The organism is Vibrio sp. 03-59-1, assembly GCF_013114135.1.
In the GTDB taxonomy this organism is placed as follows: domain Bacteria; phylum Pseudomonadota; class Gammaproteobacteria; order Enterobacterales; family Vibrionaceae; genus Vibrio; species Vibrio cortegadensis.
On record NZ_VTYA01000018.1, the window covers coordinates 1 to 57671 of the forward strand.

The 57671-nt window shown below is 42.5% G+C and carries 38 protein-coding genes (1 of these 38 running past the window's edge); 20 read left to right on the forward strand and 18 right to left on the reverse strand.

Annotated features, from left to right (window positions below; translation table 11 throughout):
- The coding region (locus F0249_RS16355) for an alpha-amylase (RefSeq protein ID WP_171757192.1) at nt 1-5827 on the forward strand (5827 nt) is incomplete at its 5' end.
- Nucleotides 5828-5979: 152 nt separating this feature from the next.
- Here F0249_RS16355 and F0249_RS16360 read toward each other — a convergent pair.
- From F0249_RS16360 to F0249_RS16370, 3 genes are all read right to left on the reverse strand, one after another.
- The gene (locus F0249_RS16360; RefSeq protein WP_171757193.1) at nt 5980-7311 is read right to left on the reverse strand and encodes a sigma-54 dependent transcriptional regulator; all 1332 of its coding nucleotides are present in this window, start codon (nt 7309-7311) and stop codon (nt 5980-5982) included.
- Nucleotides 7304-9820 carry a PAS domain-containing sensor histidine kinase gene (locus F0249_RS16365; protein ID WP_171757194.1) on the reverse strand — a complete coding sequence of 839 codons (2517 nt, stop codon included), beginning with the start codon at nt 9818-9820 and terminating at the stop codon, nt 7304-7306. The genes F0249_RS16360 and F0249_RS16365 overlap by 8 nt, the downstream gene beginning before the upstream one ends.
- A 237-nt stretch (nt 9821-10057) precedes the next feature.
- Nucleotides 10058-12508, reverse strand: coding sequence for a HEAT repeat domain-containing protein (locus tag F0249_RS16370; RefSeq protein ID WP_171757195.1), 2451 nt, complete (start codon nt 12506-12508; stop codon nt 10058-10060).
- Between the two features lie 419 nt (nt 12509-12927).
- On the opposite strand from F0249_RS16370, the gene F0249_RS16375 reads away from it, so the two are divergent.
- Genes F0249_RS16375 through F0249_RS16390 form a run of 4 tightly spaced genes read left to right on the forward strand, consistent with a single transcriptional unit; the run spans nt 12928 to nt 18569 of the window.
- Nucleotides 12928-14016 carry a cytochrome-c peroxidase gene (locus F0249_RS16375; RefSeq protein WP_171757196.1) on the forward strand — a complete coding sequence of 363 codons (1089 nt, stop codon included), beginning with the start codon at nt 12928-12930 and terminating at the stop codon, nt 14014-14016.
- A gap of 10 nt (nt 14017-14026) precedes the next feature.
- The gene (locus F0249_RS16380) at nt 14027-15262 is read left to right on the forward strand and encodes a cytochrome-c peroxidase (protein WP_017053153.1); all 1236 of its coding nucleotides are present in this window, start codon (nt 14027-14029) and stop codon (nt 15260-15262) included.
- The gene (locus F0249_RS16385) at nt 15259-15870 is read left to right on the forward strand and encodes an arsenate reductase (azurin) small subunit (protein WP_113797834.1); all 612 of its coding nucleotides are present in this window, start codon (nt 15259-15261) and stop codon (nt 15868-15870) included. Before F0249_RS16380 ends, F0249_RS16385 begins: the two co-directional genes overlap by 4 nt.
- Nucleotides 15871-15872: 2 nt before the next feature.
- The gene (locus F0249_RS16390; RefSeq protein ID WP_171757197.1) at nt 15873-18569 is read left to right on the forward strand and encodes an arsenate reductase (azurin) large subunit; all 2697 of its coding nucleotides are present in this window, start codon (nt 15873-15875) and stop codon (nt 18567-18569) included.
- Between the two features lie 90 nt (nt 18570-18659).
- On the opposite strand, the gene F0249_RS16395 is transcribed toward F0249_RS16390, so the two are convergent.
- Both F0249_RS16395 and F0249_RS16400 read right to left on the reverse strand, forming a co-directional pair.
- Nucleotides 18660-19121 (reverse strand): plastocyanin/azurin family copper-binding protein, encoded by a 462-nt coding sequence (locus F0249_RS16395; protein ID WP_113797837.1) that lies wholly within the window; start codon nt 19119-19121, stop codon nt 18660-18662.
- 130 nt (nt 19122-19251) lie between these two features.
- Entirely contained in the window at nt 19252-19872 is a 621-nt protein-coding gene (locus F0249_RS16400) for a LysE family translocator (RefSeq protein WP_017053149.1), read from the reverse strand.
- 400 nt (nt 19873-20272) lie between these two features.
- Here F0249_RS16400 and F0249_RS16405 point away from each other — a divergent pair, with 400 nt between their 5' ends.
- The 6 genes from F0249_RS16405 (at nt 20273) to F0249_RS16430 (ending at nt 28034) form a co-directional block, all read left to right on the forward strand.
- Nucleotides 20273-22093, forward strand: a complete 1821-nt coding sequence (locus F0249_RS16405; RefSeq protein WP_171757198.1) for an extracellular solute-binding protein — start codon at nt 20273-20275, stop codon at nt 22091-22093.
- 12 nt (nt 22094-22105) lie between these two features.
- A complete protein-coding gene (locus tag F0249_RS16410; RefSeq protein ID WP_171757199.1) occupies nt 22106-23194 on the forward strand; it encodes a microcin C ABC transporter permease YejB in 1089 nt (362 codons plus the stop codon).
- A gap of 1 nt (nt 23195) precedes the next feature.
- The gene (locus F0249_RS16415) at nt 23196-24251 is read left to right on the forward strand and encodes an ABC transporter permease (protein ID WP_113797843.1); all 1056 of its coding nucleotides are present in this window, start codon (nt 23196-23198) and stop codon (nt 24249-24251) included.
- Nucleotides 24252-24256: 5 nt separating this feature from the next.
- The gene (locus tag F0249_RS16420; RefSeq protein ID WP_171757200.1) at nt 24257-25864 is read left to right on the forward strand and encodes an ABC transporter ATP-binding protein; all 1608 of its coding nucleotides are present in this window, start codon (nt 24257-24259) and stop codon (nt 25862-25864) included.
- Nucleotides 25865-26047: 183 nt separating this feature from the next.
- Nucleotides 26048-26554: an RNA-binding S4 domain-containing protein gene (locus tag F0249_RS16425; RefSeq protein WP_171757201.1), complete on the forward strand. Its 507-nt coding sequence runs from the start codon at nt 26048-26050 to the stop codon at nt 26552-26554.
- 184 nt (nt 26555-26738) lie between these two features.
- On the forward strand, nt 26739-28034 hold the full coding sequence (locus F0249_RS16430; RefSeq protein WP_171757202.1) for an alpha/beta fold hydrolase: 1296 nt from the start codon (nt 26739-26741) through the stop codon (nt 28032-28034).
- Nucleotides 28035-28118: 84 nt separating this feature from the next.
- On the opposite strand, the gene F0249_RS16435 is transcribed toward F0249_RS16430, so the two are convergent.
- The 5 genes from F0249_RS16435 to F0249_RS16455 form a co-directional block, all read right to left on the reverse strand.
- On the reverse strand, nt 28119-28958 hold the full coding sequence (locus F0249_RS16435; RefSeq protein WP_253825334.1) for an amino acid ABC transporter permease: 840 nt from the start codon (nt 28956-28958) through the stop codon (nt 28119-28121).
- A 192-nt stretch (nt 28959-29150) separates the two neighbouring features.
- A complete protein-coding gene (locus tag F0249_RS16440) occupies nt 29151-29978 on the reverse strand; it encodes a transporter substrate-binding domain-containing protein (protein WP_017053141.1) in 828 nt (275 codons plus the stop codon).
- Nucleotides 29979-30003: 25 nt separating this feature from the next.
- Nucleotides 30004-30801: an amino acid ABC transporter permease gene (locus tag F0249_RS16445; protein WP_017053140.1), complete on the reverse strand. Its 798-nt coding sequence runs from the start codon at nt 30799-30801 to the stop codon at nt 30004-30006.
- Nucleotides 30802-30817: 16 nt separating this feature from the next.
- Entirely contained in the window at nt 30818-31534 is a 717-nt protein-coding gene (locus F0249_RS16450; RefSeq protein WP_171757222.1) for an amino acid ABC transporter ATP-binding protein, read from the reverse strand.
- Between the two features lie 289 nt (nt 31535-31823).
- Entirely contained in the window at nt 31824-32972 is a 1149-nt protein-coding gene (locus F0249_RS16455; RefSeq protein ID WP_171757203.1) for an iron-containing alcohol dehydrogenase, read from the reverse strand.
- Nucleotides 32973-33174: 202 nt separating this feature from the next.
- On the opposite strand from F0249_RS16455, the gene F0249_RS16460 reads away from it, so the two are divergent.
- Together F0249_RS16460 and F0249_RS16465 are read left to right on the forward strand one after the other, a co-directional pair.
- Nucleotides 33175-34053 (forward strand): AraC family transcriptional regulator, encoded by an 879-nt coding sequence (locus tag F0249_RS16460; protein WP_136995738.1) that lies wholly within the window; start codon nt 33175-33177, stop codon nt 34051-34053.
- A 416-nt stretch (nt 34054-34469) separates the two neighbouring features.
- Nucleotides 34470-37634: a glycosyl hydrolase family 18 protein gene (locus F0249_RS16465; RefSeq protein WP_171757204.1), complete on the forward strand. Its 3165-nt coding sequence runs from the start codon at nt 34470-34472 to the stop codon at nt 37632-37634.
- Between the two features lie 122 nt (nt 37635-37756).
- Here the strand turns inward: F0249_RS16465 and F0249_RS16470 are convergent, their stop codons facing one another.
- The 4 genes from F0249_RS16470 to F0249_RS16485 all read right to left on the reverse strand — a co-directional run bounded on the left by F0249_RS16470 (nt 37757) and on the right by F0249_RS16485 (nt 43802).
- Entirely contained in the window at nt 37757-39655 is a 1899-nt protein-coding gene (locus F0249_RS16470; RefSeq protein WP_113798080.1) for a diguanylate cyclase, read from the reverse strand.
- Between the two features lie 273 nt (nt 39656-39928).
- Nucleotides 39929-41677, reverse strand: a complete 1749-nt coding sequence (locus F0249_RS16475) for a formate--tetrahydrofolate ligase (protein WP_171757205.1) — start codon at nt 41675-41677, stop codon at nt 39929-39931.
- A 241-nt stretch (nt 41678-41918) separates the two neighbouring features.
- Nucleotides 41919-43223 (reverse strand): inosine/guanosine kinase, encoded by a 1305-nt coding sequence (locus F0249_RS16480; protein ID WP_171757206.1) that lies wholly within the window; start codon nt 43221-43223, stop codon nt 41919-41921.
- Nucleotides 43224-43334: 111 nt separating this feature from the next.
- The gene (locus tag F0249_RS16485) at nt 43335-43802 is read right to left on the reverse strand and encodes a CreA family protein (RefSeq protein WP_171757223.1); all 468 of its coding nucleotides are present in this window, start codon (nt 43800-43802) and stop codon (nt 43335-43337) included.
- Between the two features lie 350 nt (nt 43803-44152).
- Between F0249_RS16485 and F0249_RS16490 the strand changes: the two genes are divergently transcribed.
- The 3 genes from F0249_RS16490 (at nt 44153) to F0249_RS16500 (ending at nt 47402) form a co-directional block, all read left to right on the forward strand.
- A complete protein-coding gene (locus F0249_RS16490; protein WP_029203432.1) occupies nt 44153-44662 on the forward strand; it encodes a hypothetical protein in 510 nt (169 codons plus the stop codon).
- Between the two features lie 67 nt (nt 44663-44729).
- Nucleotides 44730-46532, forward strand: coding sequence for an HD domain-containing phosphohydrolase (locus F0249_RS16495; protein ID WP_171757207.1), 1803 nt, complete (start codon nt 44730-44732; stop codon nt 46530-46532).
- 189 nt (nt 46533-46721) lie between these two features.
- Nucleotides 46722-47402, forward strand: coding sequence for an HAD-IA family hydrolase (locus tag F0249_RS16500; RefSeq protein WP_253825333.1), 681 nt, complete (start codon nt 46722-46724; stop codon nt 47400-47402).
- A 493-nt stretch (nt 47403-47895) separates the two neighbouring features.
- Here the strand turns inward: F0249_RS16500 and F0249_RS16505 are convergent, their stop codons facing one another.
- Both F0249_RS16505 and F0249_RS16510 read right to left on the reverse strand, forming a co-directional pair.
- Nucleotides 47896-49326 carry a methyl-accepting chemotaxis protein gene (locus F0249_RS16505; RefSeq protein ID WP_171757208.1) on the reverse strand — a complete coding sequence of 477 codons (1431 nt, stop codon included), beginning with the start codon at nt 49324-49326 and terminating at the stop codon, nt 47896-47898.
- 151 nt (nt 49327-49477) lie between these two features.
- Nucleotides 49478-50680 (reverse strand): aromatic amino acid transport family protein, encoded by a 1203-nt coding sequence (locus tag F0249_RS16510; RefSeq protein WP_113798081.1) that lies wholly within the window; start codon nt 50678-50680, stop codon nt 49478-49480.
- 391 nt (nt 50681-51071) lie between these two features.
- Here F0249_RS16510 and F0249_RS20365 point away from each other — a divergent pair, with 391 nt between their 5' ends.
- Nucleotides 51072-51197 (forward strand): hypothetical protein, encoded by a 126-nt coding sequence (locus tag F0249_RS20365; protein WP_017053126.1) that lies wholly within the window; start codon nt 51072-51074, stop codon nt 51195-51197.
- A 250-nt stretch (nt 51198-51447) separates the two neighbouring features.
- Nucleotides 51448-52719 carry a DEAD/DEAH box helicase gene (locus tag F0249_RS16515; protein WP_171757209.1) on the forward strand — a complete coding sequence of 424 codons (1272 nt, stop codon included), beginning with the start codon at nt 51448-51450 and terminating at the stop codon, nt 52717-52719.
- A gap of 196 nt (nt 52720-52915) precedes the next feature.
- Here F0249_RS16515 and F0249_RS16520 read toward each other — a convergent pair whose 3' ends face one another.
- Complete coding sequence (locus tag F0249_RS16520; protein WP_113797871.1) at nt 52916-53347, reverse strand: FKBP-type peptidyl-prolyl cis-trans isomerase; 432 nt, start codon at nt 53345-53347, stop codon at nt 52916-52918.
- 382 nt (nt 53348-53729) lie between these two features.
- Between F0249_RS16520 and F0249_RS16525 the strand changes: the two genes are divergently transcribed.
- Nucleotides 53730-56210, forward strand: a complete 2481-nt coding sequence (locus F0249_RS16525; protein WP_171757210.1) for an EAL domain-containing protein — start codon at nt 53730-53732, stop codon at nt 56208-56210.
- A 144-nt stretch (nt 56211-56354) separates the two neighbouring features.
- Here F0249_RS16525 and F0249_RS16530 read toward each other — a convergent pair whose 3' ends face one another.
- The gene (locus tag F0249_RS16530) at nt 56355-57092 is read right to left on the reverse strand and encodes a TetR/AcrR family transcriptional regulator (RefSeq protein WP_136995728.1); all 738 of its coding nucleotides are present in this window, start codon (nt 57090-57092) and stop codon (nt 56355-56357) included.
- A gap of 156 nt (nt 57093-57248) precedes the next feature.
- Between F0249_RS16530 and F0249_RS16535 the strand changes: the two genes are divergently transcribed.
- On the forward strand, nt 57249-57671 hold the start of the coding sequence (locus F0249_RS16535) for an efflux RND transporter periplasmic adaptor subunit (protein ID WP_017053122.1). 654 nt of this gene lie beyond the right edge of the window; only the first 423 of its 1077 coding nucleotides appear in the window; the start codon lies at nt 57249-57251; the stop codon falls past the right edge of the window.

Sequence of the window (57671 nt, forward strand, 5' to 3'; positions counted from 1 at the left end):
TAGTGACAAAGACGGCACAGGTAACAATGCCGACACGGATGACGACAACGATGGTTGGAGTGATGCGGATGAAGCGCGTCTCGGTAGCGATCCATTAAGTGCCGTCAGCAAGCCTGCGGATCTGGATGGCGATTTGATTGCCGACAGTGAAGACAGCGACCGTGATGGCGACGGCGTCGACAATGCTCAAGATGCGTTCCCAGACAATAAAGCGGAAAGCCTTGATAGTGACAAAGACGGCACGGGTAACAATGCCGACACCGATGACGACAACGATGGTTGGAGTGATGCGGACGAAGCGCGTCTTGGTAGCGATCCATTAAGTGCCGCCAGCAAGCCTGCGGATCTGGATGGTGATTTGATTGCCGACAGTGAAGACAACGATCGTGATGGCGACGGCGTCGACAATGCACAAGATGCGTTCCCAGACAATAAAGCGGAAAGCCTTGATAGTGACAAAGACGGCACAGGTAACAATGCCGACACGGATGACGACAACGATGGTTGGAGTGATGCTAAAGATGGTTGGGGGGATTTTGCATCCAGTGATGATGATGGTGATGGGACACCTGATTCCATTGATTTGACGCCTGCGGGAAGTTCTACTTCTTCTCCTACTTATAGTGAGGCATTGATTTACTATAAGCGCAAAGACAGTAACTACGATGGATGGGGATTACACCTTTGGGATAATGAAACTTGCAATGCCGTTGAAACTGTCACTGAATGGGATGCTCCTTATACAGTGACAGAAGATGCTGGAGAGCAAGGGGTATTATTTAGAGTTGCAATTAAACCTGAAAACAATGGCTGTCTGAACTTTGTTATTCATAAAGATGACGAAAGAGCATTGGGTGACGACGATCTTAAAGTCGAGCTATATAAGAGTAATATCGTTTATACATTGGATGGCGATAATACCGCGTACTATCGACCGCTGACCGAGGCCCCAGTAACACTAAGTGGCGCATCTGCCCATTGGTTAGCAGTGGATAACATTGCTTGGAACATGATTGATGGTGCAGATAGCTATCAGTTGTGGACTAACCCAAATGGCACTGCTGATCTCTGGATGAATCCGAATGGCACCATTTTTCTAGGTAACCCAGATGGATTCACCAAGCTTCCTTTAGATCCAAGTGGCACACTGGATGATGCGCGTTATCCCCACCTTAAGGGTAGAGCGACCTTCCAAACGGAGATTGGTTCTGAGCAAGCAAAATCACTATTAAAGCAGCATCCTATTGCCGTCGCACTTGATGCAGAAGGAAAACTACTAGCTGCGACTCGAGTTCAGTTCCCGTTTGTGATAGATGAAATCTATACTGCAAGCAACGATGATGCGGACGAAGCGCAGTTGGGATCATGGATTGAAGATGGTCAAAGCCAATTCCGCTTGTGGGCTCCGACAGCGAATAAAGTAGAGCTTTATTTGTATGATGAGCAGAAAACGCCATTAGAACAATCCCCAGTTGTAATGAATGAAGATACAGCAACGGGGATCTGGTCTTTTGACGGCGATGTTGGATTACAAGGTAGTTTCTATCGTTACCGTGTCCAAGTCTTCCATCCTAAAACCAATCACCTTGAGTGGATGACAACGACGGATCCATACTCTGTCTCTTTAAGTACATCAAGCCGTTACTCTCAACTGGTTGACTTGGCTGCAAGTGAAACTAAGCCTGTTGGCTGGGACTCACAAGATATTAAGCCAATTGAGAAGCCCGAAGATAATATTATTTATGAGTTACATGTCCGTGATTTTAGTGATTCGGATGAACAAGGTACTCCAGCTTATGATGGTAAATATCTAGCATTTACGGAAGAGGAACGAGACAGCGTTAAGCAGCTTAAATCATTGCGTGAAGCTGGTTTGAATACTATCCACTTACTGCCAACATTCGATATCTCTTCAGTCGCAGAGGAGGAAGCGAAACGGATCGATTTAAAGGACGACATCAATAAATTGTGTCATGCCGACACTGGGCTTAAACCTGATGCTCAGATCTGTAGCAGGGCGGATAGCGGAACGATTGCTTCAGTATTAGAGAGTTTGGACCCTGCAACAGGCGATGCTCAGATGCTGATGTTAGAGCTTCGTGGTATGGATGGCTTTAACTGGGGTTATGACCCTTATCACTATACCGCACCAGAAGGCAGTTACGCTGTTGAGAGCGACGGAATGCCGCGTATTCGTGAATACAGAACAATGGTGCAGTCCTTACATAACATGGGTTTTCGTGTAATTCAGGATGTGGTGTTTAACCATACAAATGCATCTGGACTGTATAATTCCTCTGTGCTCGACAAGGTTGTTCCTGGCTATTATCACCGATACAACCCAGATAACGGCTATATTGAAAGCTCTACTTGTTGCGACAATACTGCGTCAGAACACCGAATGTTTGAAAAATTGGTCGCAGATAGCTTAGTCACTTGGTCAAAAGCGTACAAAATCGATGGTTTCCGTTTTGATTTGATGGGGCACTTGATGAAGTCCAGCATCGAAAAAGCCTTGGCTGAAGTTAAGAAAGTGGATACCGATACATGGTTTTATGGTGAAGGTTGGGACTTCGGGGAAGTTTTCCAAAATGGGCGAGGTGTGAACTCTTCTCAGTGGAACATGGCGGGGACAGGGATCGGCACTTACAATGATCGCCTACGTGATGCGGTGCGAGGCGATCACTCTGACCCTATGAATGCTACTCCAGGGTTTGCCAATGCTGGGGACCGTTTTGACAATATGGGCGGAAAAATGGATTTGATCCGCCTTGGTATGACGGGGAACCTACAAGAGTATCCAATTCCAACAACCGGTGGGCCAATTGTTCTAGGTCGCGATTACAATTTTGGTGGTCATGGCGCTGGCTATGCAGCTGACCCGCAGGAAGCGGTCAATTATGTTTCCAAGCATGATAACCAAACGTTGTGGGATATTAACCAATATAAAGCGAAAGGAGATGTAACACCCTTAGATCGTGCGCGTATGCAAATTCTTGGTTTAGCGCCAGTGATGCTAGGACAAGGGGTTCCATTTTTGCATATGGGAACTGAATTGTTGCGTTCTAAGTCAATGGAACGTAATAGTTACGATTCAGGGGATTGGTATAACCGAGTTGATTTCAGCAAGAAGACCAATAACTGGAATGTTGGGCTACCTTATGAAAAAGAAGACGGCGCAAACTGGGATTGGATTAAAGCGATTATTGCTAATCCAGAGACTCAGGTTACCTATGATGAAATAAGTTGGGCTGACGCGCGCTTTAAAGAGATGTTAAGTATTCGCTCCGGTAGTGAGCTGATGCGTTTAGGTCAGACTGAGCAAATCTTAAAGCGGGTTCGGTTCCATGCTCTAGGGGATAAAGCAAGGCCTGGAACCATCGTCATGAGTATCGATGATGGTGTTGCAGTGGGTGACGATCTCGATCCAAATAATCAGGCATTAGTGGTTGCCATTAACTCCAGTATTTGGGAGCAAAGGGTTGCTATTCCAGGTGCTGACGGTTTTGAGCTGCACCCGGTGCTTAAGGCCGGTAACGATGAGCGTATTATCGCTGCTCGTGTTGATGGTGGAGAACTGGTTCTTCCTGGCCTAACGGCTGTCGTGTTTGTTAAACCTCAAGTAGCAGAAGAAGGCCAAGGCGCCGGAATGGATGTAGGCCCATTAAATGAAGCCATTTACCTACGCGGAGTCTTTAACGGGTGGGATGCTTCCCTTGAAATGAGCTATAAAGGTTCGGAGCAATATGAAGCAGAAATAGAGTTAGGAGCAGATAGTAGTTACCAATTTAAAATAGCTGCAAGTGAGTGGGGTGCGCCACATCCTGAATACAATAGCTTTAACCTACACGTAGGCGAAGGCTCTTACTCTTGGGGTAAAGAAGCTGATGGAAATCTAAGTATTTCGATCATTAGCGAAGGAAAATATCGATTTGTGCTGGATCTGAGTGATCCACATAAGGCGAAACTCGTTGTGATTGCACCGGAAGGTGCGGATGTGATTTCTGCTCCGCCATATGGTGATGAAGCTATTTACGTACGTGGCACTCTAACTGATTGGGACGAAGGCAGCCAGATGAGCTATATCGGGGAGGATAAGTATTGGACTCAGATAACGCTTCAACCCGGTGATTATGAGTTCAAGCTAGCCTCTGATGATTGGAGTACGGTGAAAATTGAATTTAGCGATTTGTCACTAGGAGCGAGTGGACTGACATTAGAAGATTCCGGAACTGATAATCGGATTCTTATTAAGGTGACAGCGCCTGGGCAGTATGAGTTTGAATTTGATGCTACGAATCATATCTTACTAGTGAAACCGGTTGAGTCAGAAGTGGTTAATGGCGTTATGATGCAGTATTTTCATTGGTACAACAGTGAGAAAGATGATCTGTGGATTAAAGTTGCTGATCAGGCTCAGTCTTTAGCTGATAAAGGTATTACCGCACTCTGGTTACCACCAGCGTACAAAGCGATGAAACGTGATGATGGTACGCTAGGAGTGGGTTATGCGACCTACGATCTCTATGATCTCGGAGAGTTTAATCAACAGGAAACTGTTCGAACTCGCTATGGTGATAAAGATCAATATCTTGCAGCTATAAGCAGTGCACATACCGCTGGGGTTAAAGTTTACGCTGATGTGGTTCTTAATCATAAGATGGGAGCCGATGACGTTGAGCTTGTCGATGCAGTTCGAGTTGATAGAAACAACCGCAACACAGAAATTGGTGAAAAGCAGGTGTCGGCTTGGGCTCGATTCAATTTCCCTGAGCGAGGACATACTTACTCTGACTTTGAGTGGCGGTGGTATCACTTTGATGGTGTTGATTGGGATCAGGCAGACAGTGAAAGCAGTATCTTTAAATTCAAGGGGGCAGGTAAAGCTTGGGACTCTCAAGTGAGCGACGAATATGGTAATTATGATTACCTAATGGGAGCAGATCTAGATATGGATCACCCTGATGTTGTTGCTGAGCTGAAGAAATGGGGCGTGTGGTACACGAACTTTGCCAACCTTGATGGATTCCGCTTAGACGCTATCAAACACATTAAGAAGGATTTCTTCAAAGATTGGATTGATCAAGTTCGTAGGAAAACGGATAAAGCTCTATTCACGGTTGGTGAGTACTGGGATTATGACATCGGCACTCTTCAAGGTTACTTAAAAGATACCGGTTATCGTATGTCACTGTTTGATGCGCCATTGCATTTGAACTTCCATAAGGCATCTACAGGATCTGGTGGCTACGATATGGGAAGCTTATTGGAAGGCACTTTAATGAAGTCGAATCCTGCTCAGGCGGTTACCTTAGTTGAGAATCACGATACTCAGCCTTTGCAAGCGTTAGAGTCACCAGTCGAAGATTGGTTTAAGCCATTAGCTTATTCATTTATCTTGCTTCGTGAGGAAGGTTATCCGAATATTTTTTATGCAGACTACTATGGTGCAAGCTACAGAGATAAAGGTAAGGATGGTAACTTTTATGACATTACGTTGAAGTCTCATAAGGCGGTTCTGGATACATTACTCGATGTGCGCCGTAATTATGCATATGGTACACAACGCAGTTATCTAGATACTCAAGATGTTATTGGTTGGACTCGTGAAGGGGATAGTCAACATCCAGGGGGTGTTGCTGTATTAATGACTGATAATAGCTATGAGGGTAAGAAATGGATGAAGATAGGCTCGGCTTACGTTGATGACTGTTACATTGATACCCTTAAGCAATATGATGTGACAGATAAAGTTTGTGTTAACGCTGATGGCTGGGCTGAGTTTAAGACTAAACCAGGCAGTGTATCGGTTTGGGTTAGGGAATAAGTTTATCTTAGGAATAAATCGTCAAAAATTTATTGTGGGATAATGTAATAAAGGCCTGCTAATTATTATTAGCAGGCCTGAACGTTACGGACTCAGAAAAACGTAGCTCGCTCGAGTTGAGGGCTGATTTAGGCAAGAGTAGGGCTACGAGACTACTCTCTTTCTAAAATTCGCTGTAGGCGAGGGCGGCTGATTTTTAAAATCTCACAGGCTTTGCCTTTGTGTCCTGCTACGCTATTTAATACTCGGTTAACATGCTGAAATTCGAGATCATGCAAGCTCAATGAATCGAGTTCCGTTTCCGTTTCGCTCTCTTGTTTTAATTGAGGTTCAGAGCGAATGTCATCAAAGAGATCGAGAGTAAGGATATCTCCGGGGCAGAGCGCGACCGCTTTGGTTAATGTGTTTTCAAGTTCCCGCACATTTCCTGGCCAATCATATTCACATAATGCAGCCATCGCATTTCTCGCGACTTTGGATACTTTTGTTCCAAGTTCTTTATTGGCCCTTCCAAGTAGCGCAGGGATCAACTCTTCCAAATCCTCACGTCGTTCACGCAGAGGCGGTATATGAATGCGAACCACTTGCAGACGATAGAACAGATCTTCTCTAAACTGTTTTTCTTTTATCGCTGATTCGAAATCAATATTGGTTGCCGAGATAATTCGAGCGGTTGTCTTGTGCGAGGTTTTACCTCCGAGTGGGGTGTACTCTTTCTCTTGCAGTACTCTTAATAGTTTCGCTTGTATGATGGGCGAAAGCTCACCAATCTCATCTAGGAACAGTGTGCCGCTATTGGCGAGTTCAAATTTTCCTGCTTGATCAGAAATCGCACCAGTAAATGCGCCTTTTTTATGACCAAACATTTCAGATTCAAGTAAATTTTCAACGAGTGCCGCACAGTTAAGTGCAACAAACGGCGTCTGTTTTGGACGTCCGGCTTTATGAATAGCGCGTGCGACCATCTCTTTGCCTGTTCCTGATTCTCCGGTGATCATCACTGATGCATTCGTTAAGGCGACGCGGCCTATGGTCTTGTAGATCTCTTTCATCGCATGGGATGAACCGACAATTGAATGCCCGAGCGTTTTTGGAATAGTGACCGCATCTTGTTTATTGAAAGCGTGATATTCAAGTGCAGCAACGACGGCGTTATCAAGCTCATCAATATCGATTGGCTTATGAATATACTCATCGGCACCTTGCTGCATCGCTTGGATGGTACTGTCCATATCATGGAAAGCTGTAATCATAATGATGCGAGACTCAGGGCAAATAGCTTTGAAATCTGGGATGCCTTCGATGCCAGATTTACCTTCCATACGTATATCTAAAATGATGACATTCGGTTGAAACAATTTGGCGATCTCTACGCCATCATCGACGCAGTGAGCGACTTCTACAGCGTAAGTTTGGGATTGGTAATGAAGTTGTAACGTTCGGCTGATACCAGTGTCATCATCAACGATTAATAACTTATTCATGTGGTAACACTTCCTTTTTTGGGTTTTCCAACGTCGTTGTGATGACGGGGGCGGTCGGTATTCTAATTCTGGTTTGAGTGCCCTTGGGGCTGATAGGCGCAATCGAGATCTGCCCTTGATGAGCATCAATAATACGTTTCACAATCGCTAAACCTAATCCGGTGCCTTTTGCCTTGGTGGTAAAAAAGGGCTCAAACACTTTGTCGACTAAACAAGGGTCAATGGATTGTCCGTTATTTTCAATATCAATGAGTAATTGGGTATTTGAATCTGTGATCATGATATTGGATGTGATTGCCACCTTGGCACTCTCTTCACCGCTGGTCTGAGTGGCTTGCATCGCGTTGAGTAAAACGTTCTGTATTGCTTGGCGCAGTTTAACTGGATCGGCGTATATGGTGGGCAAATTGGGTTGCAAGTTAGCCATTAGTTCAATACCTGATTGGTTGGCGATTCTCTGTTGGCTTGCGATGATGGTTTCGATGAGTTTATTCAAATCGAGCCATTCTGGTTTAAATTGGTCTGGGCGTGAATAAGCGAGCAACTCTTCAAGAATGGCTTCCATGTAGCGCACTTGTTCGAGTGAAATAGAAAACATTTCATTATCATTATTGCGAGCTTGAATTTGCAGAACCATCTTAATTGAGCTGAGCGGGTTGCGAAGATCGTGAGCGATGGTATTCACAACTCTCCCGACTTCGGCTAATTTTTCATGTTGAATTCGCTCCGCCGCTTGGCGTTCGATTTCTTTCGCTAGGCGTTTCTCTTCGGTAATATCTTGTTTTACAGCGACATAGTATAAGATTCTATTTTCGATATCTTTTACTGGCGATATTCTTGCTCGTTCCCAGAAGAAGTTGCCACTTTTCGTGACGTTATGGAATTCGCCATGCCACTCATTTCCTGATTTTAGCGTTTCCCACAAACTGTGGTATTCACTTTCTGGCATTTCTCCTGATTGCAAAAATTTCGGTGTTCGACCAATGACCTCTTCACGGGAATACCCAGTTAATTCGTTAAATACCGGGTTTACGTAGACAATTCGACCTTGTATATCGGTAATCATGACTGAGTTCTGGCTGTTTTCTACGGCATGACTGAGCTGCTGCAATTGGTCTTGAGCCATCTTCTGCTTGGTTACATCCTCTCCCAGAAGCGTCAAACTCACCGAATTGTCATTGGACTCTGTAAATGTCGATGTCCAAGATACGAGGTGTATTTCGCCAGACTTACTCAACACGACACTTTCGCTGTGAGGCTGGTGGGTTTGCTGTTTTATCGCCTCTTTGAGCGCGTCTTCTGCTTGGTGTTGTAACTCCTTTGGAATAAAGCGTTCAATCCAACGATGCCCAACCACTTCGGTTCGCTGATAACCGACTAAGTTCAAAAAGAAATCATTACAGAAGGTGATTACGCCATAGGGATTAATACTGACAGCGGCGAGTTGAATGTTCTCTAGGGTTTGACGGAATTGTTGTTCGTACCTTTGTTGTTGACGCAAGAAGCGCGTTTGTACTCGGTAGCGTGAGAAGATCAGCGCTCCGAGAGTAACCAGCATGAATAGGGTGAAGTATACCCATATGTATTTGGTGGTGAATGCGATTCGCGAAAGGTTAAATCGTGACGTTGGGAACACGGATACAATCGTCCATGTACCGTTGTTGGGGGCGAGCACTTGATTATAGGTGTAGTAATTCTCTTGATTTAACATCTGCCCTTCACCTTGTTTTTTGATCTGCTCTAACGTGGCTGAAGGGATGTTACGTTGGTCATTGATCAAAAACTTGGCTTCGCCACTGTCGGTTGGATTAATGACGGCGACGCCTTCAGGGTTAAAGAGATACACGTGATTGATGAAACTTGGGGCGATGGCGAATAATTTGTCGATCAGTTGGCGTCCTTTGTAATTGAGGATAATTGATCCGGCAAGCTGCTCTTTGTTGGTAAATACAGGGGTGCCAACTCGGATCGTAGGATTGAGCGGTTGTTGAATTTCACCATCTTCAATATTGAGATCCATTGGAGAGATATAGACTTGTCCTTGTGGAAGCTGAGTTGAGTGCTGCCAATAATAACGATGCGCTTTGTTTTGGAGATCGTTTTTTTCGACAACGAATGTTTGACCATTGAGGTTGTTGACTCTTAACCGCTCCCACCCTTGGGTATCGAGAAAACGAATTTGATCGTAACTGCGGTTATTATCGCTGAGCTGAGTAAAATAATCAGTAAGGGCACTCATCGGCTGGTCATGAGTCGACAGAATTTGGCTTGTCACATATGATAAATTTTTAGCATCTGCCGACATTCTAGTGAGGGTTTCCCCCAGCACTTCTTCGATGAGATCGACGATCACGCGCTCGTTATGCAACGCATATTGCTGATCATTTTCGACACTGAGTAGGTAATGCACACTCATTAGAATAGAAAGGGCAACATAAGCGGGGAGAAGCCACAGAAGCAGTTCAGCGAAAAATGCAGAACGTGTCGGTTTGTTATGATCAGAGTCCATTACTGAATGTAAAGCCTTAAACGTGGAAGGAGAGCGGGTTAAGCTAGTATAAGCAAGTAAAGACTCAATAGCTGAGGCGTAACCTCGACTCTACAAAAATAGTACACTAGCCATAGAAGTTATTGGCCGTGATCTCATTATCGGTAAGCACATCAGCGGAAAGCCCATTAATCGCGAGGGCAATACATCTCTAGGGTGTTAAACTGCGAAATTATTGCCCATCAGTTGCGATCTGAATTAACTCAATAATGCTCCCATTAATTTCACTGCATTGGGGTGCCGATGATCCTTGAGTGATGAAAGTTGTAGCCCTAAAACGTTCAAAGTGGCGATTTTATGTGTTGCCAATACCTTTTCCGCAATGCTGTTACACTCCTCATCATCAATCGCAAGATCGATTAGCGTTTCTAACTCGGTTGCAAGTTCAGCATCATCGTCTTTTTCTTCATTAAGTTTTGTATCATCAAATTTTGCATCAAGCCATGCTCCTAGTAGCTGCATCGATTTCTTACGGACACCTCCAGCAGGATCGCTTAACCCACGACGTAAAATTTGCAGCAAAGCAGGTTGATCAACTTTCTTAACCTTGGGTAAGTGAACTTCTATCGCATTCAAACTGCATAGGCGAACGTGTTCGTTTTCATCAATCGCACCAATAAACAGTAAAGGTAATGCTTTGTTGCTTGGCATTACCGCTAGGAAGTGAGCAGCAGCTTGTTTTGAAAGTGAATCGCCATGGTGCATCACATTACCCGCAGCGCCTAAACCATTATTAGCCTGCGGATTACGTGGCTCTGCTTTTTTGAGTAGGGTCAGCGCCTGAAATATTTCGCGTAACTCGTTACTTTCCGCACCAAGAATAGCCTCGGTAAGCAGCTCTGCTGACTGTGGATTTTTCGATTGCCCCAGAGCTCGAATAGACAATACTCGGTTGGATGTTTTTGGTCTTCTTGCGATTTTTTTACGGTTTAAATCGAGGTTTTCAGCACTTTCAAAATTGTCTTTCACAATATCGGCATAGCCTAGCAATTCATCGTCGAGTTGCTCGACCATATCAGTGATCTTTTGTTGGGTATCATCATCTTGGCTTACTGGTGCTAGCGTTGCTTCAATGTTCGCTTGCTGAATAGAGCTGAGGGTAGACGTTGGTGCGTTGACGATCGATTCAGGCTCTTGGAACTGTTCACTGTATGTGTTGAGTAGGGCGGCTAAATCGTCTTCATCTGCTTTATCAGCTTGCTCATTGTCTGGTTGATGTTGGGCAAAGAGTGCCGAGTCATTCATCTCATTTTCAGAACTCGTGACGACGACATCAATCGTATTAGGATAGGCCATCGCTCCAAGTAATGTCATTTTGATTAAATGTTGAAAGCTATCGACGGGTGTTTTAGCGATGACATACAAACATGCTTCACGCAGGCTACTATCATAAAATGGTTGTTCAGCCTGTTTGTCTTTCAGGTTTTGGCTATCTTGTTTGGTTAGAATCCTTTGTAAGACGGGCAGTGATGTAAGATGGTGATTCGGTAACTTAATCAGTTGACGGGTGAGTCGAGTTTTTTGGTGGAGCTCGATTTTATTGTCTTCTATAACGTTAAGAACGACTTGAACTAAAGTGGCTTGCTGTTCGTCGGTTAGCTCAGGGATCGCAGAGTGATCGTGCTGTATTACATTGAGAATTTCATTCAGTAGCGAAGGATTGGTTTGATCTGCTAAGCTGATGATCCACTCCAAATCAATATCGGTTAACTGGATATTAAGTCCGCGTATTAACTTAAGCAGTTCGGGTTGGGCATCGGCCTGAGCTTTTTTGATGTAACTGATTAAGCGGCTTCCATCAATATTGTCCATTCCATTTAAGGTTTGAATACCAAGAATGGCACAGCGCTGCACACTGGCATTCGAATCGCTCATGCACTTTACAATATCCCAAAAGTATTCAGTGGCGTTTCGCTCACATAGTGCATTTATCGCGATTTTTTGGATTTCGGCGTCTTGGGATCTGAGTTGTTTGTATAGAAATGCTTTTGCGATTTGTTGATCGCTATAAGTGAGTGCTTTGACCAACTTTCTGGTCGTCATAGGGGCGGACTTTTCTAGCTGTTCAATCACCCAGTTGATGTTGATTTTCGCGATGCCCTGATAAATCTTCGCGGCTAACTCAGGCTCTGGATCTTGCTCAAGAATATCGAGAAATAGAGTGAAATGGCTCTCTTTAATGTGCTCCGATAAAGTATTAACAGCGCAGAGTTGAAGATCCCACCAATCATCCCAGTCGGAATCTAACCCCCAATCGTTGTTGTCTTGTCTTCCTAGTGCAAACTCATGGAAAAGGGCTTCAACGTTTGGGGTATTGACGTGCGGAGCCAAAGCCTTTAGCCCTGCAATTCTGGCATCGCCATCAGGATGGTGACGGGCGACATCTTCTAAACTTGGAATATCACCTGAACATAATGTCTCTAGTGTATTAGCACAGTCAATGACGACATCTGGATCTTCGTGGTACAGGCAGTCATTTAACGCTTGAGTCGCTTCTTGGATTCGTGCTCGATTCAATGCTTGGGCGCTGTAACAACGCTGTGCCTCATCACCAGTACGAAGTAGCTCGATAAGGCTATCGATCGCACTCTGTTCTGCATCACTGCGAAGCAAAGTCTCTCTATTGGCATCAATGTTTAAATCTTGCATGCACACTTCCTTTTATAGCGGATTTTGTTTCCTACTGATCGTAGGCATTCTTTTACTTCATTACTGGTTCAATTAGCAGGATCTATGCCTAGTTAGGTTTTAATATTATCTGCTTATAAATCATAGATATAGAAGGAAGGTGATGATTAATTGATAGAACCATACCTAAGAGTTAAACATATCGTTAACTTATATAATCCGCAATTAGATAAATCGTTAAATAAATCATAGGTTGAACTGGATCACACTGTAGTTAAGTTAATGATAAATAATGGAAAACAGATGGATTAAAACTTGGCTTAATTTATGCTGTAGAGAAGAAGTGAGTATAAAAACGAACTGTGTCCTCTATTCATACCGTCTTCAATAACACGGCTGTAGAGAACGCAGTAATAGCTTGGAAGCTAAGGAGCATAACAATGAAAAAAATGCTAATCCTTGCTGCAATTAGCGTCTCTTTCTCAGCTTTAGGTCAAACGGATGATCAGCAGTTTGGTCCGTTACCTGAAATGAAGATAAACGATGCAAAAGCAGAATTGGGAAAACGCCTATTTTTTGATACACGACTATCAGGTAATACGGCATTGTCTTGTGCATCGTGCCATCAACCTGAAAATGGATATTCCTACCCAGAAGCATTGGGCCCTGCCTATACCGGGAGTAAAGGCTTTCGGAACGTACCCACTCTTATTAATACCGTTTATAAGAAAGTGTGGTTCCATGATGGTCGTATTGGTACCAATCTTAATGATGTGACGCGTGAAAACATCACAGAAGATTGGTTAATGAATATGGATATGCGTTTGATGCAAGAGCGTCTTAAACAAGATCCAATCTACGTGAAAATGTTCAAAGATGCGGGATATGGCGAACCGTCAAATGGCTCGGTGCGTAAAGCTATTCCTGAGTACTTGAAAACGCTGACCTCCAAACAAACTCCTTTCGACAAAAATCAGTTATCTGAGCAGGCCAAACAGGGTTTTGATCTGTTTAAAGGTGAAGCGGGCTGTTCATCTTGTCATAACGGACCACTCTTTACCGATGGTAAACCATACAATACCGGCGTTGCTGAAAACTTCGATATCTTCCGTGACCCTATGCGCCACCAGACCTTTATCGCATTCAATATGTTCATGGGGAACGAGAACTACATGAATTTGAAGCGTGATGTAGGGGCTCATGTTCAAACACATAAAGCAGACGGCACTGACATGGGTAAATTCATGACACCGACACTGCGTGAACTCAAACAAACAGCCCCTTATATGCATAACGGAATGCTCGCGACGTTGCCAGAAGTGGTCGCATTTTATAATGCGGGAGGCGGTGAAGATTCAAATAAAGATGCAAGGCTAAAACCACTTAACTTAAGTGAACAGCAACAGCAGTCACTCGTCGCATTCTTGGAGTCGTTATCCAGTGAGCCATTAACTACAGAGAAACATGTTTGGACGGCTTACGATTACGACTATGAACTTATTTCTGATTGGCACAATGCTAAAAACTAAGGAGGACGAGATGACAAATTATTCAATCAGCTTGTCTGCTGTGGCTGCAATGTTAGTGACGTTAACCGCGTTACCTGCTTGTGCACAACAAGAAGAGACAAGTAAAATTACCGCAGAAGAAGTGACAGCATCACTTCCTGATGTTGTTGTCAACGGTGTGGCTTACCCTGCACTGGCACCGCTTGGTGAAGTACCAACGCCTGCAGATAACCCGACGACAGAAGAGAAAGTCGCATTAGGCAAACAACTGTTCTTCGATGGCCGTTTAGGGGGAGATACTTCAACGCCTTGTTCTGCGTGTCATAACCCTGCGTTGGGTTGGGACTTTCCATCCGATCTCTCTTTAGGTTATCCAGGAACGGTTCACTGGAGAAACAGCCAGACAATCGTGAATTCAGCCTATTATCAGAAGTTGTTCTGGGCTGGCTCTTCTAAATCGTTAGAGGGACAAGCTAAAAGTGCGGCTAAAGGTGGCGTCGCGGGGAATGGTGAAGATGACATCATGGAAGCCCGTTTAGCGTTAGTGCCTGAATATGTTGAGCAGTTCAATACGATCTTTGGAGATAACTACCCTAAAGTGAGCAATGCGTGGAAAGCGATTGCTGCTTTTGAGAGAACGCTTGTCCAGAGAGATACGCCATTAGACAACTACCTATTGGGCGATAAAACCGCATTAACTGAACAGCAGTTGAAAGGTAAAGCTCTGTTTGAAGGCAAAGCGAAATGCATCTCTTGTCATAATGGTGCATTAGCTTCGGATCAGAAAAACTACAATGTCGGTGTTCCTACAAACTTGCGTTGGGAAAACGATCCTATGGCTCAGATAACCTTCCGTTATGAACTGTATGCAAAAGGTTCAAATGAGAAAATGTATCGCAATACCAAAGCTGATCCTGGGGTGTATTTCCGTGGAAAACGTAAAGAGATGAAGGGAATGTTCCGCACACCTAGTTTGCGTTATACCAAGTTTACTGCCCCTTATATGCATAACGGTACGATCAACACCCTAGCTGATGTGGTCGATTTCTATGACCGTGGAGGCGTCGCTAAAGATGGCAGAACAACAGGCTTCCCTCAAACGAAAAGTCCTCTCATCACGCCTCTTGGTTTAACGGGCGAAGAGAAAACCGATCTGTTGGCATTCTTAGATGCATTTACCGGTGAGAAATTGATGATGGCTTACCCTGAAATTCCAAAATACCAACGACTATTCAGTGAAGAAGAGCTTGCGGAGGTGAAAAAATGATTTTCGATAAAGAAAAACGCCAAGCTAAGTCGAGCAATAAAGAGAGTGCGCAAGAGCATCAAAAATGCATGATGTCGCGCCGTGACTTCCTTATGTATACCGGCGCTACCGCTGGGGCGGCGAGTGTTATGTCGATCACTCTGTTCCCAGGAACCGCGCAAGCACAAAATACAAAAGCGAGAGTCGTGGGTTACCCTCGTAAACTGCTGGGCAAAATGAGCGAATTGAAAACCAATGAACCTCTCTATTTCAATTACCCAGACGATGGCCCAAATTCGCAAGGTTTATTAGTAAAAATGGGCGTGCCTGCAGGTGGCGGTTTAGGTCCAAAGCAAGATGTGGTTGGATTTTCGCTGATGTGTACTCACCAAGGTGGGCCGCTCAACGGTCAATACAAAGTGGTAGGGGAGCACCGTGTACTTGGTCAATGCCCATTCCATTTATCGACATTTGATATGCGCCGTCACGGGATCATCGTTTCGGGCCAAGCTTATGAAAGTTTGCCGCAAGTATTGTTAGAGCTAGAAGGCGATGATATTTACGCTGTTGGCATCATGGGGCTGCTATTTGGGCGAACCGATAACATTATTGCGATGCAGGAGGCGTAATCATGACGACTAATTTTTATATACCAGAAGACCATGCACCGCTACCGCCGAAAAATGCAGAGAAAATAACAACCGCATGTGATTACTGCATTGTAGCGTGTGGCTACAACGTTTATCGCTGGCCGTTAGAGCAAGCAAATGGCGGCATGAAAGCGAGTGAAAATGCGTTTGGCATTGATTTTCCAAGTGCGCCTTTACAAGCTTGGGTCGCACCAGCTCAGCACAACGTGATTATGCATGATGGTAAGCCACATAATATCGTGGTGGTGCCTGACAAAGACAGTAAGGTGGTAAATAAAACCGGTGACTCTTCCATGCGTGGCGGGCTACTCGCGCAGAAACTGTATAACCCATCAACCGGAACTCGTGACCGCTTAACTCAACCATTGGTTCGAATTGGAGGCAGTTTACAACCCGTTCCTTGGGACTTTGCGCTGGACATTGCAGCCGAAGTCGGGCGTCATGTTATCGACACTCATGGTACCAATGCTTATGGCGTAAAAACGTATTCTTATCAGTATATTGAGAATACCTACGCCATCACAAAATATGCGCTGCGCCACGTCAATACCGCTAACTTCTCGTTCCATGATACGCCATCGGATGTCACCTCAACCCCAGGCTTTAGAGACGCGGGTTTTGATAACTTCGGTCCAAGTTATGATGATTGGGGCGCGGCAGATACCTTAATGATTTGTGGTACTGACCCCTACGAAACCAAAACCATTATTTTCACTCAGTTCATTATGCCTGCCGTTCAGCGCGGTATGAAAACCGTGATCCTTAACCCACGTGAAACCGCTGGTATTGCTTGGTTGAAGAAGCAGGGCGGGTTGCATATTGATCTTAACCCAGGCTCAGACAACTTAGTCGTCGGTGCGATTCTTCGTGTGATCATTGAGAACGGTTGGGAAGACAGCGAGTGGATTAATAAATGGGTGAACAATAAGTGGGAAACCAGTTCGGGCTTTGGACAAGGTACGCGTAATACGCCTTGGCAGTGGCGAACCACTTGGGGCAAATTCCAAACCGATGGCTTTGAAGGCTATAAGAAATGGAATTTAGAACAGAAAGAGTACGATCCTATCTACGCTGCGAAAATGGCAGGTATTGATGTCGACAAGATTTACAAAGCGGCAGAGATGCTAGCTAAGCCAGTGAATGGGGTTCGACCTAAAACCTCGATTGGGATCGAAAAAGGCTTTTACTGGTCAAATAATACCGGTAATACGAATGCGATCTCTACCCTTGCTACGGTTGTGGGTGCTGGTGGTCGTGAAGGTCAAGTGGTTGGCCGATTTGGTGGGCACCAACGTGGTGGTCAGTCGGGTGGTAAATTACCGAGAAATAAATCGCCTGAGAAAGTACCGGGCCGCCGCCGTAGAGCCATCGATACAGACCGTTATCTCTATTCTGGTCATACTCGTTTCGCTCATGTTATCGGTACGACATGGATCCAAGCGATGTGTGGTAGCCAAGGTCTTCAGAAGAAATTCTGGGAATTGACGACAGCGAACCCGCATCAGGTTTACTCATACGATAAGCAAGAGATCATCGACACGCTGAAAAAACGTGCCGACTCAGGCGGCATGGTGGTGATAAACCAAGATATCTACTTGCGAGATCCCATTGGCGCTAAATTTGCCGACATCGTTTTTCCTGCTGCAACGTGGGGCGAAGTGGACTTCATGCGAGCGAATGGTGAGCGTCGTTTACGTCTTTACCAAAAATTTGCCGATGCTCCTGGGCAAGCACAACCAGATTGGTGGATCATTTCTCAACTGGCTAATCGTATGGGTTATGACGGTTTCGACTGGCAGAATTCTAATGATGTGGCAGAAGAGGCATCACGTTTCAGTCGCGGTAGTCGTAAAGATTTCAATATGATCAAAGTCGCCGCTCATGCAGAAGGAAAAACATTGCATGAGAAGTTGCGTGAATATGGAACAGAGGGGATCCAAGGACCTGTTTTCTATAATTACGATACGAAGAAATTGGTTGGAACAAAACGCCTGCATGATACAGAAATGACCTTAGGTACGCTGGCTGAAAAAGGGTTAGCGAATGGGCCTCAAGGTGCGAACGTTCTGAAGAAACAGCTTACGGGCTTTAATAGCCAGACAGGTAAGGTGAATATTCAGAAACACCCATGGGATCTATTTAGTGACTTCTATGCATGGCTTCAACCAAAAGAGGACGAGTTGTGGTTCTCCAATGGGCGTATCAATGAAATCTGGCAGTCAGGGTTTGATGATGTAGAGCGTCGCGCTTACGTTATTCAGCGTTGGCCAGAAAACTGGGTCGAAATTAACCCAGAAGATGCGAAAGCTCGCGGCATTGAATCGGGCGACCAAGTGATGATGTATTCAGATCGTGTTGCGAACTTTAAAGATACCATTCTTGGCGTGCATGGAGATGATTTCCAGTTCAGTAAATTGATGGAAAATGGGCATATCAAGCTAGACAAGGCTGCGGTGACGGCTGTCGCTATTGTGACTCCGGCCGTGAAGAAAGGGGCGTTGTACGCAAATATGATCGATATGCGTCAACCTTCAAATTCATTAACCACAAGAGTGGTAGACCAAATCAGTGGTAACTATAACTACAAAATGGGCGTCGCGAAGATCAAGAAACTGGGTGAGTCTAAGTACAAATCTGAGTTTCGTTCTTTCTCATTTGCACCTAGAAACATTGTTTAGGTAATGACGAGGTTTAGGTAGTGAAGAGATAACATCGGGAAAGAGTGTCATTGGTGGCCTTGTGGTGAGGCCACCTTTTTTGTGTCTGAATTAAGGAATTTTCTTTTCAGCTTTATCCAGCATTGCCTGCATCTTATCTTGCGCACGGCGGCTAACGCGTTTCTTCGCAGCTTCACGAGCTTGAACAATATTACCGCTAGGATCACCGACAACAATCAGAGCAACCATGCCGTATCGGTGGTGAACCTTACATTTAATACCATAAACGCCGGGCTTATCGAACGTCACTTCAGATACATCGGAGTAGGCGATAGTGATGGGTTTTACCCCTTCAGGGATCATGCCTTTTATGCTGTGCGCCGTATGAGAACCAACCGAACCTTCAAAGCGAACTTTTTCACCCACTTCAATTTCGACATAGTCAGGGATGAATTGATACATGGCATCAAAGTCAGTAGTTTCGATATCAAAAACTTGTTTGATTACTTGAGTTTCAGCATGAGCAGATTGGGCAATAAATAGTGAAAGAGCCAGTAAAAATAGTGGTTTCATAAAAGAGCTTATAAGTGATTGATAATAAGAATTATACGTATTTATCGTATTTGCACCACTACTTAGGCTCAATGCAGAGAGAGAATGAGCCTAAATGACCCATTCATCACATAAATAATTACTTAGTCAATTAACTCACAAAAAGCCAGATCCCGACACCCATCATTAAGCTACCTGAAATTCGGTTCATCACTCGTACATTTTCTGAATGACCAAGCACACGCTTTAACCCTTTTCCACCAGTGGCGTAGAGTGTCATGCACACAAATTCAGAAACTAAGATAATAGAGACAAGAATCGACAGTTGCGGTACTAGTGGCGCTTCATTGTTGATAAATGGCGGAAGCAGCGAGATCATAAATGCCCAGCCTTTTGGATTGGCGATAGCGGTGACAAACCCTTGAACCACCAGATCCCAATCTTTACCCACTTTAACATTTTGGGTATCAGCACTGATCGCGAGTTTCCCCTTAGAGCGCCACATTTGAATGCCCAAATAGAATAGGTAACTAGCCCCTAGGATCTTAAATCCAGTAAACAGCCAAGGGTAATTGAGCATCACCGCAGCAATACCGAGCACCGCAGCAATGGAGACTACGGCGACGCCTGCTAATTCGCCAATCATCATCCATAAGGTTCGCTTATAACCAACACTCATGCCCAAGCTAAGCGCAAGGGTCATACACATTCCCGGAGTAATGGAGACAAAGAAGAAGGTCGGGATGAATGCCAAAAGTAAGCTAGAACTCATTGAATTTCCTTAGCATGGGTCAGATGAAATAAAAGGCAATTTTCGTAACATTTTGCAACATACGGCATTTTTGGTTTAAAAACCATGTTTAGTCATTGATCTTATAAAATTGAAAAGAGTTCATGCTCGTAAAATGACTTATATCTGCAAATATGGCTGCCTGAAAAACACTCAAATAGAAGCCGCGTTGCATGATAAAAACGCAATCAAGGCTTATGCGTAAAGGCTTTATGTGATTAAAGACTCAATAAGAGCCGAAGATATGGGCTAGCATTTTATTAATTATTACATAGCCTTATATTTTCTCTATACTTAAATTACGCATGAAACTTTTCGTTCTCATAAAAGACAAACAATAAAAGTGCGCAATGGATATCGTTAAGAGAGTAGGGAGAAATACATGGTAAAGTGGAATCGTTTTATTGTCGGCGCTGCTATCAGCATTCTGAGTTCAACCGTTTTTGCCGCAAACATTATCGAAACCACGCAACTTGTTGGTTTTGGCGTGGCAAAATATCCAGCGGAATTTAGCCATTTCGAATACGTTAATCCCAACGCCCCTAAATATGGCAATGTCACTTATGGTCAAGTTGGTACTTATGACAACTTCAACCGTTTTGCCTCGCGTGGTGTTGCGGCGGCAAAGAGTGGTGAACTGTACGATACCTTGATGTTTTCTCCTGCCGATGAAATCGACGCCTACTATCCACTGATCACCTCTAAAGTTCGCTACTCCGACGATTATACTTGGATGGAAATTGAGATTAATCCCAAAGCGAAATTCCATGATGGACAGCCGATCACTGCTCACGATGTGGCGTTCACCTTCGATAAATTCATGAGTGAAGGTGTTCCGCAATATCGCTCTTACTATAAGCAGATAAAGTCAGTGGTGGCTAAATCGGATCTGGTGGTTCGCATTGAAATGGAAGAACCGAATCGAGAAAAGTTGTTCAGCTTTGCTCAAGGCACCCGTGTACTGCCTAAACACTTTTGGCAAGATAAAAAATTCAATGAACCGCTCATGGAACCTCCTGTAGGTAGTTCAGCGTATAACATTACAGGCTACAAACTGGGCCAAAGCGTGACTTACTCTTTGGTAGATGACTATTGGGCGGCGGATCTTCCCGTCAATATTGGGCGTAATAACTTCAAACAAATACAGTATGACTATTATCGTGATGACACGGTTATGTTAGAAGCGTTTAAAGCGGGGGAGTTCGATTTTCGCCAAGAGAATTCAGCCAAGTTTTGGGCGAACTCATATACAGGTGTGAATTTCGACAAAGGCTTCATAAAAAAAGAAGAGATCCAGCACCAGAAGCCGGAAAGTACTCAGGCATTTGTATTCAACACGCAACGAGAAATGTTTAAAGATCCGAAGGTGAGAGAAGCGTTAACTTACGCTATGGATTTTGAGTGGATGAATAAAAACATGTTCTACGGGCAGTATTCTCGCACTCGGAGCTTTTTCCAAAATACAGATTACGAAGCGAAAGGCTTACCGTCAGACGCTGAATTAAAGATCTTAAATCCATTAAAAGATTCGATTCCAGCGCAAGTGTTTACTCAAGAATACCAACCGCCAGTGACGAATGGTTCCGGTCGTATCCGTCCACAATTGCGTACTGCGTTTAAGTTACTTAAAGCGGCAGGGTGGGAGCTGAAAAACAAAGTGATGACCAATAAGAAAACTGGAGAGCCACTGTCTTTCGAGTTTTTGATTTATAGCCCGACCACAGAACGTATCGCGACACCTGTTCAGAAAAATATGAAGCTGATGGGCATTGATATGCGAATCCGAACGGTGGATACCACTCAGTACATAAAACGTTTACGCGATCGTGATTTTGACATGGTGTCATCAACGTACTCAGCGAACCCATACCCAAGTTCAAACTTAATGATTATCTGGAATTCTCATTTTATTGATTCAACCTACAACACCGCTGGTGTGATGGATCCTGCTGTCGACGCCTTAACAGAACAAATTTCAAACAGTCAGGAAGATCCTGAAAAACTGCTATTGTTAGGCCGCGCGCTGGATAGAGTTTTGCAGTGGAATCACTACATTATCCCTCAATGGTTTGTTGGCGAGTACCGTGTGGCCAGTTGGGACAAGTTTGAACGCCCAGAAATACTGCCTGAATATGATTTAGGGATTGATACATGGTGGGTTTCCAAACAGAAAGCCGCGAAACTTCCTGAAAAACGTCAATAGAAAGAGAGTTTCATGGCAGCGTATATATTTCGAAGGCTACTGCTGGTAGTTCCTACATTGTGGGCCATTATCACCATCAACTTCTTCATCATTCAGATTGCGCCGGGTGGGCCTGTTGAGCAGGCTATCGCGCAGATGGAAGGGCATAACTCCGGAATCATGGAGCGTTTTAGCGGTGGCGGTAAAGAGGTGGATTTAGGCGCAGGAGATGAGGTGTCATCTTCTGGATATAAAGGTTCTCGCGGTTTAGACCCTGAAGTGGTTGAAGAGATAAAAAAACAGTTTGGTTTCGATAAACCGATTCATGTTCGCTACTTCGACATGCTGAAAAATTACGCTACCTTTAACTTTGGGCAAAGTTTGTTCAAAGGAGGAAACGTCATTGATTTGATTAAAGATCGGCTTCCAGTCTCTATCTCATTAGGGCTATGGAGCACTTTAATTATCTATTTAATCTCGATTCCATTAGGGATCATGAAAGCCATTCATCACGGATCTCGTTTTGATATCTGGTCCAGTGCCATGGTGATCATCGGCTATGCAATTCCCGGTTTCTTATTCGCCATTATTTTGATCATCTTGTTTGCCAGCGGTAACTATTTTAGTTGGTTCCCGCTGCGTGGCTTAGTGTCGAGCAATTTTGAACAACTCACTTGGTATCAACAAATCATCGATTACTTTTGGCACTTAGCCTTGCCTATCTTTGCCATGGTAATTGGTGGTTTTGCCACATTGAGTATGCTCACTAAAAACTCATTTCTTGATGAGATCAACAAGCAATATGTAGTGACCGCCCGGGCAAAAGGTTTGGATGAGAGCAGTATTCTATATAAGCACGTTTTCCGTAATGCGATGCTGATTATTATTGCCGGATTCCCAAGTGCATTCATCAGTATTTTCTTTACTGGTTCAATGCTTATTGAAGTGATGTTTTCACTTGAAGGTATTGGCTTGCTTGGCTTTGAATCGACCATACAGCGTGACTACCCAGTAGTTTTTAGCTCTTTGTACATAATGACTCTGCTTGGACTCCTATTGAGTATTATTTCTGATTTGACTTATACGTGGGTCGATCCGCGTATCGATTTCGAGGCACGTTAGCATGAGTTTTCTAGCCGGAAAATACGGTCTATTACAACCTAAAAACCCTCTAACACAGGCAAGAATTGCTCGATTTAAAGCCAACCGTCGCGGCTATTGGTCACTCTGGATTTTCTCTGCACTCTTCATTTTTAGCTTGTTTGCTGAATTGGTCGCAAATGATAAACCTCTGCTGGTGGAATATAACAGTGGTTGGTATTTACCGATTGTTAATCAGTATGCCGAAACTGAATTTGGTGGCGAGTTTGAAACAGAAGCCGACTATACCGATCCTTATGTGATTGAGTTGATAGAAGAAAATGGCACGATCATTTGGCCACTGATTCGATTTAGTTACGATACGATCAATTATGATATTGGCAGCGCGGTGCCTTCTGCGCCTGATGGGACAAACTGGCTGGGAACCGATGATAAAGGACGAGATGTTCTCGCGCGGATCATCTATGGTTTTCGTATATCAGTGCTGTTTGGATTTGTACTAACGATTGTTTCAAGTGTCATTGGCGTGGTGGTAGGGGCGACACAAGGCTATTACGGCGGATGGATTGACTTGATGGGGCAACGTTTCATTGAAGTATGGTCTGGCATGCCAACCCTGTTTTTGTTGATTATCTTATCAAGCTTTGTTGAGCCTAACTTTTGGTGGTTGCTCGGGATCATGGTTTTATTTAGTTGGATGAGCTTAGTGGGCATTGTTCGAGCGGAATTCTTGCGCTGTCGTAACTTCGATTACGTTCGCGCGGCATTGGCGATGGGAGTCGATGATAAGCGGATTATGTTACGCCATATGCTTCCTAACGCGATGGTGGCCTCTCTCACTATGATGCCATTCATATTATCTGGCTCTGTAACGACGTTAACCTCTTTAGACTTCTTAGGTTTTGGTCTGCCTGCGGGCTCTCCATCGCTTGGCGAGTTATTAGCGCAAGGTAAATCGAATCTACAAGCACCATGGCTCGGGCTCTCTGCCTTTGCCATCTTATCTTTAATGCTCACGTTGCTGGTTTTCGTTGGCGAAGCCGTTCGCGATGCTTTTGATCCGCATCAGCAAGGATGATCAAAATGATGAATGACAGTTCTAAAAAAACGGTGTTAACGATTAATAAGCTATCGGTTGGGTTTGGTAGAGACAACCGTATTGATCAAGTGACACACGACGTTTCGTTGAGCATAAAGCGAGGGGAGACGCTCGCGCTCGTAGGTGAGAGTGGTTCGGGCAAGTCGGTCACTGCAAACTCAGTATTAAAATTGCTTCCTAAAGGTTCGTCTCACTACTTATCGGGCAGTATTACTTTTGATGGTACCGATATTCTGAGTTGCTCAGAGCGACAGTTGCGAGGAATTCGTGGCGGGCGCATCGGGATGATTTTCCAAGAGCCGATGGTGTCACTGAACCCACTACATAAGATTGGGAAGCAGTTAGTTGAAACATTAGCCATTCACCGTGGTATGCGCACAAAGAAAGCAGAAGAGTTGGCGATTTCTTGGTTAGATAAAGTGGGGATTCGTCACTCAGCGCAAAAAATAAATGCGTACCCGCATGAGTTATCGGGCGGAGAGCGTCAGCGCGTAATGATTGCGATGGCACTGATCAATGAACCTGAGCTATTAATTGCCGATGAACCGACCACCGCATTAGATGTATCGGTACAGGCTCAGATCTTAGATTTACTTAAAAACTTGCAACAAGAGTTGGGTATGGCAATGCTGTTTATCACCCACGATTTGAGTATTGTGCGCCGAATCGCTGACAGAGTTGCGGTAATGAAAGAGGGCGAAGTGGTTGAAATTGGAGAGTGCAAAACCGTTTTTACGGCCCCTTCTCACCCGTACACGCAGAAGCTGATTAATTCTGATCCACGAGGCTTACCGGTTGATGTTGAAGTTGATGCACCATCTTTGCTTGATGTAAGCCAGCTACGAGTATGGTTCCCCATTACCGGAGGAATATTCAAACGAGTGGTTTCTCATATCAAAGCCGTGACGGATATGCACTTCGATTTGCGTAAAGGTCACTCTATCGGCTTGGTTGGAGAGAGTGGTTCAGGTAAATCAACAACAGGTATGGCTATCCTCAAGTTATTGAAAAGCGAAGGTTCAATATCGTATCAAGGCAGTGAGCTGCAAGGGTTAGACAGAAAAGGGATGTTGCCATTTCGAAGTCGAATGCAGGTTGTTTTTCAAGACCCATTTTCGGCGCTGAACCCGAGAATGTCAGTGGCTCAAGTCATCGGAGAAGGGTTACGAGTTCACCAAGAACATGATGAGAAGACGCTGGATGCCATGATTTGCGAAGTGATGAAAGAGGTTGATTTAGATCCGAATACGCGACATCGCTATCCCAATGAATTTTCTGGAGGACAACGCCAGCGAATTGCCATTGCACGCGCTCTGATTTTGAAGCCGGAGTTTATTTTGCTTGATGAGCCAACCTCATCACTGGATCGAACGGTGCAAGCGCAAGTACTGGATCTTCTGAAAAGTTTACAGCAGAAATATGGTTTGACCTATCTGTTTATTAGCCATGATCTCAATGTCGTTAAATCGTTGTGCCACTACACGATAGTGATGCGTAATGGGGAGATAATTGAGCAGGGTGACACGCAGTCTCTGTTTGCTTCGCCACAACACAGTTACACTCAAGAGTTGGTTAATCTGTCGAGTTTTTAAGCTTGATACTAAGAATGAAAACGGCCATGAATCGGTGATTGCTGGCAGTTTCAATATTTTTCATTAGGTTTTAAGCGACGCTTTAAGTTTGTTTGGCTTTACTGGAGCAAACCAGAGTGGATAAGTGGTCATTTCTTGCGTTTAGCATTACACTGCCTGCAAAGTTTTATGACAGAGGTCACCATGGACCAAGAACAGTACGAAGAAGAGTTTCACCAAGAAGGTGAAGAGATAGAAATTGAAGCGATTGGCATCGATGTTTCAAGCCAACCTATTGAATTATATAAAGTGTTTAAAATTGCCAATTTAGTTGGTGGCGGCGGCGAAGCGAAACATATTATTTCTGAAGGTTATGTTGCGGTTAATGGTGAACTTGAAACGCGCAAACGTCGTAAAATGTACGATGGTGACTTCTTTGAATTCAACCAAGAATATTATGTTGTGGTTTGTGATGCGCCAGTAATGGAAGAAGCGGACGAAAAAGCAGCAAAATTAGCGAAGAAGCAACAAGCTGAAAAAGAAGAAGTAGCGAAAAAAGCAGAGCGCGCCGCAAGAAAAGAGAAGAAGAAAGCGGAAAAAGCGGCTCAGCCGAAAGGAAAGAAAGCGAAGCAGAGCAAATCCGTGAAACAAGATAAATCGAACGTTGATCGTGATGTGAACAGCGGTCGTCACTCCATAGATTTCTTCTAAGATACTCAAGTAAAAATCTTAGGTCTAAAAGAAGGCTTTAACTTCTCGTCATAACGCAATGATGGAGAGTTAAAGCCTTTTGTTTTATTTCCTGCACAATTCGTTGATTTAAGCGGCTTTATTACTGTGATTTGTCAAGGTTACTGCTAGAGTAACGACTCTTGATTACCGTGAGGGAAGTACAGTGCAGAAGCAGTTCATCGATGGCCAAATCTTATATCGTCAGCATCATTTTGATTTACCCCTTAATTACACACAACCTCAAGGAGATCAGATTAAAGTCTTCGCAAGAGAGGTGGTGAAGTTAAGTCATGAGAATAACCATGAACTGCCGTGGCTAGTTTATTTCCAAGGTGGCCCCGGTTTTCCTTCACCGCGCCCTAACGGTGAATCAGGTTGGTTGAAACGCGCACTTCAAGATTATCGCGTACTGCTGTTGGATCAACGAGGAACGGGCAATAGTACGATTATCAGTCACCAAACTCTTGCGCACAAAACACCCGCTCAACAAGCTGAGTATTTAACTCACTTCCGTGCCGATAATATTGTGCGTGACGCTGAAGCGATTCGTGAACAGCTAGGTGTTAAACAATGGGCGACCCTTGGCCAAAGTTTTGGTGGGTTCTGTACGCTGACCTATTTATCTCTATTTCCACAAAGTCTGCTACGTTGTTACGTTACAGGTGGGATCCCATCAATTACTCGTCATGCTGATGACGTATATCGTGCAACTTATCAGCGGGTACTTGATAAAAACCAAGCTTTCTTTGCTCAGTTCCCTGAAGCTCAAACACTGTGTAAGCAAATCGCTAATTACCTGTTTGCGAACGATGTTAGGTTGCCAAATGGTCAGCCGTTTACTGTCGAACAGTTCCAGCTTATCGGAATTAATTTGGGGCGCAGTGGGGCGAACTTGCCTATGTATTACACGCTAGAGTCTGCGTTTGTTGAAGCCGATGGAAAACAAGAATTGAGCTATAGCTTTTTGAATCAAATGCAGCAAGAGCAAGGCTATTTAACCAACCCAATCTATGCGATTCTGCACGAATCCATCTATTGTCAGAGTTCTTCATCAAATTGGTCAGCACATCGTGTGCGTGATGAGTTCATAGAGTTCAGCTATTCAGAAGATAAACCTTTCTGCTTTACAGGAGAAATGGTTTACCCGTGGATGTTTGAACAGTTGTCTACCTTAAGTCACTTGCAGGCTGCGGCAGAGTTATTAGCGGTGAAGAAAGATTGGCCTCAACTTTATGATGCGGAAGTCTTGGCGAAAAATACAGTGCCAGTGGCTTGTGCCGTGTATGCCGATGACATGTATGTTGAGTTAGATTATAGCCGTGAAACTTTGGCGAAAATACCGAATGCGAAGGCTTGGATCACCAATGAATATGAGCATAACGGCATTGGTGTCGATGGTGAACGCATATTTGATCGCTTAGTGGGTATCGCTAATAGCATTGCCAATTTACCCAAGTAAAGCGCAATAGTGCGAAACACCAATGGTTAATTCAATTCCTTAGGGGTATTAGTTAGCCATTGGTGCTGATCATTGAATCGATCGTTACCGCTGTAAGTAGCGCTGACTCTTTTTCTCTATTCGGCTAAAAATAAGAGAAAGTGAGAAGCACAAAATAAAATACGCAAGCCCCACAATGAGCCAAATTTCAAAAATTAACCCCGATGAGTTGGCCATTTCAGTACCTACAAAGGTAAGCTCTTGAATCGAAATAAGTGCCACAATTGAACTGTCTTTGATCAGTGAAATAGTCTGCCCTGCAAGTGGAGGCGTGATGGTCGTAATCACTTGTGGTGCGATAACATCTTGGTACTTAGACCATCGTGATAACCCAAGTGTTTCTGCTGCTTCCCATTGCCCCTTCGGAACATTTTGTAAGCCCGCTCTTACTATCTCTCCAATGTAAGCGGATGAGAGCAAACCAACACAAAGCACGCCTGAGATAAGGTTCTCCCACAAATAACTGGGGCCAAATAGAGTGGCTTGTAACAGGTTAATGTTCCCATCATGCTCTCTTAATAAAGCTTCTAATCCTAATAACGGAATGAGTTGGTTTGAGATAAAGAAATAGAAAATAAAGACAAAAACCAAGGGTGGAATATTTCTCACCAATTGAATGAATGCTGTTGCTGGTGCATTAAATATGACAGATTTTGAGTGGCGAGCTAAACCTAAGAGCGTGCCGAATAGCAAGGCCAGCACCATCCCCCAAATGGTAAGGCGAAGTGTGGAGAGTAACCCTTGGAAGAAATAGGGAAGGCTTCCGTCGGCCCTTGAGGTAGTCAGTAGTTCAAAGGTTTCGGCCCAACGCCAATGGTAATTAACACCTGCAGATGAGCGGTAATATATCCATACGATAAATAAAGCTAAGATAGCCAGTAACATAGCGTCAAGTTTATTGATCTTCAAAAATGAAGTTCTATTGATATGACGTTGATGAGTTTTAGAAGAGCTCTGTAATTTTAGCTCATTCGAATTTGTCACTGGGCTACCTTATCTTTCATTGTCTTGGATAATTAAATAAGCGTAATTCGCTTGATGTTATCTTTTAGAGACGCAAAATATTTATTTTCGCGGTTACTGTTTTTGAGCAATCTGGTTTTGCCAATCCAGCGTTGAGAACCAATATTCGTAGCGCTCGCTTAACCATCCATCTTCTGTTCGTGCTTGAATCCATTGGTTAAAGAACGCTTTTTTATCGTCTTCTCCTAGGCGTACCGCAAAGGCTTCATTACCTTTTGATAAGCGTTCAGTAAATGGCAGGAACAAGGTGTTAGAATGTTTAATTGTCTCGTGCTCAGGTTTTGGACTAGAGGCAATCACCGCATGCGCATTACCATTCAGCACTTCTTGGAATGCTTGAGCATCGTCATCAAATTGAAGTATTTTTGCTTTAGGGAAAGTTTCTCGTGCTACTTGAACCGTAAAAGCACCGCGACGAGCTGCGATTTTTACGCGGCGAGAGTTGAAATCATCAAAGTGACTAAAACCATCTGCAAGTTCTTTGTTTGCCGTAAGTTGAACACCGGAGTGGGAATAGGGGGTAGAGAAGAGCACGCTTTTTTCACGCTCACTGGTGATCGACATACCACCAATGATCACATCAAACTTTTTAGCTAACAGTGCAGGTATGATCCCATCCCACGATGTCGGCACAAACTCTACTTTCCAGCCTGAATCTTTTGCAAGCCTTTTGGCTACGTCGATTTCAAACCCAATCAATTCACCTTGTTTATTACGCATTGCCCAAGGAACAAACGTCGACATACCGACGCGCAGCGTTCCTCGTTGATTGATTTTATCAAGGTTAGGTGTTGTATCGGGAGTCCCGCTGTTTTGGGCGAGTGTGGGTAGGCTAATGGCCAATCCTAAAAGCGTTGTAATAGCGGTTTTAAATAGCTTCATGCTGAGAGTTCCTTTTTCTTGTCAATTACGAGCTACGCCAGTTTGCCCCGAGTCGATGCTCGAACCACGCTGAAATGCCAGATAGTGATAAAGTCAGTAAAAGATAGATTGCAGCAACAGTAAACCAAATTTCAAAGGGGAGTGCTGTTTCAGATACGATATTTCTTGCCTCGGTGGTGAGATCGAAAATAGCCATGACGCTGACGATAGACGAATTCTTGACCAGAGAAACTACTTCATTCGTCAGTGGCGGAAGTGTTTTTTGCAACATTTGCGGTAAGATAATATCCCTGTAGGTTGATAATTTTGATAAGCCGAGAGAGTGTGCGGCTTCAAATTGACCTTGAGGGATACTGTTTAATCCGGCCCTGAATACCTCTGCGGTATAAGCGCCTTGAAACAGAGCTAGAGCGAGAATGGCGGTAGAGAATCGGTCGAGCCCGATGACTGGTCCAAAGACAAAGTACAGCAAGTAGATTTGCACAAGCAGAGGAGTATTACGTATTAATTCAATGTAACTTTTTGCTAAACAGCGGCCTACAATGGAATCAGATAAACGTAATAGGGCAGCAGTCATGCCTATAACCAGTGTTGCGATTAAGCTAAGCCCTGATATTTTTAGTGTAACTAGCAAACCTTCTATTAATTCTGCTGGCCACCATTCGCCATCTTCAAAATAGAAAAGGTAATCAGGTATTCGCTGCCATTGCCATTGGTATCCCATTGCTTGTGCGCCAGAATCAAGTAACCACATCATACCGATAATGAGCAAAGTGATTTGCAGTAAGGCCGAAAGTACGGGAGCTAAGATACGTTTAACCATCAGTTTTCCGTTACCGCTAATAGCTTAATATTTGAGTTAAGAAAGCTTGAGTTCTTGGGTGCTGTGGTGAAGAGAAAAGCGCTTCCGGTGGTGCGGTCTCTAATATTTCACCTTGATCCATAAATACGACTTTGTCAGCAACTTGTCTTGCGAAACCCATTTCATGAGTCACACAGATCATTGTGATTCCCTCTTTTGCTAACTCAACCATCACATCAAGGACTTCATTGATCATTTCAGGATCGAGAGCTGAAGTGGGTTCATCAAAAAGTAAGAGGTCTGGTTTCATGCATAATGAACGTGCGATAGCGACCCTTTGCTGCTGGCCACCAGACAGCTGGGCAGGATATTTGTCGGCTTGCTCGGCAATGTGCACTCGATTAAGAAAGCCCATTGCTAACTCTGTCGCGTCTTGCTTACTTAAGTTAAGAGTTCGCATTGGCGCTAACGTGAGATTTTCAAGAACCGTTAAATGAGGGAAAAGATGGAAGTGTTGGAAAACCATGCCGATTTGACCTGGTTTAATCGCCTTAGATCCAGCTGGATAAGATAAAACCCGCAACTCACCAGAATCATAAGACTCTAATTGATTGATACAACGTATTAGTGTGGATTTTCCTGAGCCTGATGGGCCGCAAATGACGACAATTTCACCTTTCTTGACCTTGAAGTCTATCGACTTTAGAGCCTGAAAATCGCCAAACCACTTATTCAGTTGAGAAAATTCAACCATATTTTCTGATTTTATTTGCATGGTCACTTATCTTGAGACTTATGATTTCTACCTTAACAATATCACTTGGTATTTGCACTTAGAAATCTGTATATAGCTTGAATTAAGTGATTGATACTTTTATTAAAGTAGTTAGAACAATGTTGACGTTAAATTGAGCAAACAAGATAAATACTTAGAAAATAAAAAATCGACGAGGGTTAGCTCGTCGATTTAAGTAATAATCAATTTAAACTAAGCGTTGTTTACACATTGCTCTGTTTAAAGATATTCATATAGATGTGAATAACTACAGAACAGCTTCGTTTAGAATTTCACGTGTACGTTCTAACGTAATGGCTTGGTTTTCACCCAGTTGTAAGTAACCGTGAGATTCAAGTTGGCTAACAACCGCTTCGATTGCTGATGATTTATCATCGCCGTGATCGGTTAATTTTGTTGGAACTTCTAGGCTATGATAGAAAGCTTCAATCTCAACAATTGTACGCTCAGCTAGATCATCACTCGCTTCAAGACCAAAGACGTTTTTACCCATTTGCTCAAGATTTCCGCGTTTTGCTTCAATTTGGTTACGTAGTAGCGCAGGTTGAACAATAGCAAGTGAACGTGCGTGATCGACTTTCCATAGAGCGGTAAGTTCGTGGCCAATCATGTGCGTTGCCCAATCTTGTGGAACACCAGTTCCAATTAAGCCATTTAGAGCTTGGTTTGCTGACCACATAAGGTTTGCACGCCACATGTCGTTGTCACGCTCAGCATACTGTTCGCCAAGAGTTTTTAATGAACGAAGCAGAGTTTCTGCGTAGCCATCTTGAACCATTGCACCTGTTGGGCGAGTAATGTATTGCTCACAAACGTGAACCCAAGCATCAACAATACCATTAACTAACTGACGCTCTGGTAGTGTTTTCATTACATCAGGGTCCATAACAGCAAATTTTGGTTGAACTGCAGGAGCCATGAATGCCAGCTTGTCTTGAGTCGCTGCACGAGTAATTACAGCACCCATGTTCGATTCAGAACCTGTTGCAGGCAAAGTTAGGATTGCGCCAATAGGAGTCGCTTCAGTTACCTTATGTTTGCCTTCAAGAATGTCCCAGCCTTCACCAGCGTACTTCGCGGCAGCGGCAACATATTTAGAACCATCAATAACAGAACCACCACCAACAGCAAGGATGTAATCAATCGCTTGCTCTTTAACGATAGCAACGGCTTTATCTAGTGTTTCTTTTGTTGGGTTAGGTTCAACACCTGAAAATTCAACCCATGAGTGACCTTCTAAAGCTTCAGTTACTTGATCGTATACACCGTTCTTTTTGATTGAACCGCCGCCATAAATCACGAGAACTTTTTGGTCTTGTGGAATGGCAGATTTAACTGCTTCGATTTGACCTTGACCAAAATGGATAAGAGTAGGGTTTACATAAGAGAATTTCATTGCTGTGACCTCAAGTGTTATTCGTGAGTTTGTTATAACTCAGGCTTATTCTTATGTCGTATTTATCCAACACGACTTTATACTGTGCATAATAGTACGGCATTGATGGCTAAAAAAGGCTAATTCATCCAATTTTGTTGCCTATTTCTATAATTGTCGTAATCTGTGTCTGTAGTTGACCAGAATATACGATAGGTACGGTATGAGTGAATTAGGTGCGTTAATGCAATCTTTTGTGGATCATAAAGGGTGGCATGATTTAGAAGGTATTCGTGAAACGGTGATCCCCGGAGTTCATTTTTATCGCAGCAGTTTAGGGAATCAACGTCAGCCTTTTATCTATCAATCTGGCATCATTGTAATGGGGCAAGGGCATAAGAATATTCATATAGGCAATCAACCTGTCTCCTATGGGCCTGATGACTACCTAGTTGTAGGCGTTCCTATGCCTTTAGAGTGTGAAGCTTTGCCACAAGATGAAGAACCACTGCTCGGGTTAACGATCAGCATTGATTCCAAGATCCTCAATCGTATCGTTCGAAGACTAGAAGAACTGGGTTTTCAGAATACGCGGCAGTGTAAGCAAGAGAACTGCGGCCTGAAATCTGTACGGATGGAAAACGACATGTTAGAGAGTTGCAAGCGCATGATGCTCGCTTTGCATAACGATCTTGAAGCCAAAGTTCTTGGTGAATCCTTGTTAGAAGAGATTGTTTATCGCGCCCTGACAAGTTCCGAAGGCTACGTGTTGTTTGAGCTCGCACACCATGATGGGCATTATGCACGAGTCGCAAAGGCATTAAGTAAAGTGCATAAAGAGTATTCAGATTCATTGACGGTGCAAGAGTTAGCAGAGGAAGCGAATATGAGTATTTCTGCTTTTCATCAGGCTTTTCGTTCTGTCACCTTAGAATCGCCACTGCAGTATTTGAAAAAAGTAAGATTGAATAAAGCCCGAGAGTTGATCCAATTTGAAGGAAAGCGTGTCAATGAAGCTGCTAGGTTGGTTGGTTATAGTAGTTCATCACAATTTAGTAGAGAATTTAAACGTCACTTCAACTCGACTCCGAAAGGTGCATAAACAAAAGTGTATAAACAAAGTATATTGCAGAATATGAGCTATAAATGAAAAGAGGAAATACAATCCATTAAATTTACTCTTTTAATGTTCTGGTTCTCTGCAATAATATCCAAAGCTTAATCGTAAAGCTGTTTTAGTTCCCTAGAAGTACTAGTCATGCTTCAACTCGAAACCACATCGAATCTGATGTGGTTTTTTATTGCAAAAAATCTTCGAAATATTTCTTATCGATGCAAAATAAGCCTCTGTTGTTGCACTGTTCACACAACATTTTGCGAGTGAATGTGTGAATCAGAATAAATCTCAGTGTTAAAAAATCTATCTAGCCTAAAGTTGCTTCACGCAGCGATTTAAGTCGTTGTCATCTTAAATATATCTTTTTAATACGTGGAACAATAAGTTAAGGGATAGGTATTATGCGTTTGAAAAACAAAGTAGCAAATACGAGTATGTTTGCACTTAGCACACTGACAGTTTCCTGCTTAATGGCTTTTAATAGCTACGCAGCCGTTGATTGTAATGCTATGGAAGTCTGGGATTCGGCAGAAGTATATACGGGCGGAGCAAAAGTTCAGCATCAAGGTAGTGCATATCAAGCAAATTACTGGAATCAAAATAATGATCCAACAAAGTTTTCTGGTGATTATGCCCAGTGGAAGTTGCTTGATGCGTGTTCAGGGACTAGCCCTGTAGAGCCTAACCAGCTTCCGACAGCAAGTTTGACATCTCCAAGTATAAATGATGCGATCACCGCTGGTGATGTTGTTCAATTGGCTGCTGATGCAAGTGATGCAGATGGAAGTATCGCATTAGTCGAGTTTTCTGTGGATGACGTTATTGTAGGCGATAGCCGCTCTGCTCCTTATTTAGCAACTTGGGCCTCAACCGTTGGAGATCACTTATTTAGCGTCATTGCATATGACGATAAAGGTGGAGTGAGCAAAGAGAGCTCTGTGTTGATTTCCGTTAATCCAGCGGCTTCTGATAACCTTCCACCTTCCGCTAGCCTTGCTCTTTCTGCTTCTCAAGTCGATCTTAATTCGACCGTCACTTTGACTGCTACGGCTGAAGATTCAGACGGAAGTGTTGATAAAGTAGATTTCTTTGTTGGAGGGCAGCTTGTGGAAACCGCAGCAAAAGCCCCATATGTTCTTAATTATACCGCTGTCAAAGTGGGTACATTAGCAGTATATGCAAGATCGACAGACAACGAAGGTGCAACGACTGACTCCTCCATCAGTGAGTTGGTAGTGAAAGGAGATGCTGTCGCTAACACTTGCCGCCCAGATGGTTTGTATCAAACAGAGGGCGTGAATGTTCCATATTGCACTATTTATGATGACGAAGGGCGTGAAATTATGGGCGCTGATCACCCACGTCGCGTGATTGGCTATTTCACCAGCTGGCGTTCGGGGGATGACCCACAAGCCGCATACCTTGTAAAAGATATTCCTTGGGAGCAGCTCACTCATATTAACTATGCGTTCGTGAGTATCGGCTCTGATGGCAAAGTGAATGTTGGGGACGTTAATGATCCAAATAATGCTGCCGTTAGCAAAGAGTGGGCTGGTGTTGAGATCGATCCAAATCTAGGTTTCAAAGGCCATTTTGGTGCGCTTGCGACTGCAAAACAGAAGCACGATGTGAAAACGCTTATCTCAATTGGAGGATGGGCTGAAACAGGAGGCCATTTTGGCTCTGATGGTAATAGAGTCGCAGATGGCGGATTCTATACTATGACGACGAATGCCGATGGTTCGATCAATAAACAAGGGATCGAGACATTCGCAACCTCTGCTGTTGAAATGATGAGAAAGTATCGCTTCGATGGTCTAGATATCGATTACGAGTACCCAACGTCTATGGCGGGAGCGGGTAATCCTGATGATAAGGCATTTATGGAGCCACGCCGACAGTATCTGTGGGCTTCTTATCAAGAGTTGATGAAGGTGCTGCGTGAAAAATTGGATGTCGCTTCTACGCAAGATGACCATCATTATATGTTAACCATTGCCGCACCGTCTTCTGGCTATTTGTTGCGTGGGATGGAGACATTTGATGTCACTAAGTACCTTGATTACGTCAATATTATGTCTTATGACTTGCACGGCGCGTGGAATGATCATGTTGGTCACAATGCTGCTTTGTATGACACAGGCAAGGATTCTGAACTCGCACAGTGGAATGTCTACGGAACGGCGGCATATGGCGGGATTGGCTATCTAAATACAGACTGGGCCTACCACTACTTTAGAGGTTCTATGCCTGCGGGACGAATCAATATTGGCGTTCCATATTACACTCGTGGTTGGCAGGACGTAACAGGAGGTGATAATGGCCTATGGGGCAGAGCGGCACTTCCTAATCAAGCTGAGTGTGCGGCAGGGACAGGAGAAGGTGAGAAAAACAATTGCGGTAATGGTGCAATTGGTATCGATAACATGTGGCACGATACCGACGCAAAAGGGAATGAAATGGGCGCGGGATCCAACCCGATGTGGCATGCTAAAAACTTAGAGAAAGGTATTTGGGGCTCTTATGCCGACGCATATAAGCTTGATCCTGTTAATGATCCCGCGGATAAATTTGTTGGCTCTTATGCTCGTCACTATGACAGTGTAGCCGTAGCCCCTTGGTTGTGGAATGCAGAGAAGGGCGTATTCCTTTCAACGGAAGATAAACAGTCTATCGATGTGAAAGCAGACTATGTTATCGATAAAGAGATTGGCGGCATCATGTTCTGGGAGCTCGCGGGGGACTATAACTGTTATATCCTTGATAACGCAGGAAATCGCACTAGTATTGATACTACTGAGCAAGCATGTACCAGTGGTAATGGTGAATACCATATGGGTAACACCATGACCAAAGCGATTTATGATAAATTTAAATCAGCGACACCGTATGGAAATAAGGTTGCGACTGGCGCAATACCAACAGAAAGCGTGGATATAGCGGTTTCGGTCGGTGGCTTTAAAGTTGGTGATCAAAACTACCCAATTAACCCTAAAGTGACCTTCACTAATAATACGGGTCATGCTCTACCTGGTGGCACAGAGTTCCAGTTTGACATTCCAGTATCCGCTCCAGACAATGCCAAAGACCAATCCGGTGGGGGCCTGACTGTTATTGCTTCAGGTCACTCACGTAGTGATAATATCGGTGGCTTAGATGGCACCATGCACCGTGTTGCATTCACATTGCCAGCTTGGAAAGAACTTCCAGCAGGTGGCGTTTATGAACTTGATATGGTCTATTACCTGCCAATTTCTGGGCCTGCGAACTACAGCGTGAATGTTAATGGTGTTGATTACGCATTTAAGTTCGAACAGCCTGATTTACCTCTAGGTGACTTTAATAACGGTAATGATGGAGACAATGGTGGAACAAACCCTGGAACTTGTGAGAGCTCTGGCGTTGGAATTTACCCGGACTTTCCGCAAAAAGACTGGGCGGGAAACCCTAGCCATGCAAATACAGGCGATAAACTGATCCATCAAGGCGTGGTGTACCAAGCTAATTGGTGGACCGCTTCAGTCCCTGGTAGTGATGGAAGTTGGACGAAAGTTTGTAATGTTTAATTTCAGGTAAATTTGCTTTTACTCGAAACATTCACTAAACGTAGATGAAGCACCTCGGTTAATATCGCGGTGCTTCTTTTTTATATGAGATGGATGTGGCTTGTATATGGTGGAGAACTTGATTAAGCGATTTGATCAAACTCACTACTAGAAAACAGAGCAATTTTGTTTCGACCAGAAGATTTGGCATCATAAAGAGCAATGTCAGCGCATTTATAGGTGCGTTCTGAGCTCTCGATTATGTCAGTGACCCCGCCGCTAATAGTGATTTTTTCTTCAAAATGTAGAAATACCGCAACACGTAAACGGTTCATAACGATCTCTGCTTCTGAAGTGGTTGTGTGGGGCATAATTACACCGAATTCTTCACCGCCAATTCGAGCGATAAAATCAGTTTCGCGACACTCTTTTTGAAGGATTTCTGTTACAACTTTAATCACCTTATCACCTTCATCATGTCCGAGTTTGTCATTCACTCGTTTGAAATGGTCAATATCAATGATGCCAAGACAAGACTTCGCCTGTTGAGGATAACGAACCACCCGTGCACACTCATTTTTTAATTCGAGATCAAACTTTCTTCTGTTCCAGCACCCCGCAAGTGGATCTTTTTCGCTTAAGGTTCTTAATCTATTTTCTAACTCTTTACGTTCTGTAATATCGACAAATGAAGCGACATAAAATTTAATGACATTGTTTTTGCCTGTAATGGCTTGAATTCTTAAAATCTCCGTTATCAAGGTTCCATCTTTACGCTTATTGATGACTTCTCCTTGCCACTGACCATCGGTCTGTAAATGACGCCACATATTAATAAAGAACTCTTGGTTGTGATTCCCTGAGCTAAACAGTGACGGGCTCTTACCTTTTACTTCATCTAACGTGTAACCACTTACTCTCGTAAATTCTTGATTAACAGTAATTATACGATTGTTTTTGTCAGTAATGATGACCGCGGACATTCCATTCATTGCCGCCTTGGCTATTTTACTGTCAAGACAGTTTTTCTTGTGGGTTATATTCCACACGGTAAAGGATATGGATATGAAAACCAAAATAAAGAGTAAAGCCGCGACTTGCCACTTAAAATCCTCGATATTGTTCTTATAAGCTGAGACAAAATCGTCATTTTTATGGGTCACTAGCATATAAAGAGAGTCGTCAGAGAAATCAAACGGACAATAAATCTTAGAATAGGTCGTCCACTGTTTTCCGTTAAAGTAATTGCCGCTTTCATTTGATTGAATTAAGGACCACAACTCAGGTTGAGTGACTTTGAGAGTTTCCCCTTCTCTTTCTGAAATTAAATGTCCATATGCAGTGCTTTTTTTGCCACCAAGGAGAGTGTAACCATCGCCATTGATAATGGTAGTGTATCGATTTGTAAGGTGGTGAGCATGAAGGGTTGTCGATACGATATTGAGATTAAGGTTAGCAACGAAGTACCCCAAGCGATCACCTTTAACTGTGATTGGTACGATAAAGCGTAGAGTAGGGGATAGTGGTTGAGAAAATGTATTATTTTCCATTTCTAAATCAATGGAGTAAATGCCTACTTGGTTAGCTGACAAACCCGTTGCGTACTGAAAAAATTCACGGTTAGATTGATTCTGGAGGTGTCGTTCGTCAACAGGGAATGACCCTGATGAATCATAATTAACGCGCAAAACTTCCATACCATCACTGTTAATGAAGCGGAGTTTTGAAAAATAACCTTGCCCATCAGCGATAAGTGCCCAAACATCATGAAGCACTTTTATATTTGTAGAGTTCGGTTCTTGTAGTGCTTGAAGCAAGACAGTAGAGGTAGCCATGTTTTTTGTGGATGCATGGAGCCTTTTAATTAGTTTACTGAAGTCATTTGAGATGGTTTCAAGTTGATTAAAGCTAGTTTTATTTATTTCATGCGCGTGTTTTGTATAAATGTTGTCATACTCTTTTACGACATAAATAGCTGGCACAATACTTAATGCAATAAATATTAATATAAATTGATAGATTGCTTTTGATATAAATGTCAACGCTTTCACCTCACCATAGTAATGATATATGGTACATTGTTTTGCGAGCTATTCATGTGATGTTGTACGCATATATTTGAGTGAATGTGTCAGATTGTGTGGATTTATGAATGGAGTGTGGGCACTAGGATTCTTCTCGAATCCGTATTATTGGTTTTTACACTGTAAATGGACGAAATTTGCTTCAATAAAAGTAGGAACCAAAACAGAAAAGCCCCAGAGCCGAGTTGACTGCTGGAGCTTTCGTGCATGACTAGTGATAACTGAAATGGCTTAACTTAAGCCTGTAATATTACCTTCATCATCAAGATCTAAAGCCATGAACGCTGGCTTGTCAGGTAAACCTGGCATTGTCATTACATTGCCACACAAAGCATAAATAAACCCAGCACCTGAGCATAATTTTAACTCTCTAATATGAACGGTAAAATCATTAGGAGCACCTTTTACTGAAGGATCAGTGGATATAGATAATGGTGTTTTTGCTAAGCAAACCGCTAATTTGTCAAACCCTTGTACAGTCAACTGATGCAGTTGTTTCTTGGTAAGCTCTGAAAACTCGACACTTGTTGCACCATAGCCAATTTTGCAAACCGCCATTAACTTCTCTTCAATAGATTGTTCTAGTGTATATAACGAATTGAAGCTTTTCTCATTTTCGCACGCGATTGTGACGGCATTTGCGAGTTCAATTGCACCATTTCCGCCTTTCTCAAATGCTTCACTGATCGCGACAGAAACTTGCCCATCTAATGACTCAATCATCTCTTTCAAAACATTTAGTTCTTCGTCAGAGTCTTGAGGGAAGCGGTTAATGGCGACGACAGCAGGAATACCATAACGATTGACGTTGTTAATATGCCATTTTAGGTTTTCAAACCCAGCTTCTAGTGCATTTTGATCTGGGCGAAATAAAGAGTCAGGAAGTGCAGCGCCAGGGCGGAGATCGTAAAGTCCCGAATTCGCTTTCAAGCCACGTAATGTTGCGACGATGACTGCACAATCAGGAGAGGTTTTTGATGTTAGTGCTTTGATATTACACGCTTTTTCAAATCCCATATCAGAACCGAATCCGCCTTCTGTAACAGTGTAATCGGCGAGTTTTAGAGCGATATTATCAGCAATAATAGAAGAGTTACCGTGAGCAATATTTGCAAATGGGCCTGAATGGATTAGCGTTGGTACGCCTTCGAGTGTTTGCATAAGTGTTGGCTCGATGGCATCTCGCATTGTTACTGCCATTGCTCCCGCGACTTGCAAATCTTCAGCGGTAATAGGTAAGCCCTCTAAATCATACGCCATAACAATATTACCAATACGATGGCGTAGATCTTTCAAATCCGCAGCAAGAGCTAAGATAGCCATGAGTTCAGATGCGGCCGAAATGTCGAATCCATCTTCGCGTTGATAGCCGTTAATCGTTTTTCCAGGTTCATTCTGACCAACGGTAATTATACGTAAAGCACGATCATTATGGTCGACAACACGCTTCCAGCAGACATTATTCGAATCAATCTTTAATGCTTTCAGTCCTGAACGTTGTTCAAATGCTTGGTAGCCTTCACGTTGTTCATGGTAAATACGAGCATCGATTGCTGCAGCTGCAAGGTTGTGGGCCGCGGTTACTGAATGAATATCACCAGTGAGGTGTAAATTTAACTCTTCCATTGGTGCTACTTGAGATAATCCACCGCCAGCGGCACCGCCTTTAACGCCAAAAACTGGTCCCATAGATGGCTGACGAATGCAGGCCATAACAGATTTTCCAATTTGGGCTAAGCCTTGAGACAAGCCGATCGTCGTGACTGTTTTACCTTCGCCAAGAGGGGTTGGCGTTATCGCAGTGACTAAGACTAATTTGCCATTAGGATTGTCTTCTAATCGTTTGATGGTTTGTAATGAGACTTTTGCTTTGTAAGGGCCATGAGATTGGAATTCAGACTGGAGAAGCCCCGCTTTAGTGGCGATCGCTTCAATGTTCGCTAGTTTTGTTGCTCGACAGATATCAATATCAGATAGCATAAATGCCCCTTATTCTCACTTACTCAAGTTGCGTAATCGTTTGCGTCGGCATGATACGGCTATATCGTATTATGTAAAGAGAAAATTCTAGAGTTCTACACTATAAGAAATAAAACAATAAACTTTCTGCCTTAGATCAATATGAGATTGTTGTACCATATATTTTTCGTGTAACAATAATAAAGGCCACGTTATGTGGCCTTTATTTACATAGATAAAAGAAGTTTGATTTGAATCAGTATTACCTGTCCCAGTAAACCTCTTCCAAGCTATCTTCACGCTCTGGCAACGCACGAGCTAAACGAGGTGAGTGCTGAGTTAACACTTCGTAGCTTACGCGGTTTGCGTATTTACAAATTTGAGAGAGTGAAGAGTAGGTTAGGTAAGGCTGATCATGCTTTGATGAATTAGGAACGTTCATACAGTGATGGCTATTTGCCGCCATATCATGAAGAAGAGCAGACAGCGCAGCATCACCCGCACCATTGGTATTTTTTATTTCAAGCGGTCCACCCAAGTAAGGGCCGATATGCGAGTAAATTTTTACAGGTGTTTTACACTCCTGTTTACGCATCGCTCGACTGAATTCATATTTATTAAATTCAGGGATATTACCCGGCAGTAAAGGAAGTTCGGTTTCGCGCTTAACTGAATCCTCAATATAGCCAGCCATATAAAGTCCAACAGGGCCAGAAGTGCACAGAACCAAATCAACCCAATCGAGAGCTTTGTCTGCTGCAAGAAGAGGATCTTTTTCACCGGTAAGGGCTTCTCCTTCTTCTTCATTCATCGCAATGATTGAAATGTTTTCATTAATGTAATCCTGCCACCACTCAGCATTACCTTCAATAACCCATTTCGTCCCAAGGGTAAGAACAACGGGGACATTTTGGCTCTTCGCGATCTCAATAGCACGAGCTACTGCTTGCGGCATTGGATCTTCAGGTTTACCACGCATTAAATAAGAAGAAACAACTAACGCTGATGCTTTCTCGAATACATCTTCAGGAATGCTATCTGGACGAAGTTGATTCATTTCCCCTTCATTGATCGCAAATGTACGTTCACCATCTTGAGAGATTAGCGTGTAACAACGACCGATTGAACCTTCTACCGTTTGGAGGTTATTAAGGTTCATGCGTGAAGATGTGCGGCAAAGGTAACGATACGCAAAAGAACCGACTTCGATATTACGAGACATAACACCAAGCAGAACAGATTTACTATCTGCAAGCACTGAATAGTTGTGCAATGTATTACCAATAGTATCGCCAGGATACTGATGAGTGATAAGGCCGCGTTCGACGAGCTCATCATATAAAGCATCCGCTTTGCTCTCTTCTAAGACCAAAGAATGTCCTTTACTCAATCCGTACTTAGTGAGGAACTCATCATCTACACGAGCTTCTATATCGACGATAGTTTGACCAACACCAACAATAATCGGACGATACAACTTTGGAGTTTGCTTCATCTGATTAACAAGTGGATCTCGAGTGTGTGTTGGGAAATAGTGCTTAGATTTGCGCTGACCAGGAAACTTCATTTTTAAAATGCGAGTTGGAAATTTTCCCGCATCATATCACACAAGCTCTAGATTGTTTTCAATTTATTACATTTAAGAGTGCCAAACAGAAAGGTTTGGCACTTGATTGACTCATTTTTCACCAGTGGAAGAACCGAAGGCTTTTGTACCCCAAAGCGGCACTGTAGAAAGGCTATGCTTGAAACTACCGTCCGTTTCTTTCGTTGTATAAGACAAGTAAAGCAGAGTTTGGTTTTCTGGATCATAGATACGTCTTACTTTCATCGATTTGAAAAAGATACTTTTCGATTTTTTGAAGACAACTTCGCCGGATTTACTTTTATCAATTTGCGCGATCATATCAGGGGTAATGTCACCTGTTTGACGGCAAGATATTGAGCTGTCACTCGGGTCAGCGAGGCTAAAATCAGCTTCGATAGAGGCAATATGGCAAGTTACGCCTGTCACTATATCATCTTTGAGATTTTCTATTTTGATGTCTTTCATTGTGAAGAGGCCGAGAGATACGTCACCCACTTCGTTGTCAGAGCAGCCAACCAAAAAAACAGAAAGGCCAAGAGCGAATAGAATTTTCTTCATCATAAATCCTTAGATTTCAACTAGATTAATATATCTTACCACATTGGAGGTCGTCGATTTACATTAACCAAAAAATTGAAAGCCTTAGCCTCAACAGTTGAGTCTAGTCCAGTTTTAGAGATAAAAACCTGCTATGGTGTTGCCACTGAGCGTAGATGCAATGTAGATAAGGTACAAAACGATGAAGATAAAAGTGTTAGTTATAATTATGAGTCTTTGTGCTCTTTCTGCGTGTAGCTCAGCCCCAAAATCAAATTTATGCATACCGAAAAGCTGTGATATCTGGGGGTAATACGGCTTTTTCTTTCGTTAAATTGCAGCAATTTAAACAATTATTGGTAATTAAAAGAATGAATAAAACCACGCCAAACATCGTAGAAAAGAAAAACCACTGGTTACTTGGGCAAGTCGATGTGGACTTTCCAACATCTGAAAGCTTGTTGGGTAGAGATCTGTATGTAAAAAGCTTAGAAACTAAACATTATCAAGAGCTCGATACCATGCTTAGCCATGGGGATGATGTGGTTGATGAGATCTACTTGGTTGATTTTCATCGGCTGACGATTATGTTTTCTATAATCCAGTCTAAGAAATGGAAATTGGATCGCGACCAATCCAATATTATTGAATTTCTTACTCAGATTATTCTATCTTCTGATCATGAACTGTATGTTGGCTTTAAGTCCGGTGAGCCTGTGGCTGCGGCAATGGTTAGTTGTGATGATATTGAATGTCTCATATCAGATTTAGCATGGCACAATGATAATGAAGATGACATCGAGAAATTTACTTACCAGCTTTGGCGTTATTGGAAACAAAGTCACACTAATGATTGTGAAGTGTGGGTAGAGAAGCAGTAAAGGCTAGTAACAATTGTAATGTTTGAAGTATCATTAAAGTTCTCCCTCTAAAGTGGTACTTCAAAAAATGTCATTTGTATTGAAAATGAGTTTGTTGGCTTTTTTCAGTGCATTTTCTATGTTCCTTCAAGCTAATGAAGTGAATCAACTTTTAGAAGCAGCCAAAACTGTTGAGCATCCCTTCAAGCGGATCCTTATCATTCACTCATATGATCCTTCCTATCAGTGGACTCGTGATTTGCAAAATGGGATCGATAAAGCTCTGTCTTTAGCATCAACACCTGTCAAAGTATCAGTTGAATATCTTGATACGAAAAGAATTAACACCAATGATTACTATCAAGAATTAGAGCGTTACTTTAGAGTTAAATACAATGCATACCCATTCGATGCAGTAATCGCAACTGATGATAATGCTGTTCGTTTATTAAATAAAACGAATATCATCCCCAATAGAACGATTCCAATTATTGCTGTAGGCATAAATGACTTATCAGCACGATTAGATTCCGTCTCTGATTATACTGCAACTCTTTATGAGCGAGATAATGTCGAAGGAAATATATCTGAAATAATAAAACTCAGAAAAGATATAAAGAATATTTATTATTTATCGGACAGAAGTACGACTTCGGAGTTAATTAGAAATAAGGCTTTACCGATTATATCTAATCTACCAGACGTCAATCTCGTCGAGGTGAGAGATCAAACGTTGAATGCTGCAGGGGATTTACTGTCAACAGTGTCGCCTGATGATGCAGTGATATTAACGCATTTTAATACAGAATTAGATAAAGGCATCTACCATACTTATGAGAATATCGCATCTGTGATTGGTAAGAAAAGTGCTGCCCCAGTTTTTGTCTTTTGGGATTTCTATATTATTAACGGTATTTTGGGTGGGTACGTGAACCATTCCGAAAATATGGGTGTAGAAGCGGTTCAAGCACTTGATCAGTATATTCCTATGAACTTTACTAAAGCTCTTAGCTTCCCTAATGTCAACCTTCTCACATTTGATTATGAGGTTATGATTAAGTTCGGGATAGAGCAGGAGCTATTGCCTAAATCCGTTGTCATTTTAAATAAGCCAAAATCATTTCTTGAAGATAATTTCAGATTACTTTTAGGTGCTGGGATTATTATTATTTCTTTGTTTCTAGTTATCATTACACAATCTGTCATGCTGAGACAAAAGCGTGAACTGGCAAAGAAGAACTCAAAAATTCTCTCTCTTCAAAAACGTACCGTTGGCGTACAAAAAGAGATGATCCATGTTCTAGGCGAAGCGATTGAAACTCGTTCTGGTGAAACGGGCAATCATGTTAAGCGTGTGGCAATTTTGTCTGCTCTGTTGGCCAAGCTGAAAGGTTTGAGCCATCGTGAAATTGAGATTATCGAAATCATTAGTCCTATGCACGATGTTGGAAAAATTGCCGTACCTGAAGCTATTTTAGACAAGCCAGGCAAATTGACAGCGAGCGAGTGGAAGATCATGCAGCAACATACCACGGTAGGCTTCAATCTGCTGAAGACGAGTAATGGTGACTTAACGAACTTAGCTGCCATTATTGCCAATGAGCATCATGAAAGGTGGGATGGTAATGGATATCCTCAACAAAAGTCCGGGACAAATATTCATATCTTTGCTCGTATCACTGCGATTGCCGATGTTTTTGATGCACTTCTAAGTCAACGTTGCTACAAAGATGCTTGGCCTATCGAGAGAGTCGTTGCATGGTTTGAAGCTGAACAGGGGTTGCAGTTTGATCCTGATTTGACCACTTTGTTGCTCGAAAACATCGAGGAGTTCGTCAAAATTCGAAATACCTACCCAGATGCTAACTCGAAAATCGTAAACGCAGTATAGAATATTTATTTGATGTTGGTATTTTCGTCAATATTTCACCTGAACGATCAATTTATTGTTCAATACAGTGACCAATATTCTATTTTGTAAAGCAAAATTTGGTCTCAAGATAAATCTGTTAGCTATGCACAGAATCATGCCAATGAATGAAATAGTATATAACTTAATGTTCGAAATATAGGGCAAGTTATGACTAAGAGAGCAATGCCAAGTTCAATAAAGTGTGTCATTTTCGATTGTGATGGAACGCTAATCGATAGTGAAAAGCTCTGTTGCCAAGCACTAGTGAATGTATTTACTTCATTTGGGGCAGAGTTAACTCTTCATGAAAGTATCGAGCATTTTCAGGGTGGAAAATTGGCAGATATATTATCTGAAACTAATGCCCGTGTTGGTTTAAATATTTCATTAGATGTTTTAGAACCAATGTATCGAGAGCAAGTTAGCCTCTTATTTCAAGCCGAGTTGAAGCCAATGAACGGCGCTAGATCACTTATTCAATTTTTAGAAAAAAATCAAATTGAGTTTTGCGTGGCATCAAATGGACCAAAAGATAAAGTGCAATATTCACTCTCTTTAACGGGTCTACTAGATAGTTTTGATGGGAAAATATTTTCAGCGTTTGATACCAATAGTTGGAAGCCAGAACCTGACCTAATTATGTATTCTGCGATGAGTATGGGTTTCTTGCCATCAGAATGTCTGTACGTTGATGACACAAAAAAAGGCGTGCAAGCAGGCGTGGATGCCGGAGTGAAAACAATCCAGCTATGTAATGGAATGTCTGCAACAAAAGTTGATTTGCCAAGTGTCACACACATCCATCACTTAGGTGAAATTGAAAGTTGGATTAGTGATACACACTGTTAGATAGATATACATATGTGTGTTGGCGTTGATGCTGAAAATGGTGGTGGTTGTTTTTGATAATAGATTTGAATTGTTTGGTATGGAAACCACACGATCCACATGTAAACTTTTCACCACTTTCTGATAGTAGGTACTCGTCATGGTGGCAGAGCGGGCATACAACGTCATTGTTTAGTTCTGGTTTTATTTTTATCATATTGGATCCCTGGCAGCAAAAGTAAGGAAAATCCTTATCAATTAAGATTACTCCTTTTGTCTAACTTTTGAGCATACAAAAACTTATTTATGTGTAAAAAATGAGACGCGATTCAAGTACTGGTTATTGGAATGAAATAATGCTGTTATTGAGGTTGTTGAAAGTACCCAAAGTTGTCCATAGACGTAAACTTCGTCTAACTGTCTACTCGATGTGAAGTACATTCTGAAGATGAATAGATAAAAAAAAGCGCTCACTGAGCGCTTTATTAGTAATGGGCACAAACGTTAGATCGGATTAAACCGTGCGGTAACGTTTCAGTACTTCTCCGAGTGAATTCGATGCTTTTGTAAGGTTCGAAATACCAGCCGAAGATTGTTCAGCAACAGATTTCAGGGTATTGGATTGAGTTCGGATATCACTTAACTCTGCGGCAATATCATTCGCTACTGCGCTCTGCTCTTCAGCAGACGTTGAGATTTGAATACTCATATCCATTAATGTGGTTGCTGAATTCGCAATTGAGCTCACATCACTTCCAATATCAGAAATTAAGTCGCTGCTTGTATGTGCTTGGCTAACTGTTTGCTGAGTGATATTGGCAATATTTTGGCTTTCTGATTGTAATTTCTCGATCATCGCTTGAATTTCGACAGTCGCTGCTTGAGTACGACTCGCTAAAGTTCTTACTTCATCTGCCACGACAGCAAAACCACGACCTTGTTCGCCTGCACGCGCTGCCTCAATGGCTGCGTTTAATGCGAGTAGGTTGGTTTGTTCAGAAATCGCATTAATGGTTGTGATAACTTCGTTTATTTGAGTCGTGTTTTCATTCAAGGTTGCTACTGAATTTGACGCTTGCTCGATATATTGAGACAGCTGGCCAATTTCATTAATTGCTTGCTGAACACGCTGGTGACTTGAAGCAACATGTTTAGCATCCTGATCGGTTTGTCCTGTCGCTTGCTGAGCAATGTTAGAGACTTCCTGAGCTGAGGCTGTCATCTGTTCCATTGCCGTTGCAACTGAATCTAAAGACGCATATTGATTGGTGATTTGTGCTTCGCTCTGCTTCATTTCGCCTTCAAACGAAGATGAAGTATTGCTAAGTGTTTCAGCACTCTCTTTAACGCTAACCACAAGTTCAGTTAGCGTATCCATCGATTTATCTAATGCGCAACCGATAGTGCCAAACTCATCACGTCCAGGGTGGAAGCCTAAGCGCGAAGTAAGATCACCCGCCCCAATTTTTTCTGTAGTACTAAATAGAACCCACAAAGCACCACCTAGGAAAGTCGCAACCCAGTACACAAAAATACCAAAAGGAACAGCCCAAAGGTAAGTTAGGAAAAATGAAGTTAAGGCCTGTTGTTTTTTATCGCCTTCAAGTTGTTTTACATTTTCTGCAAGGGTAAATGCTTGACCTGAAGAATGAGTAGCACTAACGGTAACCACACCATTTGTATATTGAGTTGATTGCACACCGTTACTTTTACGTAAAGAAGAGGCGGAAAGAACATCTAGATCTGAATTAGATAGCATTCCTTGCAGTTTGTATTCGGCAGCAGTGATAGATTGTGATTCAATTTGGTCAATACTATTGAAATAACGAGCCCCAGCGGTTGCGGTCAACGCTACTAAAAAGAGTGCAAATATCACCCACATCTTGTCATTAATTGACATCTTTATAAATAGGCGATCAATCGTCCTAAATTGTACTTCCTTCATAAATGCTCCGCAGCAAAATTATATTGAGCCATTCTTACGAAATAGAGCACATTTTAATGTGCTCTATCGCACTTTCTTGTGAAACCCACAGTAAGTGACTTTTAATAAGTGTGATCTAAGTCATCAAAAGTTAAGTGTGAATTCAATCTAGTTAACCAAGCGGGCTTAGAATGCCAAAACTTATTAACAATTGAGCTCCAATGATAACACAGCCACAAATGCCACTAAAAACTAATGAAAGATTACCGCCTTTAACTTGGTAAAACTGATCATTATTGCCATTTTTTCTTACAGTATGAGCCATGACTGCAGGTAACAATACAGCAAGTATAGCAAGGGCTATGGCAGCGTACCCAAGTGCCATAATAAACCCTTGCGGGTAAAAGAGAGCGAAGCATAGTGGCGGAACAAAAGTAATAAGAGCAGACTGAACTCGATTTTTCGTACCTTGTTGTTTGTTAAGCGTATCACCCATGTATTCGAATAGGCCTAGGCTCACACCTAGAAACGAAGTTACTAGCGCAAGATCCGCAAAAACCCCAACAATGTTCGCTAAGTTGGAATTATGTACAGTTTGTGAAAGCGTGTTTAGTAACGCACTTAGGCCTGAATTGTTGACTAATACGGATTGGCTGATCACACCCAATGTGACGATTTGCCATAGAATGTAAATAACCAGCGGTAGGGCAGAGCCAATCACGATCGCTTTCTTCAATGCTTTTGTTTCTCCGCCTAAGTACTTCACAATGGCTGGAATACTGCCGTGGAAACCAAACGAGGTAAAAATCACTGGGATTGCCGCTACAACTAAACCTTGCTGCATAGGCATACTCAAAAGGTAAGATTCAGTGACATTTGGCGCAAGAAAGGTGAGTACGAACACCATGGCGACTAATTTTAATGTAAATAGTATTCGGTTTACCTTATCAACAGTGCTTGTTCCAACGGTCACGACCATTGCGACAAGCAGAGTAAATAATAGGGTTCCTGAGGTTTGGTTCACGACACCCATATCTAGGCTGTTTAAACGTTCTGTAAATTGAGCGCCTCCACCAGCAATGTAGGCCGCACAGAGAGAGTAGAAAAGGAACAGCATGGAAAAGCTAGCAATAAACTTTCCTTTCGTACCCAAAATCTGTTTTGCGAGGGTATGGAGAGTTGCATCACTACCTGCGTATTGATGGACTTCTAGCATTAATAGTGCTGTGAAAGCCATTAGCCCCCAAAGAAAAAGCATTATGATGAGGGATGTTCCAAACCCGATGCCTGCTGATGCGAGTGGTAGAGCGAGCATACCTGCACCAATGGTGGTTCCAGCAATGATTAAAGTACTGCCAAAGATTTTTGATGTCATGAGTGTATTCTTAATTTTACATTTCAAGGTGTTGTAGATACTTTTATTTGGCGATTGGCCATTCTTGTGTGTCGTATCTACTGCTTTTGTAGCATTTTGAAGAATAATCAGGTGCAAAGCAATTACTTTTGTACATTATTATTTCCTCGGTGTAATTTTTTGTTTACAGTTATTGTGTGGCACGGTAGTACAGTCATAAGCAAACGTTTACTTATGATGTTGTTCATATTAGTTTGAGAATTATCTTTAGATCGTTAGCAAACTGTCATATAAGGTAGATATAAAGGCACGGTGGCTTTTAAAAATAAACGATGGGTTTGTCGTCTTAAGATGATTTCACACACTGAACTAACAGCCCGTCTATTTTGTGTACAAGAAATGGAGGTCAATAATGAGTGACCAAACAACCAATGAAGAGAGCTTGGAGCTCTTGGATGCAATCGAAATAGGCATCGACTTATCCGAATATGAGCAGGCAGTTGAAGAGCTTGCTGATAGCATTTTTGCAAATAAATAGATAACCGTTGTAGCCAGCACAATCATGTGCTGGCTAAATCTATATTAAAGTGCTCAGTAACTAAGATTCATGTTAACTAAGAGCGATGGTAACTAACAGCTATAGCAATTGAGAACTTTAGCAATTAAAAACCATAGCAATTAAGAACGGTAGTAACTAAAAACTACAGCAATTAAGAACCACAGTAATTCGTGAAAGCGATGAACAGTTTTGTTACAATCCGCGCCTCTTTGATATTTGAGCGCAATTCATGTCTGATACCACTCTTACCTTTGACCAATTAGGTCTTTCCAAATCAATACTCGCAACACTGGCGAAACTGAACTTTTCGCAACCTACTAGCGTGCAAGAGCGCGCAATTCCTCATGTTTTAGCAGGAAAAGATGTATTAGCAGGCGCTCAAACGGGAACAGGGAAAACGGCCGCTTTTGGTTTCCCTATCATTCAACGTTTATCCCAGAATCCAATTGATAGAGAGTCTCATAGCAAAGTGGTTCGTTCGTTGATTTTGGTTCCGACGCGAGAGCTTGCTCAGCAGGTCTTTGATAATTTAGAAAGTTATGCCGAAGGTAGCGATGTTAAAGTCGTTGTTGCTTATGGTGGAACGAGTATGCATGTTCAAACAAAGAATCTACGAGGAGGTGCTGATATTTTGGTGGCGACTCCGGGGCGTCTTATTGATCACCTCTTTGTGAAAAACATTGTTTTAAACCAAACTGAAACTTTAGTGCTTGATGAAGCCGATCGTATGCTAGATATGGGGTTCATGCCTGATATCCAACGTATTCTTCGTCGAATGAACGATGAGCGTCAGACTTTATTTTTCTCGGCAACGTTTGATAAAAAGATAAAGAAAATAGCGCACGATATGATGCGTGATCCGACTGAAATACAAGTCACACCTTCAAATAGCACCGCAGATAAAGTGAAGCAACTTGTCTTTCCCGTTGATAAAAAACGTAAAAGCGAGTTATTGGCGTATCTTATTGGCTCTCGAAACTGGCAACAAGTTCTTGTCTTTACTAAGACTAAACAGGGAACAGATGTGCTTGTCAAAGAGCTGAAATTGGACGGGATCAAAGCAGCATCCATTCATGGCGATAAGAGTCAAGGCGCACGTCAGAAAGCGCTCGATGATTTTAAATCAGGCAAAGTACGCGCTCTTATTGCGACAGATGTTGCCGCAAGGGGACTGGATATTCAGCAACTAGAACAAGTTGTGAACTTTGAATTACCTTACAAAGCGGAAGATTACGTGCATCGAATTGGGCGCACAGGCCGAGCAGGTAACGAAGGCTTAGCGGTATCACTAATGAGTAGGGACGAAGAATACTTACTTGAGGCGGTAGAAACGCTACTTGATACTCGCTTACCGCAAGAGTGGTTAGCTGGTTTTGAACCGAGTTTGCTTGGCGATGTTGAAGAAGATCGCACGCCACATAAAAAAGGACGCTCAGCCGACAAGCGCAAAATGAAGGCTAAGTTGAAAATTCATCAGAACCGAGGCAAAGCGAAGCGTTAAGAATTCGCCTGTGCGGATTTAATCGTCGGGGTTTGGATGGGTGAGTTGATACGCGATAGCTTATGTGTATTGCTGAGACAGCTATCGGCTTTATCGACTCACATAAGGCTTATTCAATTAAACTGATATCTAGTGGTTAACGGTAACGGGCTTTGTCTGGTGAAAACAAAGCCGTTTCGTTATATCCAGCGGTAGATTAAAATATATCCAATAAACGGATATCGATAGTTAATACCGCATTAGGTCCGATGCTACTGCGATTTCCTTTTTTCCCCCACGCCAAATCTGGCGGGATTACAAATTCATAGCGAGAACCTAATGTCATGTATTGTAGTCCTTCGGTTAATCCGTCGATTGCTTCTTCCACACTAAATTTTTCTGGGCTGTTGGTCTTGTATGTATCTGCGATAATTTTCCCGTCAGTTAACAGAATTCTTTGATGAACCTCAACACTATCATCCATTGTTGGTTTGCGTTCATTCGTAGCTTCAATCACGCGATACATTAAGCCGGAATCAGTCATCGTGACGTCCGATTTTTTTTGATATTTGACAAGAAAATCTTCACTTTGCTTTCTATTTTGCCCAGCGGATCCTTTACCACTTTTTTTATCTTTATTGCGTGCCATTATTTATATTCCAAGCTGATAAATTGATTGGTTTGTAATTTGACTTTAGTTATATAAAAGCCTGATATTTCTACATAAAGAAATATATACATAATAATTAGTACCATTAAATATCATACCAAACCTAACAAATTACGGCTCACTTATAATTGAACGTAATGGTCACTTTTTGCGTGTTGGCACAGGAGTTAAATGTTTTTTCATATTTATGACGGTGAACAACAGATTCAAGCGACATTATTTGAAATATACGTAAAGTGGCATATCATTTTAGCAGGGCATAATATTCAACGTATCGTCACTTGCTACTAAAGTGACGAGGCACTCACGTGAATTTCAGTTGTATATTCGTGGAGTAGGCCAAGGAGGCATTCGTTCACTTATGTTTAGATCATTATGGATTTGCTTTCTAATATTTAGTGGCTCTTTAACTGCGTCTGAATTGAATATAGATGACAGATTTGAACAACAAAATTTAACGTCGCCTTTAGATACTGCTCTTGATATTGATTCAAACTCAGCTGAATACATGCTCGAAAATGCAAAGTTTGATACGGCCTCATACCAACATTCCACCTCTCCAAATGCCGATACGTATTGGTATCGAATCCAACTGTCTGCTTCACAGCTTAAGCGGCCTAAAAATCTAGTATTGCTTTCTCAAAGCCACCTATTGCAGCATTTAGATTTCTATCTATTTAAAGATACGACGCTGATAAAGGCTGAGTCGCTCGGAATTCTCGATAGGCCTATGACGAATGAACCGTATAAGGGCGTAAATTTTGAGTTTACAATTCAAGACGATGAGCAACTCACATTGCTGATAAAAAAGCAAAGTGATGGTCCTGCCATTATGCCTTTGGTTTTAATGGATGAACCTGAGTTCGCCCGTCAGCACATGAATACACTGTTTCTTTGGGGTGGCGTTATAGGGATGTTCCTTGCGTTAGCGGTTTATAATGGCTTTATATTTTCTCTAAATCGACACAGTTCGCAATATGGATGGTACTTACTGCTGCAACTTTGTATGTTTCTTCAATTTGCACCGTTACATGGTTTTGGCTATTTAATTTTCCCTGATGTATTTTGCCGATGGTTAGGCACTCATATGGGTGTTTTTCACCTATTGATGCTTTGGTGCGTATTACGGTTTGGTTTCCATTATCTAGATATCAAAAAATTTAGACCGACGTTAGGAAAGCTTATTGGAAAAAGTTCGTGGTTTTTCATTATTCTGCTGGTGGTAAGCTTTCAAATTGCTGAATTGCAACGGATGTATGTCACCTCGGTTCTTATTGTCGTTGTCAGTTATATATGTATCAGTACTGCTATCATCGCGTTGAAACAGAAATATTCTCCAGCACTGTTTTATCTACTTTCTTGGGTGTGTACCTTTGTCGGGGCTGCGGGTGGATTTCTTACTTATGCGAATGTGTTACCACAGAATATAGTGACCTTACACAGTTTTATGCTTGGTGTGTTAGCTGAGTTATATCTGCTATCGGTAGGGCTTGCGAAGCGATTACAATATCAAGAACACCAAGACAAACAGCACCGCTTGATTGATCAAACGTTGAATATGCCCAATCAGCATTTCTATCAATATGTTCTGAATGATCAGTTCATTGCTCGTGGCATCGATATAAAACGAGTCAAGTTGATTTTAATTTATGTCGAAGGATTAGATCATCTCATTAGTACATTGGGTAATGAAATCGTCACAGTTGAAACTAACACGTTGTTATCTAAAGTAGCCAAACCAATCTCTGAATTACCTTGGCAGCTGAGCATGAGTTTAGATCAGGAACATTTTGGTGTGTGTATTCCTCCACAGCAGACTTTAATTTTTGTAACTGATGACGAGAACACCGAAACGCAAATAGAAAAGGTGCTTCATATTTGGCAAAAGCAATTAGCGAGCAGTATATATTTTTCAGACTTATATCTTAGGGCTGCGAGTGCGAATCTGAGTGATGGAGATGATGGTATTTCAAGCCTCCATCAAAAGGCTTATATGGCATTGCTAGAGGCTCAGAAAAGTGGTTTAAAATGGCGGCAATTCAACGAAAAAATGACTGAAAAGATAGAAAGTCATGTAAGAATTTTGCATGATCTTAGGCTGGCGATATACGATCAAAAAATCGATATCTATATTCAACCAAAATTTGATCTGCACACGAATATCGTTGTTGGTGGTGAAGCATTGATGCGTTGGACACACCCGTCATTAGGTATGATTCCACCGAGTGAGTTCATCCCTATTGCTGAGCAAAGTGGTCTAATTCATAGCCTCACTCGTATCGCAATTGAAAAAATGTTTGCTTGGGTTGCAATGCGAAGAGTCGACATTCAACTGTCGATCAATATTTCGGTTCTTGATCTTCGACAAAAGGATTTTATCGATTTTTTGCAATTCAAAAGAGATGAGTTTTCAGTCGATGCTCATTATATCACTTTCGAAATTACTGAATCTCAAGAGTTAGAGAACTCCAGTGAGCTTATTAAACGTGTCTGTGACATTAAACAATTGGGCTTCGCTATCTCAATTGATGATTTCGGTACAGGCTATTCATCAATGGCTTATCTAAGCCAATTGAATATTGATGAAGTAAAAATAGACATGATGTTTGTGAAGTCGATAGAAAATAATGTGACGAATCAAAAAATTGTCCGAATACTACTGAATATGGCGGATGTTTTTGGCGCTGAAGTTGTCATCGAAGGAATTGAGACGCACAAAGAGCTTACTGTGATAAAACGGCTCGGAGGTAAAGTCGGACAAGGTTATTACTGGTCTCCAGCGATTGATATCAAAAAGTTTGAGCAACAATATCTGCATGAGACACATAGTATTGAATGCTAGGTTTATGTAAGGCTCTTGGGCTATGTTTTGATTCCCATTCAGCCTTTCCATAAGTTACTGTCTTCACATTGGTATTAACGTCTTAGTCGGTCGCTGGGAAGCAAGATTATCCTTGAACCTCTCGTGGTGCCATTTTATCGAAAATCACTCGGATAAGTCCGATTTTCGGTTACAGTTCATCTTGCATTCTACTTCATAAACTATCTCATTAAGTGAGGTCGGTTTCAGTTCATCTTGCGGGGCAATATGGAGTTTTCTAACCATACTTTGATTGAAAATCTGCCAGTGATTAAGTAAACATTGTGATTCACAAGTTGTTTCGTTGGCCCAAGTCTCTTTCATGAATGGAGTGAGACTTGCAGCGGCGTGCGCAGACATGATGGATTGCCACTTTATCTCTTCTATGCGGATCGGCGTTTCCGGAAAATCTCGGTTATAGTCAGCCTCAAGCTTATACACCACCGCTTCAATTTCACCCACGCTATCAATAAAGTAGTCTAATAGCTCTCCGGCCTGCCTCACTGCATCAGCGATAAACTGGATTGGTTCTTTTCTAATGAGCATGTGTGCTTGCATTCTAGTTATAAATAGATAGAGCGTTGTATTCGCGGCTAATCCTTGTGGCATTTCTTGAAGAATATGCTTCATATACGCCAGCATATACTCATGTAAAGAGTCACTAATGGAGTACCAAATGTTCTCTTTGCTGCCAAAATGATGACGGATCAAACTGTGTGAAACGCCAGCTTTCTCACTGATATTTCTTAGTGAAACACGCTCATACCCGAGCTCACAAAACATTTGAGCGGCAACGGTAATGATTTGATGCTTTGTCTCTTCTGCCGCCAGAGCACAGCGGCGACCTTGTTTTCTTTCCGTCATACGAACCTTCTTATCATCTAAGCTGTCTTTTTATCAGATTTCACAATATTTTTCATAAAAATAATTACTGCACAGGTGGAAAGTATACTTGATCTGAACATAAATAACTATATACTGCCCGAATGTATAATAAACCTGAACGTATTGGATTTCGTTATGATTAACTCCCCATCGTTATTTAGTAGTCAGCTGAAATTGACGGCAGTGATTGCTCTGAGTTTTTTTATGGTTGGCTGCAATCAAGCAAACTCAGAACCACAAAAAAATATTATTAAGCCAGTGAAACTCATCACGGTTCCAGATCTATCTAGCCAGCATACGGATAATTTCTTAGCGAAAATTGGTGCCACTGAGCGCGCAGAATTATCGTTTCAAGTCGCTGGTGAAATTGAGTCAGTGCCAGTAAGAATGGGTGAGATAGTTGAGAAAGGGCAGGTGTTAGCACAGCTTGATCCTACGGACTACCAAATTGCGCTAGATGCGAAACAAGCTCAGTTTGATCTGGCTAAAACGCGATTCGACAGAGCGGAGAAACTGTACAGAAAGAAGTTGATCAGTACCGATTCTTTTGACCAAACA

Bases quoted from the DNA above. Each gene is read 5' to 3' on its own strand.
- F0249_RS16435 (WP_253825334.1), bottom strand. From the start codon at position 28,958: ATGTTACTGGCTATCTTAGCTTTATTTATCGTATGGATATATTACCGC.
- F0249_RS16405 (WP_171757198.1), top strand. From the start codon at position 20,273: ATGGTAAAGTGGAATCGTTTTATTGTCGGCGCTGCTATCAGCATTCTG.
- F0249_RS16395 (WP_113797837.1), bottom strand. From the start codon at position 19,121: ATGAAACCACTATTTTTACTGGCTCTTTCACTATTTATTGCCCAATCT.
- F0249_RS16385 (WP_113797834.1), top strand. From the start codon at position 15,259: ATGATTTTCGATAAAGAAAAACGCCAAGCTAAGTCGAGCAATAAAGAG.
- F0249_RS16370 (WP_171757195.1), bottom strand. From the start codon at position 12,508: ATGCAAGATTTAAACATTGATGCCAATAGAGAGACTTTGCTTCGCAGT.
- F0249_RS16525 (WP_171757210.1), top strand. From the start codon at position 53,730: ATGTTTAGATCATTATGGATTTGCTTTCTAATATTTAGTGGCTCTTTA.
- F0249_RS16440 (WP_017053141.1), bottom strand. From the start codon at position 29,978: ATGAAGCTATTTAAAACCGCTATTACAACGCTTTTAGGATTGGCCATT.
- F0249_RS16505 (WP_171757208.1), bottom strand. From the start codon at position 49,326: ATGAAGGAAGTACAATTTAGGACGATTGATCGCCTATTTATAAAGATG.
- F0249_RS16380 (WP_017053153.1), top strand. From the start codon at position 14,027: ATGACAAATTATTCAATCAGCTTGTCTGCTGTGGCTGCAATGTTAGTG.
- F0249_RS16455 (WP_171757203.1), bottom strand. From the start codon at position 32,972: ATGAAATTCTCTTATGTAAACCCTACTCTTATCCATTTTGGTCAAGGT.
- F0249_RS16360 (WP_171757193.1), bottom strand. From the start codon at position 7,311: ATGAATAAGTTATTAATCGTTGATGATGACACTGGTATCAGCCGAACG.
- F0249_RS16485 (WP_171757223.1), bottom strand. From the start codon at position 43,802: ATGAAGAAAATTCTATTCGCTCTTGGCCTTTCTGTTTTTTTGGTTGGC.
- F0249_RS16495 (WP_171757207.1), top strand. From the start codon at position 44,730: ATGTCATTTGTATTGAAAATGAGTTTGTTGGCTTTTTTCAGTGCATTT.
- F0249_RS16460 (WP_136995738.1), top strand. From the start codon at position 33,175: ATGAGTGAATTAGGTGCGTTAATGCAATCTTTTGTGGATCATAAAGGG.
- F0249_RS16390 (WP_171757197.1), top strand. From the start codon at position 15,873: ATGACGACTAATTTTTATATACCAGAAGACCATGCACCGCTACCGCCG.
- F0249_RS16530 (WP_136995728.1), bottom strand. From the start codon at position 57,092: ATGACGGAAAGAAAACAAGGTCGCCGCTGTGCTCTGGCGGCAGAAGAG.
- F0249_RS16375 (WP_171757196.1), top strand. From the start codon at position 12,928: ATGAAAAAAATGCTAATCCTTGCTGCAATTAGCGTCTCTTTCTCAGCT.
- F0249_RS16515 (WP_171757209.1), top strand. From the start codon at position 51,448: ATGTCTGATACCACTCTTACCTTTGACCAATTAGGTCTTTCCAAATCA.
- F0249_RS16365 (WP_171757194.1), bottom strand. From the start codon at position 9,820: ATGGACTCTGATCATAACAAACCGACACGTTCTGCATTTTTCGCTGAA.
- F0249_RS16500 (WP_253825333.1), top strand. From the start codon at position 46,722: ATGACTAAGAGAGCAATGCCAAGTTCAATAAAGTGTGTCATTTTCGAT.
- F0249_RS16425 (WP_171757201.1), top strand. From the start codon at position 26,048: ATGGACCAAGAACAGTACGAAGAAGAGTTTCACCAAGAAGGTGAAGAG.
- F0249_RS16400 (WP_017053149.1), bottom strand. From the start codon at position 19,872: ATGAGTTCTAGCTTACTTTTGGCATTCATCCCGACCTTCTTCTTTGTC.
- F0249_RS20365 (WP_017053126.1), top strand. From the start codon at position 51,072: ATGAGTGACCAAACAACCAATGAAGAGAGCTTGGAGCTCTTGGATGCA.
- F0249_RS16465 (WP_171757204.1), top strand. From the start codon at position 34,470: ATGCGTTTGAAAAACAAAGTAGCAAATACGAGTATGTTTGCACTTAGC.
- F0249_RS16420 (WP_171757200.1), top strand. From the start codon at position 24,257: ATGATGAATGACAGTTCTAAAAAAACGGTGTTAACGATTAATAAGCTA.
- F0249_RS16510 (WP_113798081.1), bottom strand. From the start codon at position 50,680: ATGACATCAAAAATCTTTGGCAGTACTTTAATCATTGCTGGAACCACC.
- F0249_RS16490 (WP_029203432.1), top strand. From the start codon at position 44,153: ATGAATAAAACCACGCCAAACATCGTAGAAAAGAAAAACCACTGGTTA.
- F0249_RS16520 (WP_113797871.1), bottom strand. From the start codon at position 53,347: ATGGCACGCAATAAAGATAAAAAAAGTGGTAAAGGATCCGCTGGGCAA.
- F0249_RS16475 (WP_171757205.1), bottom strand. From the start codon at position 41,677: ATGCTATCTGATATTGATATCTGTCGAGCAACAAAACTAGCGAACATT.
- F0249_RS16480 (WP_171757206.1), bottom strand. From the start codon at position 43,223: ATGAAGTTTCCTGGTCAGCGCAAATCTAAGCACTATTTCCCAACACAC.
- F0249_RS16415 (WP_113797843.1), top strand. From the start codon at position 23,196: ATGAGTTTTCTAGCCGGAAAATACGGTCTATTACAACCTAAAAACCCT.
- F0249_RS16450 (WP_171757222.1), bottom strand. From the start codon at position 31,534: ATGGTTGAATTTTCTCAACTGAATAAGTGGTTTGGCGATTTTCAGGCT.
- F0249_RS16410 (WP_171757199.1), top strand. From the start codon at position 22,106: ATGGCAGCGTATATATTTCGAAGGCTACTGCTGGTAGTTCCTACATTG.
- F0249_RS16445 (WP_017053140.1), bottom strand. From the start codon at position 30,801: ATGGTTAAACGTATCTTAGCTCCCGTACTTTCGGCCTTACTGCAAATC.